This is a genomic window from uncultured Maribacter sp., from assembly GCF_963974015.1.
Lineage (GTDB): Bacteria > Bacteroidota > Bacteroidia > Flavobacteriales > Flavobacteriaceae > Maribacter.
In genome coordinates, this window is the sequence record NZ_CAXBBZ010000006.1 from 1 (window position 1) to 57,671 (window position 57,671).

The 57,671-nt window shown below is 35.6% G+C and carries 48 protein-coding genes (1 of these 48 running past the window's edge); 27 read left to right on the forward strand and 21 right to left on the reverse strand.

All coding sequences use genetic code 11. The annotated features are described in order from the left end of the window. Positions 1–13: 13 nt before the first annotated feature. The 8 genes from rplB to rpsL all read right to left on the reverse strand — a co-directional run bounded on the left by rplB (position 14) and on the right by rpsL (position 5,872). Positions 14–838, reverse strand: a complete 825-nt coding sequence (gene rplB / locus AACZ41_RS10520) for a 50S ribosomal protein L2 (protein WP_339628408.1) — start codon at positions 836–838, stop codon at positions 14–16. A gap of 9 nt (positions 839–847) precedes the next feature. Then, the gene (rplW, locus tag AACZ41_RS10525; protein WP_091621968.1) at positions 848–1,138 is read right to left on the reverse strand and encodes a 50S ribosomal protein L23; all 291 of its coding nucleotides are present in this window, start codon (positions 1,136–1,138) and stop codon (positions 848–850) included. 4 nt (positions 1,139–1,142) lie between these two features. Beyond that, positions 1,143–1,775, reverse strand: a complete 633-nt coding sequence (gene rplD / locus AACZ41_RS10530; RefSeq protein WP_091621966.1) for a 50S ribosomal protein L4 — start codon at positions 1,773–1,775, stop codon at positions 1,143–1,145. Next, positions 1,775–2,398, reverse strand: a complete 624-nt coding sequence (gene rplC / locus AACZ41_RS10535; RefSeq protein ID WP_079510385.1) for a 50S ribosomal protein L3 — start codon at positions 2,396–2,398, stop codon at positions 1,775–1,777. The genes rplD and rplC overlap by 1 nt, the downstream gene beginning before the upstream one ends. 145 nt (positions 2,399–2,543) lie before the next feature. Then, positions 2,544–2,849, reverse strand: coding sequence for a 30S ribosomal protein S10 (gene rpsJ, locus AACZ41_RS10540; RefSeq protein WP_007094989.1), 306 nt, complete (start codon positions 2,847–2,849; stop codon positions 2,544–2,546). Positions 2,850–2,858: 9 nt separating this feature from the next. Beyond that, on the reverse strand, positions 2,859–4,991 hold the full coding sequence (fusA, locus tag AACZ41_RS10545; RefSeq protein ID WP_339628409.1) for an elongation factor G: 2,133 nt from the start codon (positions 4,989–4,991) through the stop codon (positions 2,859–2,861). Between the two features lie 6 nt (positions 4,992–4,997). Continuing rightward, positions 4,998–5,474 carry a 30S ribosomal protein S7 gene (gene rpsG / locus AACZ41_RS10550; RefSeq protein ID WP_339628410.1) on the reverse strand — a complete coding sequence of 159 codons (477 nt, stop codon included), beginning with the start codon at positions 5,472–5,474 and terminating at the stop codon, positions 4,998–5,000. Between the two features lie 23 nt (positions 5,475–5,497). Further along, complete coding sequence (gene rpsL / locus AACZ41_RS10555) at positions 5,498–5,872, reverse strand: 30S ribosomal protein S12 (protein WP_027064832.1); 375 nt, start codon at positions 5,870–5,872, stop codon at positions 5,498–5,500. A gap of 402 nt (positions 5,873–6,274) precedes the next feature. Here rpsL and AACZ41_RS10560 point away from each other — a divergent pair, with 402 nt between their 5' ends. The 6 genes from AACZ41_RS10560 to rlmB all read left to right on the forward strand — a co-directional run bounded on the left by AACZ41_RS10560 (position 6,275) and on the right by rlmB (position 15,996). Continuing rightward, positions 6,275–9,481, forward strand: coding sequence for a SusC/RagA family TonB-linked outer membrane protein (locus AACZ41_RS10560; protein ID WP_339628411.1), 3,207 nt, complete (start codon positions 6,275–6,277; stop codon positions 9,479–9,481). A gap of 11 nt (positions 9,482–9,492) precedes the next feature. Continuing rightward, positions 9,493–11,160, forward strand: a complete 1,668-nt coding sequence (locus tag AACZ41_RS10565) for a SusD/RagB family nutrient-binding outer membrane lipoprotein (protein WP_339628412.1) — start codon at positions 9,493–9,495, stop codon at positions 11,158–11,160. An 11-nt stretch (positions 11,161–11,171) separates the two neighbouring features. Continuing rightward, the gene (locus AACZ41_RS10570; protein WP_339628413.1) at positions 11,172–12,095 is read left to right on the forward strand and encodes a hypothetical protein; all 924 of its coding nucleotides are present in this window, start codon (positions 11,172–11,174) and stop codon (positions 12,093–12,095) included. A 155-nt stretch (positions 12,096–12,250) separates the two neighbouring features. Further along, positions 12,251–13,711 (forward strand): PQQ-dependent sugar dehydrogenase, encoded by a 1,461-nt coding sequence (locus AACZ41_RS10575; RefSeq protein ID WP_339628414.1) that lies wholly within the window; start codon positions 12,251–12,253, stop codon positions 13,709–13,711. 89 nt (positions 13,712–13,800) lie between these two features. Continuing rightward, positions 13,801–15,153: an aryl-sulfate sulfotransferase gene (locus tag AACZ41_RS10580; protein ID WP_339628415.1), complete on the forward strand. Its 1,353-nt coding sequence runs from the start codon at positions 13,801–13,803 to the stop codon at positions 15,151–15,153. 108 nt (positions 15,154–15,261) lie between these two features. Next, positions 15,262–15,996 carry a 23S rRNA (guanosine(2251)-2'-O)-methyltransferase RlmB gene (rlmB, locus tag AACZ41_RS10585; protein ID WP_339628416.1) on the forward strand — a complete coding sequence of 245 codons (735 nt, stop codon included), beginning with the start codon at positions 15,262–15,264 and terminating at the stop codon, positions 15,994–15,996. A gap of 4 nt (positions 15,997–16,000) precedes the next feature. On the opposite strand, the gene AACZ41_RS10590 is transcribed toward rlmB, so the two are convergent. Next, positions 16,001–16,747, reverse strand: coding sequence for a rhomboid family intramembrane serine protease (locus AACZ41_RS10590; RefSeq protein ID WP_339628417.1), 747 nt, complete (start codon positions 16,745–16,747; stop codon positions 16,001–16,003). A gap of 139 nt (positions 16,748–16,886) precedes the next feature. On the opposite strand from AACZ41_RS10590, the gene AACZ41_RS10595 reads away from it, so the two are divergent. Next, on the forward strand, positions 16,887–18,164 hold the full coding sequence (locus AACZ41_RS10595) for a replication-associated recombination protein A (protein ID WP_339628418.1): 1,278 nt from the start codon (positions 16,887–16,889) through the stop codon (positions 18,162–18,164). On the opposite strand, the gene AACZ41_RS10600 is transcribed toward AACZ41_RS10595, so the two are convergent. The 6 genes from AACZ41_RS10600 to radC all read right to left on the reverse strand — a co-directional run bounded on the left by AACZ41_RS10600 (position 18,161) and on the right by radC (position 23,857). Continuing rightward, the gene (locus AACZ41_RS10600; RefSeq protein WP_339628419.1) at positions 18,161–19,063 is read right to left on the reverse strand and encodes a hypothetical protein; all 903 of its coding nucleotides are present in this window, start codon (positions 19,061–19,063) and stop codon (positions 18,161–18,163) included. The two genes, AACZ41_RS10595 and AACZ41_RS10600, sit on opposite strands and share 4 nt — an antisense overlap. Before the next feature lie 77 nt (positions 19,064–19,140). Continuing rightward, entirely contained in the window at positions 19,141–20,586 is a 1,446-nt protein-coding gene (locus AACZ41_RS10605) for a DUF5723 family protein (protein WP_339628420.1), read from the reverse strand. Then, complete coding sequence (locus AACZ41_RS10610; protein WP_339628421.1) at positions 20,583–21,128, reverse strand: hypothetical protein; 546 nt, start codon at positions 21,126–21,128, stop codon at positions 20,583–20,585. The genes AACZ41_RS10605 and AACZ41_RS10610 overlap by 4 nt, the downstream gene beginning before the upstream one ends. A gap of 52 nt (positions 21,129–21,180) precedes the next feature. After that, the gene (locus tag AACZ41_RS10615) at positions 21,181–21,870 is read right to left on the reverse strand and encodes a YjjG family noncanonical pyrimidine nucleotidase (RefSeq protein WP_339628422.1); all 690 of its coding nucleotides are present in this window, start codon (positions 21,868–21,870) and stop codon (positions 21,181–21,183) included. Next, entirely contained in the window at positions 21,863–23,110 is a 1,248-nt protein-coding gene (locus AACZ41_RS10620; RefSeq protein WP_339628423.1) for a polysaccharide deacetylase family protein, read from the reverse strand. The genes AACZ41_RS10615 and AACZ41_RS10620 overlap by 8 nt, the downstream gene beginning before the upstream one ends. 48 nt (positions 23,111–23,158) lie before the next feature. Then, the gene (radC, locus tag AACZ41_RS10625) at positions 23,159–23,857 is read right to left on the reverse strand and encodes a DNA repair protein RadC (protein ID WP_339628424.1); all 699 of its coding nucleotides are present in this window, start codon (positions 23,855–23,857) and stop codon (positions 23,159–23,161) included. Positions 23,858–23,918: 61 nt separating this feature from the next. Between radC and AACZ41_RS10630 the strand changes: the two genes are divergently transcribed. Continuing rightward, entirely contained in the window at positions 23,919–24,362 is a 444-nt protein-coding gene (locus AACZ41_RS10630) for a DUF1569 domain-containing protein (RefSeq protein WP_339628425.1), read from the forward strand. Between the two features lie 142 nt (positions 24,363–24,504). Here the strand turns inward: AACZ41_RS10630 and AACZ41_RS10635 are convergent, their stop codons facing one another. Next, positions 24,505–25,860 carry a Mur ligase family protein gene (locus tag AACZ41_RS10635; RefSeq protein WP_339628426.1) on the reverse strand — a complete coding sequence of 452 codons (1,356 nt, stop codon included), beginning with the start codon at positions 25,858–25,860 and terminating at the stop codon, positions 24,505–24,507. Positions 25,861–26,111: 251 nt separating this feature from the next. Between AACZ41_RS10635 and AACZ41_RS10640 the strand changes: the two genes are divergently transcribed. The 13 genes from AACZ41_RS10640 to AACZ41_RS10700 all read left to right on the forward strand — a co-directional run bounded on the left by AACZ41_RS10640 (position 26,112) and on the right by AACZ41_RS10700 (position 45,621). Then, complete coding sequence (locus AACZ41_RS10640; RefSeq protein ID WP_339628427.1) at positions 26,112–28,985, forward strand: gliding motility-associated C-terminal domain-containing protein; 2,874 nt, start codon at positions 26,112–26,114, stop codon at positions 28,983–28,985. A 3-nt stretch (positions 28,986–28,988) separates the two neighbouring features. Further along, on the forward strand, positions 28,989–29,942 hold the full coding sequence (locus AACZ41_RS10645; RefSeq protein WP_339628428.1) for a type IX secretion system membrane protein PorP/SprF: 954 nt from the start codon (positions 28,989–28,991) through the stop codon (positions 29,940–29,942). 1 nt (position 29,943) lies between these two features. Further along, the gene (locus AACZ41_RS10650) at positions 29,944–32,127 is read left to right on the forward strand and encodes an OmpA family protein (RefSeq protein ID WP_339628429.1); all 2,184 of its coding nucleotides are present in this window, start codon (positions 29,944–29,946) and stop codon (positions 32,125–32,127) included. A 102-nt stretch (positions 32,128–32,229) separates the two neighbouring features. Further along, positions 32,230–32,547, forward strand: coding sequence for a cupin domain-containing protein (locus tag AACZ41_RS10655; RefSeq protein ID WP_339628430.1), 318 nt, complete (start codon positions 32,230–32,232; stop codon positions 32,545–32,547). Positions 32,548–32,564: 17 nt separating this feature from the next. Next, positions 32,565–33,218 (forward strand): alpha/beta hydrolase, encoded by a 654-nt coding sequence (locus tag AACZ41_RS10660; RefSeq protein ID WP_339628431.1) that lies wholly within the window; start codon positions 32,565–32,567, stop codon positions 33,216–33,218. Then, complete coding sequence (locus AACZ41_RS10665; protein WP_339628432.1) at positions 33,196–33,981, forward strand: SDR family oxidoreductase; 786 nt, start codon at positions 33,196–33,198, stop codon at positions 33,979–33,981. Before AACZ41_RS10660 ends, AACZ41_RS10665 begins: the two co-directional genes overlap by 23 nt. Positions 33,982–34,260: 279 nt before the next feature. Then, positions 34,261–35,265, forward strand: coding sequence for a hypothetical protein (locus AACZ41_RS10670; protein ID WP_339628433.1), 1,005 nt, complete (start codon positions 34,261–34,263; stop codon positions 35,263–35,265). 203 nt (positions 35,266–35,468) lie between these two features. Then, entirely contained in the window at positions 35,469–36,230 is a 762-nt protein-coding gene (locus AACZ41_RS10675) for a DUF6090 family protein (protein ID WP_339628434.1), read from the forward strand. 245 nt (positions 36,231–36,475) lie between these two features. Further along, entirely contained in the window at positions 36,476–37,111 is a 636-nt protein-coding gene (locus tag AACZ41_RS10680) for a DoxX family protein (protein ID WP_339628435.1), read from the forward strand. A gap of 805 nt (positions 37,112–37,916) precedes the next feature. Beyond that, positions 37,917–38,264 (forward strand): hypothetical protein, encoded by a 348-nt coding sequence (locus tag AACZ41_RS10685; RefSeq protein WP_339628436.1) that lies wholly within the window; start codon positions 37,917–37,919, stop codon positions 38,262–38,264. Between the two features lie 97 nt (positions 38,265–38,361). Beyond that, the gene (locus tag AACZ41_RS10690) at positions 38,362–38,586 is read left to right on the forward strand and encodes a hypothetical protein (protein WP_339628437.1); all 225 of its coding nucleotides are present in this window, start codon (positions 38,362–38,364) and stop codon (positions 38,584–38,586) included. Positions 38,587–38,879: 293 nt separating this feature from the next. After that, positions 38,880–39,350 (forward strand): OsmC family protein, encoded by a 471-nt coding sequence (locus AACZ41_RS10695; RefSeq protein ID WP_339628438.1) that lies wholly within the window; start codon positions 38,880–38,882, stop codon positions 39,348–39,350. Positions 39,351–39,534: 184 nt separating this feature from the next. Next, positions 39,535–45,621, forward strand: coding sequence for an MG2 domain-containing protein (locus AACZ41_RS10700; protein WP_339628439.1), 6,087 nt, complete (start codon positions 39,535–39,537; stop codon positions 45,619–45,621). A 174-nt stretch (positions 45,622–45,795) separates the two neighbouring features. Here AACZ41_RS10700 and AACZ41_RS10705 read toward each other — a convergent pair whose 3' ends face one another. Further along, on the reverse strand, positions 45,796–47,844 hold the full coding sequence (locus tag AACZ41_RS10705) for a M13 family metallopeptidase (RefSeq protein ID WP_339628440.1): 2,049 nt from the start codon (positions 47,842–47,844) through the stop codon (positions 45,796–45,798). A gap of 277 nt (positions 47,845–48,121) precedes the next feature. Here AACZ41_RS10705 and AACZ41_RS10710 point away from each other — a divergent pair, with 277 nt between their 5' ends. Together AACZ41_RS10710 and AACZ41_RS10715 are read left to right on the forward strand one after the other, a co-directional pair. Beyond that, positions 48,122–48,853: a carboxypeptidase-like regulatory domain-containing protein gene (locus AACZ41_RS10710; RefSeq protein WP_339628441.1), complete on the forward strand. Its 732-nt coding sequence runs from the start codon at positions 48,122–48,124 to the stop codon at positions 48,851–48,853. After that, entirely contained in the window at positions 48,853–49,872 is a 1,020-nt protein-coding gene (locus AACZ41_RS10715; protein ID WP_339628442.1) for a transglutaminase domain-containing protein, read from the forward strand. Before AACZ41_RS10710 ends, AACZ41_RS10715 begins: the two co-directional genes overlap by 1 nt. A 16-nt stretch (positions 49,873–49,888) precedes the next feature. Here AACZ41_RS10715 and AACZ41_RS10720 read toward each other — a convergent pair whose 3' ends face one another. The 3 genes from AACZ41_RS10720 to AACZ41_RS10730 form a co-directional block, all read right to left on the reverse strand. Then, on the reverse strand, positions 49,889–50,407 hold the full coding sequence (locus AACZ41_RS10720; RefSeq protein ID WP_339628443.1) for a DUF4136 domain-containing protein: 519 nt from the start codon (positions 50,405–50,407) through the stop codon (positions 49,889–49,891). Between the two features lie 66 nt (positions 50,408–50,473). Beyond that, on the reverse strand, positions 50,474–51,475 hold the full coding sequence (gene obgE, locus AACZ41_RS10725; RefSeq protein WP_091623374.1) for a GTPase ObgE: 1,002 nt from the start codon (positions 51,473–51,475) through the stop codon (positions 50,474–50,476). Positions 51,476–51,533: 58 nt separating this feature from the next. After that, a complete protein-coding gene (locus AACZ41_RS10730) occupies positions 51,534–52,643 on the reverse strand; it encodes an adenylate kinase (RefSeq protein WP_339628445.1) in 1,110 nt (369 codons plus the stop codon). Positions 52,644–52,779: 136 nt separating this feature from the next. On the opposite strand from AACZ41_RS10730, the gene AACZ41_RS10735 reads away from it, so the two are divergent. From AACZ41_RS10735 to AACZ41_RS10745, 3 genes are all read left to right on the forward strand, one after another. After that, entirely contained in the window at positions 52,780–53,934 is a 1,155-nt protein-coding gene (locus AACZ41_RS10735; protein WP_339628447.1) for a 5-(carboxyamino)imidazole ribonucleotide synthase, read from the forward strand. A gap of 5 nt (positions 53,935–53,939) precedes the next feature. Further along, positions 53,940–54,428: a 5-(carboxyamino)imidazole ribonucleotide mutase gene (gene purE, locus AACZ41_RS10740; RefSeq protein ID WP_339628448.1), complete on the forward strand. Its 489-nt coding sequence runs from the start codon at positions 53,940–53,942 to the stop codon at positions 54,426–54,428. Between the two features lie 81 nt (positions 54,429–54,509). Further along, on the forward strand, positions 54,510–56,528 hold the full coding sequence (locus AACZ41_RS10745) for a M3 family metallopeptidase (protein ID WP_339628451.1): 2,019 nt from the start codon (positions 54,510–54,512) through the stop codon (positions 56,526–56,528). 660 nt (positions 56,529–57,188) lie between these two features. Here the strand turns inward: AACZ41_RS10745 and AACZ41_RS10750 are convergent. Continuing rightward, positions 57,189–57,545 carry a rhodanese-like domain-containing protein gene (locus AACZ41_RS10750; protein WP_339628452.1) on the reverse strand — a complete coding sequence of 119 codons (357 nt, stop codon included), beginning with the start codon at positions 57,543–57,545 and terminating at the stop codon, positions 57,189–57,191. Positions 57,546–57,617: 72 nt separating this feature from the next. Here AACZ41_RS10750 and AACZ41_RS10755 point away from each other — a divergent pair, with 72 nt between their 5' ends. Next, a protein-coding gene (locus tag AACZ41_RS10755; RefSeq protein WP_339628453.1) for a sigma-70 family RNA polymerase sigma factor crosses the window boundary here: on the forward strand, positions 57,618–57,671 show its 5' end (the start). The gene runs 501 nt beyond the window's last position; 54 of the gene's 555 nt are visible here — the first part of the coding sequence; the start codon lies at positions 57,618–57,620; its stop codon lies off the right edge, out of view.

Genomic DNA, 57,671 nt, shown 5'->3' on the forward strand with positions numbered 1-57,671 from the left:
TCTTTCTACTTTTTTATTTCTTTCTACGTTCTATTATATACTTATTGGTGCTCTTTGTCTTAGAACGAGTTCTGAATCCTTTAGCAGGTATTCCGTTTCTCGATCTTGGATGACCCCCTGAAGCTCTACCTTCACCACCACCCATTGGGTGATCGACAGGGTTCATTGCAACCGGTCTAGTTCTTGGTCTTCTACCCAACCATCTACTTCTACCAGCTTTACCAGAAACCAATAATTGATGGTCCGAGTTAGATACAGCACCTATTGTTGCCATACAACCAGAAAGAATTAATCTAGTTTCACCAGATGGCATTTTAACAGTAACAAACTTACCATCCTTCGCCATAAGTTGAGCAAAAGTACCTGCACTTCTTGCCATTACGGCACCTTGACCAGGTCTTAACTCAATACATGATATAATTGTACCTAAAGGTATCTCTCTTAACGGTAATGCGTTTCCAATTTCTGGAGCTACCGAATCACCAGAAGAGATCTGCTGATCAACTTGCAATCCGTTTTGAGCGACAACATATCGCTTCTCACCATCAGCATACTCTAAAAGAGCAATAAAAGCTGTTCTGTTTGGATCATACTCAATAGACTTTACAGAAGCAAGCACACCTTGCTTATCCCTCTTAAAATCTATTACACGATACCTTCTCTTATGACCTCCACCTTTTTGGCGAATTGTCATTTTTCCTTGACTGTTTCTACCTCCGGACTTTTTTAACGGAGCAAGCAAGCTCTTCTCCGGCTTATCAGCAGTAATGGCGTCAAATCCATTTACTACTCTAAAACGCTGTCCTGGAGTGATTGGTTTTAATTTTCTAACTGACATTTCTTGTCTTTATAGATTACTGTAAAAATCGATAATATCACCTTCCACAACATCAACAATTGCTTTTTTAATAGCATTTGTTTTACCATGCTGAACACCAGTTTTTGTATATCTGGATTTTCTGGTGGGTCCGTAATTCATAGTACGAACCTTCTTTACTGAAACACCATAAGTAGCTTCAATTGCATCTTTAATTTGCAATTTATTTGCCTTAGGGTTAACTACGAAACCATAACGGTTATTTAACTCGCTATCAGCAGTCATCTTCTCCGTTATAATTGGCTTTATCAACACACTCATGATATTATTGTTTATTTAAATTCGATTCGATTCCTTCTAAAGAGCTTTCCAACAACACAACACTATTAGCATTAAGAATTTTATAAGTACTTAATTCTGAGTTGGTTATAACTTCTGAACCTTTAAAATTACGCGAAGACAAATATACACCTTTATTTGAATCACCCAACACTATTAAAGATTTTTTGTTTTCAAGACCTAAAGTCCTTAAAACCTGAATAAAATCTTTTGTTTTCGGAGTGTCAAAATCAAAGTCCTCAACTACTAAAATTGCATTTTCTTTAGACTTTAAAGACAAGGCTGATTTTCTTGCCAAACGCTTTAAATTCTTATTCAATTTTTGAGTATAATCCTTAGGTCTAGGTCCAAATATTCTACCACCACCTCTAAATATTGGCGATTTAATACTACCAGCTCTTGCTGTACCTGTACCTTTTTGTTTTTTAATCTTCCTAGTACTTCCTGCAATTTCGGCTCTTTCCTTTGCCTTATGCGTTCCTTGTCTTTGGTGTGCCAAATATTGCTTAACATCCAAATAAACTGCGTGATCGTTAGGCTCTATAGCGAAAACATCATCAGAAAGGTTTGCCTTTCTACCTGTGTCTTTTCCTTTAATATCTAAAACTGCTATTTTCATTACATCCACCTTTGTATAGTTACATAAGCATTCTTATGGCCCGGAACACAACCTTTTACAACTAAAAGATTCTTTTCTGGAACTACTTTTAAAACTTTTAGGTTTTGAACCGTAACACGATCCGTACCCATTCTACCGGCCATTTTCATTCCTTTAAAAACTCTTGCAGGATATGACGCAGCACCTATAGAACCTGGGGCCCTAAGTCTGTTATGCTGACCATGTGTCGCTTGACCAACACCAGCAAAACCGTGACGCTTTACAACACCTTGAAAACCTTTACCCTTAGATGTACCAATAACATCTACGAATTCGCCTTCAACAAAAACGTCAACACCTACTGTGTCACCTAATTTAAAATCACCTTCAAAATCTTGGAACTCAACGACTTTTTTCTTAGGAGAAGCACCTGCTTTTTTAAAATGGCCTAACTCAGCCTTATTAGCACGACTTTCTGCCTTGTCATCGAAACCAAGCTGAAGCGCACTATACCCGTCAACCTCTTCGGTTCTGACTTGGGTAACTACACATGGCCCAGCTTCTATTACGGTACATGGAATATTCTTTCCATTCTCGTCAAAAATACTAGTCATGCCTATTTTCTTTCCTATTAACCCAGACATACTTATTTATATTAATTATTACTTATTAAATTCTTTACAAAAAAATAGGGTCAAAATAATTTAACCCTAAATTATTTTTTCCATTTTTCCTTCGCACGCAGCTTAGGACATGTAGCCTAACCCATAATCGGGATAGGCAGCAAATTTACACCTTAATCTCTACTTCTACACCACTTGGAAGCTCTAACTTCATAAGTGCATCAATAGTTTTTGATGAAGAACTATAAATATCCAATAATCTCTTATAAGAACTTAATTGGAACTGCTCTCTAGACTTTTTGTTCACGTGCGGTGAACGCAAAACGGTGAATATTTTTTTATGCGTTGGTAAGGGAATAGGTCCTGTTACTACAGCACCGGTAGTCTTTACCGTTTTTACAATCTTCTCAGCAGATTTATCTACCAAATTGTGATCGTAAGATTTTAGTTTTATTCTAATTTTCTGACTCATGTCCTAAATTTATGCTGTTATTCCTTTTGCTGCTTTGATTACTTCTTCTGAAATGTTAGAAGGAGTTTCTGCATAATGTGAAAATTCCATTGTTGAAGTTGCACGACCCGAAGATAAAGTTCTAAGCGAAGTAACATATCCGAACATTTCAGATAATGGAACAGTACCCTTTACAACTTTGGCACCAGCTCTATCACTCATATCGCCGATAGCTCCTCTACGTCTATTTAAATCCCCAACAATATCACCCATATTTTCCTCAGGGGTAATAACCTCTAACTTCATTATTGGCTCCATTATTACAGCACCTGCAGCTTTACCCGCAGCCTTGTAACCCATTTTTGCTGCCAACTCGAAAGAAAGTGCATCAGAATCCACAGCGTGGAAAGACCCATCCTTAAGTACAACTTTCATTGTATCCATTTCATAACCGGCCAAAGGTCCATTCTGCATTGCAGCCTGAAATCCTTTTTCCACAGATGGTATAAATTCTTTTGGAATACGACCACCTTTTATCTGATCTACGAATTGAAGTCCTTCTCCTTCGAAATCCTCATCAGCAGGACCCATTTCAAATACAATATCACCAAATTTACCACGTCCACCAGATTGCTTCTTATAAGTTTCTCTATGTGAAGCTGTTTTAGTCAATGCTTCTTTGTATTCAACTTGAGGCTCACCTTGATTAACCTCTACCTTAAATTCTCTTCTTAAACGATCCACAATAATATCCAAGTGCAACTCGCCCATTCCAGAAATAATCGTCTGACCTGAAGCTTCATCGGTTTTCACTTGAAAAGTTGGATCTTCTTCTGCCAATTTAGATAAAGCCATTCCTAACTTATCTACATCAGCTTTAGTTTTAGGCTCAACAGCGATACCAATAACAGGTTCTGGGAAATTCATACTTTCCAAAACAATTGGGTGCTTTTCATCAGACATGGTATCACCAGTCTTTATATCCTTAAAACCTACTGCCGCTCCAATATCCCCTGCTTCGATAAAATCGATAGCATTTTGCTTATTGGAGTGCATTTGATATATACGTGAAATACGTTCTTTTTTTCCAGAACGATTATTCAATATATATGAACCCGCATCTAAACGACCAGAATATGTTCTAAAAAAGGCCAACCTACCAACAAATGGATCAGTAGCAATTTTAAAGGCTAAAGCCGCAAATGGCTCCTTTACACTTGGCTTACGTCTTTCAACAGCACCTGTATCAGGGTTTGTACCTTCAATAGCCTCCTTATCCATAGGAGATGGAAGATATCTACAAACTGCATCCAATAAAAACTGAACACCTTTATTTTTAAATGAAGAACCACAAATCATTGGAATGATTGCACGATCCATTACAGCAGCTCTTAAAGCAGCATGCACTTCTTCTTCAGAGATAGAATCTTCATCTTCGAAGAATTTCTCCATCAATTGCTCATCATACTCTGCAACAGCTTCGATTAAGGCAGCTCTATACTCCTTAACCTCTGCTTTCATATCCTCAGGAATATCGATAACATCAAAAGTGGCACCAAAGCCTTCTTCATGCCATACAATAGCTCTGTTTTTTGCTAAATCAACTATACCTCTAAAATCGGACTCATCACCGATAGGAAGTACAATTGGAACTGCATTTGAACCTAACATTTCCTTAACTTGCTTACAAACCATAAGGAAATTAGAACCTTGACGGTCCATTTTGTTCACAAATCCAATTCTTGGAACCTTATAGTTGTCAGCCAATCTCCAGTTGGTCTCAGATTGTGGTTCAACACCATCAACAGCACTAAACAAAAAGACCAAACCATCCAACACACGCAAAGAACGATTCACCTCTACAGTAAAATCTACGTGTCCCGGGGTATCAATAATATTAAAATGATACGGCTTTGTCTCATCGGTCATCTCTCCGTTTTTCATTGGAAAGTTCCACTCACATGTAGTAGCTGCAGAAGTAATAGTAATACCTCTCTCCTGCTCTTGCTCCATCCAATCCATGGTAGCAGCGCCATCATGAACCTCACCTATCTTATGACTTACACCCGTATAAAAAAGTATACGCTCCGTAGTCGTAGTTTTACCAGCATCAATATGCGCAGCAATACCTATATTTCTTGTAAATTTTAAATCTCTTGCCATTTTATTCTAGAATCTAAAGTGCGAGAATGCTTTGTTTGCCTCAGCCATCTTGTGCGTATCGACTCTTTTCTTTACCGCTGCGCCTTCTTCTTTTGCAGCTGCCAATATCTCTCCTGCTAATTTTTGAGACATCCCTTTTTCATTACGCTTTCTTGCATAACTAATCAACCACTTCATAGCAGTCGATATTTTTCTGTCCGGTCTAATTTGCATCGGTATCTGGAACGTTGCCCCACCAACTCTTCTACTTCTTACTTCAACATGCGGCATTACATTACTCAATGCATCCTTCCACAACTCTAAAGCTGTTTTCTCATCATCGGTTTTTTTAGCATCCACGATGTCTATTGCATCATAAAAAACGCTAAACGCAACTGATTTTTTACCATCCCACATCATCATGTTGACGAAACGCGTCACCAATTGATCATGAAATCTCGGATCCGGTAAAAGTGGTCTTTTCTTTGCCTGTCTTTTTCTCATTACTTCCTTTTAAACAAGTTTAATTAATTCTTAGGGCGTTTCGCACCATATTTAGATCTACGTTGTGTTCTACCGGCCACACCTGCTGTGTCCAATGCACCACGTACAATATGATACCTAACTCCTGGTAAATCTTTAACTCTTCCGCCTCTTACTAATACTATCGAGTGCTCTTGCAAATTGTGACCCTCACCAGGTATGTAAGCATTTACCTCCTTACCATTGGTCAACCTAACCCTTGCTACTTTTCTCATAGCTGAATTTGGTTTCTTTGGCGTGGTAGTATAAACACGTGTACAAACACCTCTTCTCTGAGGACACGAATCCAAAGCAGCCGATTTACTCTTCTTAGTAATCGTCTCTCTTCCTATTCGTACTAATTGTGATATTGTTGGCATACTATAATAATATATAAAAATTACCCCTACTTTAAGGGTCGGCAAATGTAGTGATATTTTACAATAATTCAAACCCCGATCAATTTATTTTTATTTTTTTTAAATAAGCCAAATTATTTATTTTCAAAACAGTTGGCCTAACCTATATATATCCTATCTATTTATCAATCAGAAATCACCTTATTCATAATACCTATAAAAACCTAAATCTTTTGTCACCTTTCTGATTAATTATGAATTTCACAATAAATCATATGTTATATTATTTACCCTTAAATGCAGATGCTGTTTAATCTGTAACTCACAATTTTATAACAACTTCTTAAAGTTTTATTAAAATTCTCTTGCATTATTAACTCTTTATTATGAAGTTTGTAGCTAGCTAATTCAAATAATTTAAAAATGAGAACAAAACTAAATGGATTGTTAACGCTACTATTGGCGTTAGTTGTGCATATTTCTTTTGCACAACAAAAAACGGTATCCGGTACGGTTACTGATCAAGGAGGGCTTCCTTTGCCCGGGGTTAACATCGTAGTTGAAGGTACCACTACGGGTACACAAACCGATTTCGATGGTAATTTTTCAATTATGGCCTCTCAAGGGCAAACATTACTTATCACCTATATTGGTCAGAAAGCAGTTCGCCAAACGGTAGGCGCTGGTAGTACGATTAATGTACAGATGGAGGAAGACGCTCAAGCTTTGGAAGAAGTAGTTGTTACTGCCCAGGGTATTAAAAGAGAGAAAAAATCTCTTGGTTACGCAGTTTCTTCCGTTGGTGAAGAAGATTTAGAGCAAAGAGCTGAAGGTGACGTTGGTAGAGTACTAAACGGTAAAGCTTCTGGTGTATTAATTAATGCTGCCAGTGGTGTTTCAGGTTCTGCTACGAACATTATTATTCGTGGTTTTACTTCTATCTCAGGTTCTAACCAACCTTTATTCATTGTAGATGGTGTTCCTTTTAGTTCTGACACGAACAATCAAGGTGATGCTATTGATGGTAACGTTGGTTCGAGTAGATTTTTGGATCTAGATCCAAACAACATTGCCAATGTGAATGTACTTAAAGGTTTGGCTGCGGCTAACTTATATGGTTCGCAAGGTAGAAACGGTGTGATTTTAATTACTACTAAGGCAGGTGCATCTGGTTCAGTTAAGAAAAAATCTGAAATCACAGTTAGTTCTTCCCTTTTCTACAACGAAATTTCAACTTTACCTGATTACCAAAACCAATACGGTAATGGTTTTGACCAGGCATACGGTGAGTTTTTCAGCAACTGGGGTCCTGATTTCAACGTTCCAAACCCAAACAGTTTTGGAGCCAAGTGGAGAGGAACAACTGCCGATGGCACTATTTTAATCAAACATCCATATTCTAATAATGCTGGTGTAAGCGCCGCTTTTCCAGAATATCAAGGTCAGACTTACGAGTATAAGCCTTATAATGGTGTTAAGGATTTCTTCCGTGTAGGAACGGTTACCAACAATTCTGTAAACGCTTCAGGAAGTTCTGATGATGGAAAAATATCATATAACGCAAGTGTTGGTAATTTAAGAGACGAAGGGTTTACACCAGGAAACAAATTACAAAGAACAACTTTTAGTGTTGGTGGTAAAGCTGAGTTAAGCAATAGATTTACCGTTAACGGTACAATGAACTTTACCAAAAGTGACGTTAAATCTCCACCAATTGCTGCAAGTACCGGTAACGGATCTTTTGGTGATGGAGCTTCTGTTTTTGGTCATTTATTCTTTACTCCTAGAAGTGTTGACTTAATGGGTCTTCCTTATCAAAGCCCTATCGATGGTAGAAGTGTTTATTATAGAGGTGGTAACGATATTCAAAACCCAAGATGGACCGCAGAAAATGCTTTCGCAGATCAGATAACGAATAGAGTTTTCGGTAGTACACAGTTTACTTATAAAATAAATGACAATATCAATGCTTTCTGGAGAACAGGTTTAGATTTCTATACAGAACGTAATGAAATAGGTCAAAACAAAGGTGGTGCTGAAGGGTATATACAAGGTAGATACCAAACGTACGATAACAAAAATACTATTTGGGATCATACGGCACAGATTAACGGAATGTGGCAATTGTCTGAAAAATTAGACGTGAACGTTAACTTAGGTGGTACTTCTAGAAGAAGAGAATTTTCACGACAAGGGGTTACCAGTGATCAACAGTCTATTTTCAATGTATTCAGACATTACAATTTCGCAACACAATCTCCAGTCCAATTTGATGAAATTCAAAATATCGTGGGTATATACGCTCAAACAGAATTTGGGTATGACAATTTCGCCTATTTAACGTTAGCAGGAAGAAATGACTGGGTATCGAATTTTATCGATAACTCAATCTTCTATCCTTCTGCAAGTTTATCTATTTTGCCAACGGCCCTTATTGATGGGTTACAATCGCAAAACGGACTTAACTTCTTGAAGTTAAGAGCTGGTTACGGTACTTCTGCAGGTTTCACCGGTGGTTATCCTGTTGCAAATACAGCAACGTTAGATACAAGAGAATTCTTAAAAGATGGTACATTGGTTTCTTCAATTACTGTTGATGATGAATTGGCTAATCCAGCTCTTTCACCAGAATTATTGCAAGAGCTTGAATTTGGTTTAGAAACTCGTTTTCTCAATAACAGAGTGTCTTTAGATTTATCTGTCTATAAGAAAACAACTACCGATTTAATTTCTGAACAACCTTTGGATCCTTCGACAGGATACACTACAACGGTTACCAACATTGGTGAGGTTCAAGTACAAGGTATAGAAGCAGATTTAGGAGTTACTTTATTCCGTAATGATAACCCAGGTGGTTTTAACTGGAATGTGAACGCCAACTTTACTGCTGATGAATCTACGGTTATTGATTTAGGTCAAGACACAGATAACATTAACATTGGAGGTTTATTCTCTGATCTTTCTAACTTTGCAGTACCAAATAGACCTTTCGGTATCATTATGGGTAGTAGAGTCTTAAGAGATGATAACGGTAACAAGGTTGTAGCCAGTACCGGTGATTATGTAGAAGAAAATGGATTGTTCGAAATCGGTGATCCTAATGCAGACTGGAGACTGAACGTAAGTAACGGTTTCAATTTCAAAAACTTCTCATTCAACTTTGATATTTCTTACAGACATGGTGGTGATGTGTATGCAAATACTATTTCTGCTTTAGTAGGTAGAGGTTTAACTACGGATACGGAAGATCGTGTCTCTACGTTTATTTTACCTGGTGTTAAAACCGATGGTTCTGTAAATGACATTCAAATTAACAACTCTGATTATTACTTTACAAACGTAGCGTTCGGCCCTAGTGAATTACAAGTTTACGATGGTAGCACACTTCGTTTAAGAGAAATGAGATTAGGGTATAATGTACCATCTAAAGCACTTGACAAAACGCCATTTGGATCATTAAGCTTTACCGTTAGCGGTCAAAACTTATGGTTTAAAGGAATCAATGTTCCTGACGGTGTTAATTTTGATCCTGAAAATCTTGGAGTTGGTGTAGGTAATGCACTAGGGTTTGATTTTATCAACAGTCCAGGTTCTAGAAGATACGGTATGTCTGTAAAAGCAACATTTTAAAAAAAAAGAAAATGAAAATAATTATTAAAAACCTAGTTCTAACACTTTTCTCCGCGGGGCTTATCCTTTCGTGTGAGACTACTGAACTTAATATTACGTCTGACCCAAATGCGGTTAGTCCTGAACAAGCTACGCCAGATTTCTATCTGAATCGCGTACAAGAAGAGTTCGCTCGATTTAACGATGCCTTTGGTACCAATGGATCTGAAGTAACCCGAATAGAACAAATGGGAACTCGCCTTTATCAACAGGCTTATTCACCTGCTTCACAAGATGCAGAATGGAGATTTGCTTATTCTTCAATGCTAACCGATATTAACGCCATGAATGATTTAGCAACAGAAGCTAACTTCAAACGTCATATTGGTATGGGGCAAGTAATGAAAGCATTCACAATAGTTACGTTGGTTGATTTTTATGGTGATGTACCCTATTCTGATGCCAGTACAGGTATTGAAAACTTAAACCCAACTGCTGATGGTGGTGCATCAATTTATGCTGCAGCATTAGATTTATTGACTGCTGCCAGTGCAAATTTCACTACTACAGATAATGCAGCGGATCCAGAAAATGATTACTATTATGATGGTGATTGGGACAATTGGGCAAAATTAGCTAACTCGTTGAAGTTAAAGATCTATGCTCAAACTAGATTAGTTGATGCAGGAGCCGCAAGTGCTTTTAATGCAATTATAACTGGTGGTAACTTTATTACATCTGTAGATGAGGATTTTCAATTTACTTGGGGAACCAATGTAGTAAATCCTGATTCTAGACATCCTAATTATATTGACAACTATACTCCTCAAGGATCTAATGATTATATGAGCAATTGGTTGATGAATTATATGGATAATTCTAAAGCTAGTAGCGATCCAAGAATTAGATACTATTATTACAGACAAGCTGCAACAACACCAGGCGCATCTGACTCTGATGGTCCTAACCAACAGAATCTTTCTTGTAGTGTAGAGCCTGTACCTGCACATTATCTTGCAGCAGGAACTACCTTCTGCTACCTTCCAAATGGATATTGGGGTAGAGATCACGGTGATGATGATGGTACTCCTCCAGATGGTCAATTGAAAACAACCTATGGGGTTTACCCTGCAGGTGGTGAGTTTGATGACAGCACCTTTGCATCAGTTGATTTAGGTACTGGAGCTGGTGGAGCTGGTATCATGCCAATATTCTTAGCTCAAACTGTCGATTTCCTAAGAGCAGAAATGGCTTATGCTAGTGGCAACGCAGCTGGCGCTAAAACATTCTTGCTTAACGGTATTCAAAAATCAATGGATAAAACATTAGCTTTTGGCGAATTAGATGGCGGTGCAGATTTATCACTTGCTCCAACAGATGATGATGTTGCTGACTATATTGATGAAGTTGATGCACTTTACGAGGCTGCAGTTGGTGATGAAAAGCTTAACTTGATCGCTAAGGAATTCTTCGTTGCGTTATATGGAAATGGGATCGATGCTTATAACTTCTACAGAAGAACAGGTTATCCTAGTGATTTACAACCTGACCTTGAACCAAATCCGGGTGCTTTTATTAGATCATTCCTTTATCCAGCAGTTTATGCGAATAACAACAATACGGTTACTCAAAAGACTTCTGTGACCGAAAAAGTTTTCTGGGACAACAACCCTGATGCTGGTTTTCCATTATCAAATTAAAAAAAGAAAAGATGAAAAGATATATTAAGAACATAATGATACTTTCGCTAGTAACCACAGGATTCTTAGCCTGTGAGTCTAGCAACAAGACAATTGATGATGTCTTCGCTGAAGTAACTCGTGGGGCTGTTTTTAGAGCAACTACACCTGGAACGGAGATAGCTGCACAGGAATTCAGTTTTTCTGATCCTTCTGCAAGTATCACAACTGCTTTTGAAGTTGAAGATAATGCACAAGGTGCTAACTTGCAAGATGTAGAAGTTTACGCTTCTTTTAATAGCGCTACAGCAGGCACAAGTACAGCCGAATCGTTGGTTACAACCTTTCCTGCTTCATCCTTCACTACTAATGCTGACGGTTTACCTAGTATTTCAGCCACATTCACATTAGGTGAATTAGCTGCTGCTACTGGTTTATCGGCTAGTGATTACACCGGTGGGGATAGTTTTACCATTAGATATGTTTTGAACTTAACTGATGGAAGATCTTTCTCAAGCAATAATTTGAATAGTACAGTATCAGGTGGGTCTTATTTTAGATCACCTTTTAAATATACTATTCCTTTAGTTTGCCCTCCAATTCCTCCAACTGCGGGAACTTGGGTTGTAAACATGGAAGATACTTACGGTGATGGATGGCAAACATCTGACACCACTGCAGGCGATGGTATCACTATTACTTTAAATGATGGTACTGTTTTCGAGGTTGGCCTTTGTTCGCCTTATGGACCATCTGCCTATGACTGTACTCCTGGTAATGTTGGATCTGCAACTGTAGAAATTCCTGCTGGAACTACAACTGCTGATTGGTTCTTCCCTGGAGATGCATATGGTGAAATCATATTTGAAATCGTAACACCTAATGGTAATGTTGCCGCTAGTGGTTCTCCTGGAACTGCTGCAGGACCAATTGCTATTGATTTCTGTGTTGATTAAACCTAATATTTAGAAATTACAAAAAGGGTGTAAACTATGTTTACACCCTTTTTTCATTTTGGGTATATACAATTCAATACCTTTTATTATATTGAGGATACGGAGTTTTACGTTTGTTAAATACCTAAATAAAAAAATCAATTATAAATCAGCATATGTATTTTCAATACCAACACCTATTTCAAAAAAAATCAATATGGCACTTTCTAATTGCTCTCATAGTAGTACTCCTCTTCTCATGCAAGGACCGTCTAGAAAACAAAGATGATGCTCCTGTTATTTCCAATAAACCAACAACAAAGATTACACCCAAAAAAAAAGAACTCAATGGTGGCCTATATTTCCCGAAAGGATTTCATGCTACAGTAGTTGTAGATAGCATTGGTCCATCAAGACATATTGCAGTAAATACCAATGGTGACATTTATGCAAAATTGAGAGAGCCTAACGGTACTAAAGGAAATATGGCCTTACGCGATACAACAGGGAATGGAGCTGCCGATATTATTCAACGATTTGGAGAGTACCCTAATGATGGTACTTTTGCGACTGAAATGCGTATTCATAATGGGTATCTATATTTTAGTTCTGAACAGGTCATTTATAGACAAAAACTAACTCCTAACCAATTAATACCAGAAGGTAAGCCTGAAGTAGTTTTAACCGACTATTTTCCAAAAAGATGGCATAATGCTAAATCTTTGGCCTTCGATAAAAAAGGTAACATGTTTGTGACATTTAGCGCACCGACCAACGCTTGCGAAGACCCTAATTCGGTTGGTCAAATAAAAGGAATGAATCCTTGTCCAGGGCTAGAAGTACTGGGAAGTATTTGGAAATTTGACGAAAATAAATTAAACCAATCACAACAAGATGGCGAACTTTACGCCACTGGTGTTCGAAGCATGGTAGCCATTTCATGGAATGAAATGGACAACAGCCTGTATGGACTTCAACACGGTCGCGATTATCTACATAACCATGCCCCTCAATATTTTAGTAAGTGGGATCAAGCTGTATTACCGGCCGAAGAATTTATGAAAATTGAAGAAGGTGATAATTTTGGTTGGCCATACAGTTACTATGATCACTTTAAAAACAAAAAATTAATAGCGCCTGAATATGGGGGTGATGGCAAAAAGGAAGCAAAAGATTACAAGAATCCCATTATGGGTCTTCCTGCCCATTTCGCGCCTAATGACCTATTGTTCTATAAAGGCGATGCATTTCCTGAAAGATATAAAAACGGAGCATTTATTGCATTTCATGGCTCTATGAATAGAACCCCTTACCCACAAGCAGGCTATATTGTAGCCTTTATTCCTTTTAGCAACGGCAAACCAACAGGTACATGGGAAGTTTTTGCTGATGGTTTTGCAGGGGTCGATACAATAATTTCCATGCCAGACGCAAAATACAGACCAATGGGCTTGGCAGAAGGTGCTGACGGATCACTTTATATTTCAGAATCGAAACAAGGCAAAATTTGGCGTGTACAATTTAATGGGGATAAAGAAACATTCGGAACTGAACAACTTTCAGAAATGGAAAGTAGAAAATCAAAATCTTACCTAAAAACACCAAAGAAACTGAAAAACAATTTAAATAAAACTTAAATTTAATAAAGGTTTACCGTGATGGGTTATTCTTTTATTCAATATATATTTAGCGAATTAATTTTAATGTTTAAAAATTGTAAACACTTATGGTACAATTAAAATTTTCAAATACAAAAAACGCTATACTTTGTGTATGGATATTTATATTATCATCATGTTCTACAAATAATACCACAATAACTGACATACCCGAAGAAGAAATTGAGACTGAAGCACCAACTGGCGAAGCGGAAATTGAAGAAACGCTGTCAGAATCTTCAACCACAACTATTGGCGAATTGGGAACCGTTACTTTTTATAACGAAGAACAAATCGAAGACCATTATATTCTCGTAAATGATGCAGCAGCTAATAGTGTATATTTAATGGATAAAAATGCGGACTTGGTATACGAATGGCCATTAGGTGATCGTATAATAGGTAATGATGTTATTTTACTAAATGACGGCACATTGTTAGCTTCACTTGAATCAGACAATCCAGATTTTCAATTTGGAGGACAAGGTGGCATAATACAAATCATAGATAAAAATGGGAAAGCTTTATGGAATTTCAACTATTCTAATACAGAACATAGATCTCATCATGACGTGGAGCTTTTACCAAATGGCAATGTGTTAGCTATTGCATGGGAGAAAATGGTCAAAGACGAAGCAATTGCAAATGGCTCAAAGCTAGGTACCGATATCTTTCCAGAATCAATTATAGAGATTGACCCTATTACAAGTACTATTGTTTGGGAATGGCACGCTAAAGATCATTTGATTCAAGATTTTGATGAATCCAAATTAAATTTTGGAAGCATCGAAGAAAATCCACAATTAATAAATTTAAATTATGTTGATGCAGATGGAGGCAATATTATGCACGCCAATGGAATAGGTTACGACGAATTAAATAACTTAATTTATTTAAGTGTCAATTATTATAGTGAAGTTTGGGTTATAGACCATTCTACAAGTACCGTAGATGCCGCTTTACATTCAGGCGGAAACTTTGATAGAGGTGGCGATTTACTTTACAGATTTGGTAACCCCTCTACTCAAAACGACGGGACAACCCAACGTCTCTTTATAAACAATCATTATCCTAACCTGTTTGAACCAGGAAAAATGTTGATTTATACCAATGGAGGAGATCTTGAACAATCTACTGTATACGAACTAAAACTGCCTACAGCACTAAACCAAAAGAGTATACCCCAAATTACACAGCCAGAAATTATATGGAGTTTTACCGATCCTGAATTGTATGCGCCTAAAGTTTCTGGCGCAGTTCGCTTACCTAGTGGCAATACATTAATTACTGAAGGTGATTTTGGATTATGGGAAGTAACTCAACAAGGTGAAGTTGTTTGGAAATTTTCTGCCCCAGGATTCTTTTGGAGAGCATACCATTATGCTAAGGACGATCCAGCAATTTTAGCTCTCGATCTTTAATTGACATATAAATGACCTGAAAAAATTACACATGATAAATTAGTTTTTAATACATAAGATTTGCAACAGCTCAACAATAGTTGAGCTGTTTTTATTTACCTTTGACCCATGCAAAAAACCACTCAGATTTATGGCTTAAGAGCCATTATAGAAGCTGTAAATTCAAATGAGGAGATAGACAAGGTATTTCTACAAAAAGGTCTTAAAGGAGACCTTATGAAAGAATTGGAGGGTTTATTACGTAGTAATGAAATCAACATGGTGTATGTACCTGTTGAAAAATTAAATCGCTTAACAAAAAGCAACCACCAAGGTGCTGTTGCCAACATCTCTCCCATTTCATTTCATACATTAGAAGAACTTGTTGAAAAGGCTAACGAAAAAGAAGGTCCTAGCCTATTCTTACTTTTAGACCAACTTTCCGATGTTCGTAATTTCGGTGCTATTATCAGAACGGCCGAATGTACCGGTGTTGATGGCATTATTGTTCAAAAGAAGGGTGCCGCCCCTGTAACGGCCGATACTATAAAAACATCTGCCGGTGCAGCATATAGAGTACCTATTGCAAAAGTAGACCATTTAAAAGATGCCGTTTTTTACTTACAGGCCTCAGGTATTAAAATAGTTTCTGCCACAGAAAAAACAGATGATTCCGTTTATGATGTTCCTTTTACCGATTCTATTGCAATTGTCATGGGAGCTGAAGACCGAGGCATTACACCTTCTATTTTGAAAGCTTCCGATTATCGTGCAAAGTTGCCTTTGTTAGGTGAAATCGAGTCATTGAATGTATCTGTAGCTTGTGCAGTATTTTTATACGAAGCTGTACGTCAACGTATGTAAAACATTATTCTTTCTCATTAATTTGATCACTAGATCTGTAGATATAATTTACCTTAAAATTATCATCTTCGGACACTTCCTCTATAATAGGCAGTTCTCTGAAATTTCCTTTATCATCAAAATGTTTTAAGAACAAATCATCTTCTTCCTTAAAATCATCTTTCTCCCAATCATATTTTTTAGGTTTTGGAATGGTAGCCTTTATTACTCTTGCTAAAAATAATCCGGTAAGAAAGCCGGCAAGGTGTCCTTCCCATGAAATTCCTTCCTCAACAGGAAATATATACCATAGCAAACTTCCATAGATAAAAACCACAATTAAAGAAAGTGCAATAAGTCTATAGTAAGAACTAAAAATACCCTTGAAAAATATAAAGCTTGCTAGCACATAAATAAGTCCGCTTGCACCGATATGATACGAAGTACGGCCAATTAACCACGTTAGAAGACCAGATATTATAATTCCATAAAGTACTATTTTCCAAGCCACATCCTTATAAAAATACCATAATGCAGTAAGTAGAATCCCTAGCGGAATCGTATTATTATATAAATGCTCTAGTGACCCATGTATGAACGGACTTAAAATCACCCCTTTAAGACCTGATAGTGTTCTAGGCATTACACCCATTTCATTGAAATTTACTCCCAAAGCCAATTCTACCCAATACACTGCCCAAATAATAATCATGGCAATTAGCGGAATTGCCAAGACTTTATTTGAAAATTTAAAATGTCCAATTTCTGACATGAGCTTTCTTTTGAATTGATTTTACAATTATGTAACCAAATTATTGAACTTGGTCAAATTGTCACACAACCTTTTGCAAAGTTATCGATTGACTAACTTAGAATTATCTTCTCTTTTAAGATTATCATACTTTTGTACTATGAATGAACCTTTAGCCGAACGTGTACGCCCTAAAACACTAGATGAATATATAAGTCAACACCATTTAGTAGGTGAAAAAGGCTCGTTAACACATCAAATTAAAAAAGGAATAATTCCTTCACTCATTCTTTGGGGACCTCCTGGAACTGGTAAAACTACGTTGGCCAACATTATAGCCGAAGAAAGCAAGCGGCCATTTTATGTGCTTAGCGCTATCAATAGCGGTGTTAAAGATATTCGTGAAGTTATTGATAAGGCAAAGCAGGCCGGTGGCTTATTTACTTCTAAAAACCCTATACTATTTATTGATGAGATACACCGGTTCAGTAAATCGCAACAAGATTCGTTATTAGCCGCTGTGGAAAAAGGTTGGGTAACTTTAATTGGTGCAACTACAGAAAATCCGAGTTTTGAAGTTATACCCGCATTGTTATCTCGTTGCCAGGTTTATGTTTTAAATGCTTTTGGAAAAGAAGATTTAGAAAATCTAATTACCAGGGCGATGGAAAAAGACCATTTTCTGAAAACTAAAAATATTGAACTTAAAGAAACCGAAGCCTTGCTTCGGTTATCTGGAGGTGATGGTAGAAAATTGCTGAATATATTTGAGCTTGTGGTCAACTCTGAAGAAGGTAATGATGTTATTATAACCAATGAGCTAGTACTCTCTAAAGTTCAAAAAAACACAGTTCTGTATGACAAAACAGGTGAACAACATTATGATATTATATCAGCTTTTATTAAATCTATACGTGGCAGTGATCCCAATGGTGCCGTGTATTGGTTAGCAAGAATGATAGAAGGTGGAGAAGATGTAAAATTTATTGCACGTAGAATGCTTATATCGGCCTCTGAAGATATAGGTTTAGCAAACCCTACGGCATTGGTTATGGCAAATACCACTTTTCAAGCAGTGACTACTATCGGTTACCCTGAAGCACGTATCGTTCTTAGCCAGTGTGCTATTTATTTAGCAACTTCTGCCAAAAGCAATGCAAGTTATATGGCTATAGGTAAGGCACAGCAGGCTGTAAAACAGTCAGGTAACTTACCTGTACCGTTACCCTTACGAAATGCGCCGACAAAATTAATGAAAGACTTAGGATACGGACAAGAATATAAATACGCCCACGATTTTAAAAACAACTTTGTAGATGCAGAATTTTTACCCGACGAACTTTCGGGTACTACTTTTTATAAACCCGGAAGTAATCCACGTGAAAAAGCGCTAAGCGATTTCTTAAAGAACAGATGGAAAGAGAAGTATGATTTTTAGAATTTTATATTCAATTCTTCTTGAACCAATTTATCATTCTCATAATACTCAAAAATCCAGCTACCTTCTTTCTGAAATACGATTCCGTTTTTTGTATCGGTTTTGCCTATAAATATATTATCGACCGAGCTTTTTAGTAAATTCATTCTTACTTTAGGCGTACTATCAACTAATTGAAAGCCAACATTGGTTGCTTGGGCATACCAAATATCGTCAACGTTCAACTTTTTTAATGCTACTTTCTTAAAAGATGTTGTCTCTTTTTTATCTTTTTTAATGTTAGAATCCACTGGTGAATTATCTTTGTAATATTGAGTTATCTCTGTAGCTTCTTCAGAAACAATTTTTGAATCACCACCTTTTTCTTCCACTTTTGTCGACTCTATACTACTCATTTCATCAACGTTATCCTCATCAAGTTTTTTAACATCATTTCTAAAACTAACCGTAACAGCTTCGTTCTTCTCACTCTTACCATTATAAGCATAATCAGTACCATTAAAAGAACGCATAGCCTCTCTTATTGACTCGGTATAGGCCGCCTTATATTGTTTTTCTTTACTAGTCCCTTGCATTGAAGTAAAAACGGCATTATCATTACAATCTTTTAATACTATGATAGTCTTTGTTGTGAACAAACTACTATCATCTTGTAAATCAACCAATAGCCCTAAACACCTATTCGTATTTAAATCGCTAGGTAAGGCATCATCATAAACGACATTGAACCCTTTTCCATTAAAAAGATATTTTATTAATGTACTCGTTTGAAACTCGTTGGTTTCTTTAAATGAATTGAACTTTTTAGGAACGATAATATATTTATAATCATTTAAATTGGATTGAGCATAAGCGGAATAACCAATACAAACAAATAGTAATGCGATGATAGTTTTCAAAACTTCTATAATTTTAAATTCGAGGTAATATATGAAAAAAGCATGCCAAAAAAATAAAATCGAGTGAAGAAGGTAGACTACTTATTGCGTCCCCATGATATAATATTCATTCCTAGCTGAAATGAAGCATAATTTGTTGCAGCTATATTCTTATATGAAAGCAAATTATCTGCCATTACGTAAAAGTTAACAGGACCTGCCTGTAAATTCATACCTAGACCCACATTCGTGTAACTGAATTTATCTGCCGTATACGTTCCTTTTAACGCTAAAAAATTACCAAACCTACGGGTATAAAAACCGGTAAGAGCAATTTGCGGACCTCTTGGTCTATTAATCATGTATAACTGACCACCGATTGAATTTCTATACTTTGTACGAAGTTCAACGGCACCAGAAGATCCTGCGGTGCAATCACAATCAATTTGACCACCTCCATTATTTACAGGCTCTCCAAAATCATTTCTAATAGATGCATAGAGTTTAGTTGGCCTAAATGTGACATAACTATCAGTGTCGGTTTCAAAGGGAATTAAACCTTCAACCTCATCTACTAAATCTTGCCAAAAATCTCTATTCAAATTAGCGAAATTTTCTAAAATATCAATCTCTATTCCTTCAACGGTTGCTTTTCCGTTTAGACTATAACTTTGAGCATCGTTACCATGATGTATAAAACCTAAATCTAGGACACTACCCGTTATAGTCGTTCTTTCGCTTAAGTGATATGTAAAACCAACATCGATACCCAAACCTAAATCACCTCCGAAAAAAGCTCTTTTCACAAATTGCCCTGCAGCCGTATCTGAATCACTTGCCTCATCTAACGATTGAAATCCAGAAGTACGCAACATTAAATCAGCATCTAATGTTGTTGCTATTCGATTATTTTGTCCTTGCGTATTTACCAAATAACCTTTATTCGACGTAGAGCTATAATCTACAATACCAGAATAAAGTTTTCCTCTAGCGCCTATCGTTAAATTTCTGTCTACCTTTTTATTAATTCCAAAATGAAACACATTTACCATAGAACCTCTAGAATTCAAGTCGCCAAGGTCAAATTCTCTATTCAATTGGTCTGCATTACCATCAAAGATTAAATAGGCATAATCTTGCGGCCAAAAAGTTATGTTGTCTATTTCAAAATAACCTCCGAAGGAATAAAATACACTAGGGTCATTACTTCTAAACCCTCCATTAAAATATTCTATTTGTACGGTAGTGCTAAATTCATCACGTGGTTTTAAAACATTTAATGCCCTTTCTCGCACTTTTATATTAATGTCAACACCATCTTCTGCGAAAATATCATTTACAGATATTCCATTGGCACCCACGTAGCCAGAAACTCCTGATAATAGTGGTACACCAGCGTACCATTTAAAATCCGTTTCCACACCAGGGTTTAATATTAACGACTGAGGAATCTCATTAAAATCATAGAGTATTTGCTTATTCTGGGCAAAAACACCCATGGTAAGCATTACACTACCAAGTAGTAAATAATGGGTTAACCTCATTTTAATTCTAATGTGAATTTAGCACTAGAACGAAGCACAATGGCGGGATTCGCAAGATTTGAAGTACTACTGCCATCTCCTAAATTAGTGGCAACCAATCTTATTTTTGAAGTATTTTTAATGATATCAAGACTTTTACCGGTAGGGCCATAAGCAACATTTCTTACTAGCGTAGAAGTAGGCGCTGCGTCCATTCTGAATTCTTCAGTATCTAAAATATTTTCATTTTCATCTAGAAATTCAAGACTTATTTCTATCGGCTTGCTTGTTGTATTTTCAAGCTCATAACTGAGCACACCTGAAAGTACCCTTTCTGCAAACAAAGGTTCTTCAAAAGCATCGAAATTAAAATCTTGAGTAAAAAAACTGAGTCCCGAAACCCTATTTATTAAACTTTCTTGAGCCTTAACATAGAAAACACTTGTCTCATAAGTAGGTGTAATTTCTAAATTATCTAGCTGGTCGAAATCTTGTTGTTCAGAACAAGCTGTAACCAACAGAAAGCCAAAAATTACAGTTACTAAAATTCGAAAGCCTTTCATTTATATTTATAGATTATACATTATAGGGGGTAACCCTGTAGTAGTATTAACTCTATAAAAACGATTTTATTTCTTGTAAATCGTAAATAATGGGTGCTTCGTTATGACTCTCTTCTCTATGGGCGTTAAAATGAATTGTATGAAAACCAACAGCTTTTGCGCCAAGAATATCGGCTTCTAAACTATCGCCGATCATTAAAGAAGTCTGAGGATTGGCATTAGCTCTGTTCAAGGCAAGATTAAATATGATAGGATTGGGTTTTTTTACCCCTGCCATTTCAGAATCAATAATATGATTGAAATAACCATGAATACCTGAATTCCTTAATTTTTTATCTTGTATTTCTTGAAACCCATTGGTTATGATATGCAGTTTATAATTTGGTTGCAAATAGTCTAGAACCTCAAGAGTATTGGGAAAAAGATTATTAAATGTAGAAAGATTGTTGATATATTCATCGGATAAAATATCGATTAGCTGATCTGAAACAGGATAACCTATAGTATCAAAAACCGATTTCAACCTTTGAAATCGCAATTCTGATTTCGTTATTCTTTCCTCACGATACATTTTCCAAAACCTGAGATTAGCAGGTACATAAACTTCTAAAAAATCTTCAATCTCTAAATTTATTTGTTGTTCGCTAAAAATCTTTTGAAAGGTGAATGCTGAATTTTTATCAAAATCCCAAAGAGTATGATCTAAATCGAAAAAAATATCGGTGACCTTATTTTTAAACATATTGTTCTTTTAATATTTCGGCATACAATGACATCCAATCTCTATCATCCTTATTCCCTAAAAGTTCATTAGAAAACATTATGATCATAGTCCCATTGACTTTATTTACCTCGTGTTTAATTTTTTTTACTTGTTGTAGTATTGCCTCGTCTTTCTTAATTTTTGCCAAGGCGTAATCATGAATAGCAAAAGGGTGTACTTTAATGGGTTGCTTTACCTCTAAGGGAATATCATAGAACTGAAATGCGGTACAAGTACCTGCCCTAAATCCTAATTCATAGGTGTACCCCATGGTATAGTCATCAGTAAATTCTGCGGCAATTAAATTTCGGTAAGTTTCGGGCACATCTACTCTATTATAGCGCATTTTAGAACTGTTTACAGGTCTATTGATTACCTCCTCTAAATTAGCCTTTTCCTTTTTCAATAATTCAAGATCTGTAAAAGAGCTATACGAGGCCGCCAAAGATACTGGTGCATAATCGGCAACATATTTTATCAACGACTTAAACTTCATGCTATTAGTAGAAACATTCTTATCGTATTTCGAATAATCAGCAAACTGAAAAAAGAAATTACACTTTACTTTGTACTTTTTATGTAATGCTATTAACTCTTCATAATTGTCAAAAGGATCCTTCATTCTATTTAGACCAACCGATATTCGGTCAGCAACCCGCTTAAATTTAAGCGTACCAAAGTCCATTATCAAACCTACCAAGCCACGCACTATGCCTCTATTGGCATAACAATGTGAGGTAGCTACATCTAAGACCGAAACAAAATCATAGCCTTTAATTTTATATTCAAAATCATCGAAACGTTCTTTTAATGCCTCTAATAATTTAAAGGCCCAAATATCGACAACAGGCTTTTGAAGAAAGCCATTTTGATACGCAATACTATCTTTTGGTGAAAATCTACTATGTACATCTTTTACATGCGGTAAATACTCCTCATATCTAGAAATTAGAAAAAAACTAGCAGCAAAAACGTCATAGGGAAGATTACTACGCTCACCTGTTGGAAAAAAGCAGGGCGTACCCTCCCAATCTGCAATACTTAATTGAATATCATTAATACCCTGGTTGAATAATAGCTCATTACTTCGTATAAAAAACTCATTCTGCAATGGCTGTTTAGTATATGTGATTTTCGGTCCGGTATGCTTTATAAATTCTTCAACTTTAGTTGTAAAATCTAACTCAACACCCAAAATGTTAATGAAGATATGCCTCATGATATAAGTAAGGCGTGGTGTTATCTTATGAGTGTAAATCAGTAGCATCTATAGAATTTTTTCATCGGCAAAGCTATAATAACTTTTCTGAGTAATAATCAAATGATCCAATACCTTAACATCTAAAGTTTCACTAGCTATCTTTATTTTTTTTGTTATCTGTTTATCTGCAGCACTCGGGCGTAGTGTACCCGAAGGATGGTTATGCGCTAAAATAATGGCAACTGCCCCAAGTTCTAAAGTTTGTTTCATTACCAATCGAACATCGACCAAGGTTCCAGTGATACCACCTTTACTTAATTGAGCCTTGTGTAATACTTTATTGGAATTATTTAAAAAGAGAATCCAAAATTCTTCATGTTCCAAATCGCCAAGTAAAGGCTGTAAAAGGTGATAAACATCTTGACTGCTTCCTATCTTATCAATTTTCAAGGCGTCCTCTCCCCTTCTCCTTCTTCCAACTTCTAAGGCTGCCGCTATACTTACCGCTTTTGCCTCACCAATTCCTTTAAAGGTCATTAGCTGTTTAATTGAAAGTCTACCTAGCTCATTCAGATTATTATCCACAGATGCCAAAATACGTTTAGAGAGTTCAACAGCACTTTCAGCTCTGCTACCGGAGCCTATTAAAATAGCGATCAATTCTGCATCAGATAAGACCGAACGACCTTTCTGCACCAATTTCTCCCTTGGTTTATCATCATCTGACCAATTTTTTATTGAGAACGATGTTTGTTTATCCTGCATTTGCTAAAGATACAGAACAAATTATTTTATGGTAAATTTAAGCATCATTTAAAAAACAACTATGAAATCATTACTAACTGAAGACGGATATCAAGAAATAAAAGGAAGAATAGAACAACTTACTGAAAACGCAAAAAAAGGTTGGGGTAAAATGTCTGTCGGCCAAATGTGCTGGCATTGCCAATACCCGCTGAAATTAGCAATAACAAATAAGCCAAACACCTCTAAGGGGAGTTGGTTCGTGAAAACTTTTTTCAAGAAATCGCTATACAACGATAAGCCTTGGCGTAAGAACTTGCCAACAGCACCTCAACTAAAAACTAAAGAAAATAAGGATTTCACTTCTGAACTTGAGATATTAAAATCTTTGGTAAATGAATTATATGCTTTACGTGACCGGGAAGTATGGTCCCCACACCCTGCGTTCGGCACATTTACAAAAGAACAATGGGGCCAAATGCAGTATAAACATTTAGATCACCATTTAACGCAATTCGGCGTTTAAGTATTGGTTGGTCGTTGATTGTTGAAAAAAATGCAAATATCTTTTTCTACCCTTTTAAAACAACAAAGATCAATATTATCCTAATTACCTAAATCCTTGCTCAGATAAACTAATTCTTATAATCTAGTGCTCTTATTTCTCACTAGGCCATTAATCCTTGAAGTTTATTTAAATCGAATCCACCATAATTCCCTGAACTCATCAGTAATAATGTCGCGTCATTATATGGGTGATTTTCTAAAAACCCATGAAAAGATTTTGCATCGGTAAAAATCTTCAAATCGTCTCTTTCAAAAGCTTCGGAAATTTGTTCTGGGGTTACCGCATCCAATTTTTTAATGGTTACAGATTCAGGTAAAAAGAAAATAACAGCCTCATCGGCAGCATCTAAAGCCCCCTTATATTCCTTTAAAAATTCCGGATTAAAACTACTGTAGGTATGCAGTTCTAAACAGGCTATCAGTTTTCTTTCGGGATACTGTTCTTTTACCGCCTTTGTCGTTGCCGCTACCTTACTAGGTGAATGTGCAAAATCTTTATATGCTATACTCGAAGTGCCTTCAGCTATTTTCTCCAAACGTTTTGAAGCTCCTTTAAATGTGGCAATTGCCTCATAGAAATCATCTTCATCAACACCCATGTTTTGACAGATCCATTTTGCGCCGGCCAAATTACTTAAATTATGTTTTCCGAATACTTCTATAGGCATAGGGCCTTCAGAAGTTTCTAAAAGAGTCTCTCCATCTTCAACACCATATTCCGGAGTTGTATATGGTAATTTACGAATGGTATTTTCAGATGCATCAACTACTTGCTTTACTATATCGTCTTCCGCATTATAGGTTATCGAACCTCCTTTTACAATACTGTCCACGAAAATTTTGAATTGCTCAACATAATTCTCAAAAGTTGGAAATACGTTGATATGATCCCAAGCAATACCACTCAATAAGGCAATATTGGGCTGATATAAATGAAACTTTGGCCGTCTGTCTATCGGTGAGGATAAATACTCATCTCCTTCCAAAACAATAAAGTCATTATCCTCGGTCAAATGAACCATTCTCTCAAAACCTTCTAACTGTGCCCCAACCATGTAATCAACCTCTATATCATGAAAGTTAAGTACATGTAAAATCATGGACGTAATGGTGGTTTTACCATGACTGCCACCAATAACAACTCTTGTCTTATTCTTAGATTGCTCGTAAAGAAATTCTGGGTACGAATAAATGGTCAAACCTAATTCTTGTGCTTTTAGTAATTCAGGATTATCTGCCTTTGCATGCATGCCTAATACAACGGCATCTAAATCAGAATTTATCTTTTCAGGAAACCAACCGAATTCATCTGGCAATAATTCTTTTGCTTGCAACCTCGATTTAGAAGGCTCAAAAATAACATCATCACTACCTGTTATTTTATATCCTTTGTGCTCTAAAGCCAGTGCTAAATTGTGCATGGCGCTTCCTCCTATAGCAATAAAATGTATTTGCATTCCCAAATTTTAGTCTCCAAAGATAAGTATTGTCCTTTTATAATAACGGAATTCTAGCCTTTCGAAGAGATTCCTTAACTATTTAACAAGCAACTTTTTATCGACGAAATACACCTTATATTAACAACTTATATCATTTTTAGTAGTATTCACCCTACAATTTGAATGCCTGACAACATATTTTTTATAACCCTACTATTCCAAAATACCTTTAAAATCGAATAATTGCATTCATCAACCAACCACGTTCAATGAACAATTTTAAATTAAGGTTTTTCGTCTTACCGTTTTTAGCGCTAAGTTTCTCAAACTTAATACAAGGGCAATGTGCCGGCACTGATTCAACAATCGAAATTTGTAATAAAGATGTAGATGTTTCAAATCGAAGCTTTGATCTTTTCGCAGAACTTGACGGTGCTCCAACTACTGGCGGAACATGGTCCACTACAAACCCTGCTAATTTCAACGCCCTAAATCAAAATTCTGGTATCATAGATTTATGGCGAATCAATAATTATGGAGTACATGTTTTTACTTACAATAATACAGCGTGTAACCAAACGGCCACAGTAACCATTAATTTGGGTGGTTACCCCGGGGAAGACAATATTGATGGAAGTGCGAATGCATGTAGTGATAATGCTTCCGTTAACCTTAATGGATTTCTGGGCAGTGAAATTGAAGGCAAAGTACAAGATTTTAATGGCTTATGGGAAGAAGACCCTAGTACGGCCACCGGATTTATTTCTGGTTTTTCATTTGATGCATTCTCTGCAGGTCCTGGCACATATATCTTTACCTATACAACAGGTACCGTAGCTTCATGCCCAAGCAGAACTGCCACTTTAATACTTGAAGTACACCCATCACCAGAAGAAGGAACGCCAGAAGATTTTGTTATTTGTACCAACGAAGATTTTTCATCATTGACGAATGTCGACCTGTTTGATTTTTTAACGGGTCAAGACCCTAATGGAACCTGGTCTGAAGGTAACAACACAAATCAATTGAGTGATTTAAATGATTCATTTATAAATATTGATGAAATCAATACTAATTTAGGGTATGGTACGTATCCTTTTACATATACCGTTTATCCTACCCACCCTGTTTGCGCCGAAAAAAAAGCTACCGTAAACATTATTATTTTACCAGTTTTAGATGGCCCTTTAGTAGTTGACAATTTTTGCTCGGGAGATGCTTATGAAATAAACCTTACATATGACAATACAATTTTACCAAACGGTCTGTACAATTTAGGATATACCCTCAATAGCACCTCTGGATTAAGAACTGGTACCGCCCAAGATGTTTTCTTTAATAATGGCAATGCCCAATTCGCTTTAAATCCTACGCTCGTTGCTACAAATGAATTTATTACAATAGATATTATATCTGCTAGTGGTTCTGTGCCTGTCCAAGATGTTTGCCCCACAATTTTAGTTGATGAGACAACATTTCTCGTTTCGAATACCAATACCACGGTTTCTGAAATTTGCGTAAATACCGAAGCGACCGTTGAATTGATTAATATTTTGGACGTTTCTGGAAATATTGCCAATGGCTTGTATAATTTAGAATATACCTTAACCGACCCAAATGCAGGAACCGCCGACATTAACCTAACTGTAATTCAATTAACGAACGGTAATAGTTCATTTATAATTCCTGCAACGAATTTCTTGTTAGATGGGGAATATGCTATCAACTTGACCATTGAAGATACTTTTCCAACCAATTGTAATCTAGGTACACTGTTCAATGTTTTAGAGACACCTAGTGAAATTCAACTAGATTTATTGGTAGACAATAACTGTGATGCCACACAAATAGACGTACTTATCGATGCGCCTATTTTGGTTGACGGTACGTATACTATTACTTATGACGTAACAGAATTAGGTTCGAATACAGTATTAACAACAAACACCATTAATTTTACTGGTGGTAGGGCAAATTATCAAATAGATGTTGATGCCTTACCTATTGGCAACTATACCGCAAGCGTTCGAAGTATTCAAGATGATACTACACAATGCCGTTTTGTTTTTGAATTTGAAGAAAATGAAAACTTTTCAAGAGGTGGTATACCAGACGCACCACAGGCAGTGGCAAATCAAACATTTTGTTTAAGTGACTTTCCTGACGGACCAACCTTAATGGATATCGAGGTTACTTCAAGCGGTAACCTATTATTTTATGCAACAGAAACCGATACCGCAATTCTACCCATTTCAACGCAACTCGTTGATGGGGAAGATTACTTTATATCGAACACAGACACTTCTAATAATTGTGAGGGCACAGAACGAATACAAGTTACTGTAGGTTTTAGTAATCCTAATGCACCGACAAGTACAAATTTAAATCCGTTGTTCTGCGCAGAAAACAATCCTACACTATTAAGTATCGATATTGACGTTGCCGCAGGTAGTACTATAGTTTGGTTCGATGCCAGCACAAATGGTAATGCATTAGATGCTACGACAATTCTCAAAGATGGCGAATCCTATTTTGTTGCAACAAAAAGCTCTGGGAGTTGTACAAGCACCGAACGTTTAGAAATAATACCTACAGTAGTTACTGTAGCACCTACTTCTTTATCGGGAAATACAATAGTAGTTTGCGGACTCGACAATCCAACAGTTTTGGAACTTAGAGCTCTTGAAGAAGAAATTGACAATGAAGTATTTTGGTATAGCACCGAAACTGGCGGCATTGCACTTACTGATGATATCCTTTTAGTAGCAGATACTGTTTATTATGCAGAAAATTACAACACGGCTACAGGATGTTCATCACCTAGTCGTGTTCCTGTTAACGTAGACTTGAGCGATTGCGATCCTGAAAATTATGACTTTTTTATTCCTGACGGATTTTCGCCTAATGGAGATAGCCGTAACGATACATTCTTCATTCCAAACATTGAAACCATATTTCCTGATTACACTTTAGAAATCCTCAACCGATATGGTACAACCTTATTCAAAGGTGATAAAAACAAACCCGCTTGGGATGGTAGTAATGGGTCATCTATGGCACCAAACGGTATCTACTTTTATATCATCAATTACAACAAAGGCAATTCAGAACCCATACAAGGTAGACTTTACTTAAACAGATAACCAATGCAAATGACACTTATAAAAAACCTAAGGAATGTTTGCATTATAATGCTACTTTTCCTTTGTAAAACGCGAGCGCAGCAAGACCCACAGTACACACAATACATGTACAACATGAATGTGGTAAACCCTGCATACACTACTAACGAACCGGGTATGCTAAATTTTGGAACGTTGTATCGAACCCAATGGGAAAATGCTGTCGGTGCACCAAAGACATTGACCTTTTTTGCTCATACATCGTTTTCAGAAAAAATTGAAATGGGCGCCTCCTTAATCTCTGATGATATTGGAGATGGTTCTTTAAAAGAAAATAATATTTATATCGACTTTGCTTACATACTAAAGCTCGATGAAAAAAGTAATTTGAGTTTAGGTTTAAAAGGTGGCATTACTACTTTTGAAACTAACTTTAATGGCTTTCGACTGCCAGAATTTCAAGATGACCCTGCTTTCAATGAAAACCTGAACAATACGTTTCCAAATATAGGGGTTGGCGCTTTTTACAATCGGGATAAATTCTATGCCGGTTTGTCAATTCCTAACCTATTAACTTCAAAGCATCTTGAAAATAGAGATGGTATTAATCGTATAGGCGCAGAGGCTATTCATTTATTCGGTATGGTAGGCTATGTTTTTGATGTGAATGCCGATTTAAAACTAAAACCATCCATCTTAACCAAAATAGTACAAGGGGCGCCTATTACGGCAGATGTCTCTTTAAATGCATTGTTCAATAATCGTTTTGAAGGTGGCGTCTCGTATCGTTTAGACGATTCGGTCAGTGCCATGTTCAATATATCGGTATTACCAGCCTTACGCATTGGTTATGCCTATGATTATACCCTATCAAACTTAGGAGCTTTCAATAATGGCTCGCACGAAATATTCGTATTGTTCAATTTAGACCTTTGGGGACTCAAAAAGGGCTATGACAAATCTCCTAGATTCTACTAAAATGAAAAATATACTTATATACCTTATTGCAATACTAGGAGTTTTCCAAACGGCTTGGGCACAGCAAGAATTGGAACGTGCCAATCACCTATTTGAAAAAGCGTACTATGCCGATGCTATTGCATTATACGAAGCTGCGTTACCTACCCACAAAAGCAGTAAACTCATAACGAATTTGGCAGACTCTTATTACCATACATTCGATTTAAATGCGGCAGCACGTTGGTACCGATATCTCATTTCTAATTATGGAGATACCGTTAGTGAAGAATATTACTTTAAGCTAAACCAGTCTTTAAAGGCAATCGGCGAATACGAAGAAGCAGTAACTGTATTGTTCGATTACTATACAAAAGAAGGGGAAACAGACAACCTGAATCAATTAAAGCAAGCCACTATATACCTTGATAATGTTAAGGCCATTGGAGATCGATTTACTATTGAAAACAGCGCCCTTAACACGATCACCTCCGAATTTGGAGCAATGCAGATCGGTAATGAACTTTGGTATACGGCTACCCATAAAAAATCGACTTCGAAAACCTATCGATGGAACAATGAGCATTATTTGGATATCTACACCCATCCTCTAGACAAACAAATGCTAGGTGATAGTTTAAGTAGTGAAGTCTCAAAAGCTATAAATACCCGATTACACGAAGGTCCTTTTACAATATCGCCAGATGGAAACACACTGTATTTCACCCGAAATAATTTCAAAAATGGAAAGCGTAAAACAGACGATAAAAAAATATCGAACCTTAAAATTTATAGTGCAAATTTAGTAGATGGCGAATGGAAGAACATTGTGGAACTACCTTTTAATAGTGACGATTTTTCAAATGAACACCCAACTTTAAATTCTGATGGCTCAAAACTTTATTTTTCTTCGGATAGACCTGGCGGATTTGGTTCTTTTGACATCTATGAAGTTACCATACAACAAGACAATACGTTTGGCATTCCGGTTAATTTAGGCGCTATCATCAATACTGATAAAAAGGAACAATTCCCTTTCATGTCTTCGGATGGTTCATTGTATTTTTCTTCCAATGGGCATCCTGGATTTGGACTTTTAGACGTATTCGTATCAGAAAACAAAAACGGAATTTTTCAACAACCAGATAATCTTGGGCTACCTATAAACAGTGGTTACGACGATTTCTCCTATAACTTGAACACTGATATAAAAACCGGATATTTCGCTTCTAACCGACCATCTGGTAAGGGAAGTGATGATATATACAGTTTCACTGTTACCAAAGAATTGGTCATTGAAGATTGTAAACAATTCATTACCGGTATTATTACAGACCGCACCACCACTTTACCACTTTCTGATGCAATCATTACATTAGTAGATACGGAAAATAAATTAGTTTCTACTTCAAAATCCAAGGAAAATGGTGCTTTTGAATTTGAGGTACATTGCGAAACGACCTATAGCATTAAAGCAGAAAAGAAAGGATATGAAGGTATTTCTAGAAATATAATCACCAACAATGAACGTAATGCGACCAAAGATGCTTCAATGAATTTATTCTCCATTACGGAAAAAGAAAAAGCGGAAGCCCTCGTGGTTCTAAAGAAACTAGAAGAAGAAAAGCTAAGAACAAAACAATTGGCCATTAAAAAGCTAGAAGAGAATAAGAAAGCTCAAATACAATTGGTACAACAAGAAGCTCAAGAAAAAGAACGTATAGAAAAAGTGCGAATTGCAGAAAAAGTGAAAAGTGAACAAACCTTGGCCAAAAAAATAACCGATGCCCTAGCTACAGAGACAGCTTTGGTAAAAGAAAGTGGCCGCACCATAATACAGACCGAAGAAATTCATTTCGATTATAGCCTTTGGTATTTAAGAAGGGAATCGCGCGAACGTTTAAAAACGGTTATCGATGTCATGAAAAACAATCCGGGAATAATCATAGAAATTGGCACCCATACCGATATTCGTGGTAATAGTGGCTATAACAAAGACCTCTCTCAAAAACGTGCAGATTCCGCTAAAGAATTTTTGGTTAAAAACGGAATTGCCTCCGATAGGATCGTATCAAAAGGGTATGGAGAGTCTAAACCTATTGTTGTCTGCCCTACGGAAGATGCTTGTTCAGAAGAAGATCATGAATGGAACCGTCGCTGCGAATTCGTAGTAGTAGGTTGGGGTTATGATAGTAAGAAACCCTAATAACAAACTAAAATTGTAAAAAAGAAAGCCTCAAAGGAATAATCCTATGAGGCTTTCTTTTTGCAGCCAATTCAATTATCTTGGTGTTCATAAATAAAAGCGATGACACTGAACCTTTCCAACATTACATCAAAAGAAATTATGCCAGGTTATTTTGGCAAATTAGTACATTCAGAAAATATGAGTATTGCCTTCTGGGAGGTTAAGAAAAATGCTGAAGTACCCGAACACTCCCACATGAACGAACAGATAATGCACGTTATGGAGGGTGATTTTGAATTTACCTTAGATGGTGAAACAAAAGTCTATCACCCAGGCGATATTGTTATCATCGCCCCTCATAAGAAACATAGTGGTAAGGCTTTGACCGATTGCAAACTGTTAGATGTTTTTAGCCCCACACGAGAAGAGTATCGATAGATGGTAAAATATAAAGAATGAAAATATTCGCAATTAGTGGCCTCGGTGCAGATGAAAGAGTTTTCAATTATCTAACCTTAGATCATGAAATTGTTCCCATAAGATGGATCGCACCGAGAAAAAAGGAAACAATAATAGCATATTCCAAAAGGTTAATTCAAGAATATAGAATATCAGAGGAGAATGATTATGCTATTCTAGGAGTTAGCTTTGGCGGTCTAATAGCTATTGAAATGAGTAAAATAGTTAACCCAAAATGGACAATACTTATATCATCAATCGAAACTAGAACTGAGTTAAGTAGTATCATAAAACTTTTAGGAAAGTCTAAATTACTTAATTTGATTCCTAAAGAAATATTGAAACCACCCCTTTTCTTTGCTCAGTTTATCTTTGGTACAGATCAAAAAAAACTTTTAAAAGCTATATTAAAAGATTCAGATTTAACTTTTACCAAATGGGCGCTAAAAGAACTGACGAATTGGAAAAACGAAACCAGATTACCTAACCTAATAAAAATAGGAGGTTCTAAAGATATATTACTACCAGCGAAAGGAAACAATACTATTTTAATTGAGCATGGTACACATTTTATGATTGTTGATAAAGCGGAAGAAATTAGTAACCTATTAAATGAAAAACTAGAAAATGAACATATCCCTAAAAAATAAAAGAGCCTTAGTTGGTGGTAGTAGCGGCGGTATTGGCAAAGCAATTGCTCAACAATTAGCAGCAAGTGGTGCCAGTGTAACCCTAATGTCTCACAGCGAAGAAAAACTAAAACGAATTATTGATGCCCTACCGAAAGACCAAGAACAACAGCATCAATATCTAGTAGTGGATTTCAATGATTTTCACGGATTTCGCAAGATTATATCCGATTATTTCAAACATAACTCAGTAGATATTTTGGTGAACAACACCCAAGGTCCGGTAGCAGGCAATGCACTTGAAAAAAAAGTTAGCGATTATCAAGAAGCGTTCGACCTACTTTTTAAAACAGTTGTTTTCACTACAGAATTGGCCTTAAAACATATGATTGAAAACAATTGGGGCCGCATTATCAATGTAGCATCAGTTTCGGTAAAAGAGCCACTTTCGTATTTAGCGTTATCAAACTCCATACGAGCTGCAGTAGTTACGTGGGCAAAATCGTTGGCAACCGATGTGGGTAAATATAATATTACCGTTAATAATGTTCTTACCGGTTATTTCGATACCGACCGCATTGCGCAACTGAATGCTAAAAAAGCTGAGCAATTAGGTATAGAACAAAGTGCGGTAAGAAAAGAAATGGAATCAAAAGTGGCGGTAAAGCGTATAGGCGACCCAAAAGAATACGGTTATTTAACCACCTTTCTTGCCTCGGATAATGCAGCCTATATTACCGGTATAAATATCCCCATCGATGGCGGACTTTTGAAGTCACTGTAATCAATTAGAATCCAATAAAAGTTAGTAAAGTTAACAGGAACTCAATGCATCGATAAATTTAGATTTAAACGTTTATAAAATCATATTATTTGCATACCATACCCACATTTAACGATAAACATTGATACTTTATAAGATTTGATTAAATTACATTTATATAAAAGATATATAACATATGTTATATATACTATTGTTAGCTTTAATTTGAAAAAAATATTTCACATATCGATAATTCTCCTTCTCTTTCTGGAGTATGGGTGCACTAAAATCAAGTCGGATTTGGATGGACTTTGGATAAGTGCATATCAAATTCAAACAGAGCCAAATATTGGAATGGTTGATTATAACAAAATCATGCTAATAGTTGGTGATAGTATTTTTTTTAATAATACTGGAGAGCCTAAAAATGATTTTAATACCTCCCATTTTAAAACAAAGTTTAGAAGAACATCAGGGGCTATAATAATAGAAGATGCACATTCTAATCTAAAAATTTACGTTCACGAAATGACACCAGATAGTTTAGTGCTAAGCTACAATACAGAATCCAGCACTAGAGAGGTATATAGAAAACTAAAGGAGCCAGATTCAAAGATAGATTGGAATCCAAAAAACAAATCATACCAATGGAAAGGCACTAAATCATTGGTCAACTCTACGTTTTTAGAGAATGGACTTTTTGTAGACTATGTAGAAGAAAATGAAGATATTTCTGTCGGTCATTGGAACACTCTCGATGTAATGAACAATTTATTTATAATACTTGATAAATTATTTGTTGAGGCTGTTAGTGTTGATTCATTAACAGAAAATATGGTATACCTTTCACTTTATAATAAAGAGAAGTATCAATTATCATTTAAAGAACGAAAATTAGAAATTCCGAAAAACCTTTTGGGTAATTGGACTCTAGTCGATTCAGAAAATATATCAATCGAAACTAAACGTCTACCTCCAAGTTACAAATTACCTACTCTAAGTTTTATTAGTATTGGCAAAGACTCAATTTATACTAAAAAAAACAATGTTGAATCAACAAAAAAATGGACTATTGGTGGTGCAAATAATTTGATAATATTCCCCGATGCGGTAATAAATAAAGACGGAATAGCATGGGATACATTAGTCAAAAAGGAACGGAATATTTTAAGAAATATTTTCAAAATAGAAAGCTTGTCAGAAACTAAATTGGAGATACTTATAGAAAATGAAGTTCGGGGTTATGATGGCTTTGATAGAAAACTAATATTTACGAGAGAAAAAACTAAAGCTAACAAAACCTAAACGTAATGCGGACTTTAGGGTTAAAGCTAAGGTCTGTGTAAATTTATAAAGTCGCTAAATCTTATGGATTTAGCTTTGGACAAGAAAAAATAAAACTAAACAATAAGCTTTAGCTTCGTGCTCAGACGGAAACGAAAAGTGTCCTTACATCCGCACTACGCTTAGCCGAGACGTTGTGCTTCATTATGACTAACCATTAACCAATGATAAAATTCTTTAGAAAAATTAGACAAAATTTACTTTCAGAAGGTAAAACTGGAAAGTATTTGAAATACGCCATCGGCGAAATTGTGCTTGTCGTCATAGGTATTCTAATCGCACTTCAAATTAATAATTGGAATGAGAAAAGAAAGGAAAACTCAACAATCGAAACCTACCTAAAAGGTATTGTGGTTGATTTAAATAATGATACAAAACGGTTTGACATAATTATTAAAAACTTGAATGAGCAAATAGAAAATAATTCTAAGGTTTTTGAGAATAAAAATTATCAAACTCTTCCTATCGACTCAATTGTTTTAACAATAACAAGTTATTTCAATGATTATAAAATTACTGACCAAACCTACCAAAAATTAAAAAATTCTGGATTAGCAAATCAATTAGGGTCTAAAGAATTGAATAACGCAATCAACAATTATTATTCAGAAGGCCTATATCGATTCAATTTGTATATAGACTATGATGAAAAACGTTCTTTAAATGATGATGACTTCTGGTTTGTTACCGACGACTATGAAATTAATCCTGATTTTGGTCGAAGCAAAAATCTTGACCTACCTTATGCAGAAAACGAAGAAACAAGAAAAATGGCATTAATAAAAAAGATAGAATCTAATTTAGGTAGAAATAATTTAAGAAATAATATTTCAAGAAAATCATTAGGAATAGAGGTTACTCAAAATTTGAAAAATAGATCTAAATCGTTGATTGAAATGATTAATGAAGAACTGAATGCAAAATAACGAAAGTACAACACCGTGTATAATTAATGGCTAGTTCTCGCTTACTTACGAAAATCCTTTCGAATTTTCTATCTGGTGTTTATTTGCTAAATTAGGTGCTTAAACACGCCACTAATCATACACAATCACGTTAGACACAATTAAAACTAAATATCAATCAATTGAACTTAATTGAAACATTCGAACAATTCTATTTCCAAATCAAGGGGAATAGATGGTATTGGCTGTTTTCAATCTTTTGTCGATTGGCATTAGCCTATGCTTTTATTGTTGCAGGAATAGTGAAAATCGTAGGCGAAAGATTCGCTAGTGGGTTGTCCGATATTCATCCGATGGGCGCTTATTTGGAAGCATTACATCATACGGGTTATTATTACACATTCATTGGAATTGCTCAGGTAGTATCGGCCGTTTTACTCCTAATACCTAGAACCGTCACATTAGGAGCATTACTATACTTTCCGATTATTGTAAATATTTGGTTACTTTCCTATGCAGTGCGTTTTGAAGGTTCTATTGTGACCTCACCCTTAATGGTCCTAGCCAATCTTTATCTGCTTACTTGGAATTATGACAGATTAAGATACATATTACCATTTAGACAATTCTCAGACTTTGGAATAATCCAGAAACCGACAAAATACAGCACAAAATTTCCGTTTCTGTTTTTCTCAGGAGTAGTTATAACTGTAGCTCTAACTATTTCATTTGCTCGTTTTGGATATGATGTAATGCCAAGGAACTCATTATCAGATTGTAAAAAGCAATTTGAGAATACTAGAAATGAAAATGCTGGATTTGAGTTTTGTGAGTGCATTCATAATAATGGCCAACCATTAGATGAATGCCTGAAAGAATTTGAAAATTTAAAAGAAAAATAATAAAAACTACGCACAACAAAACCTATACGCAATGCCCTTCTGGACACTGCGCATAGCCAAACCGTTGTAATTAATTAAACCACAGAATATATCAACTGCTAATTTGAATTTATCTGATTACGTAAAAAAAAGAAATGGTGTACCTTTAGGTCACAGCGATTCACTTCGTAATATGTTGAGTCGTTCTCTGGGTGCCGGAAAGTTTTCAATATTTTGGCAATACTGGAATCCAATCTGGGGATTCTATCTGGGGAAACATATATTCAAACCGCTTAAACTTATCTTACCCCAAGCATTATCCCTGATAATCACTTTTGCTGTCTGTGGATTTATCCATGACTTAGCTATCATGTTATTAAAATGGAAGTTTACCTTATTCCTAACTTCATGGTTTTTATTAATGGGGCTCAGTGTGATTTTAAGTGATTATGCAAGAATTGATTACTCAAAATTTCCATGGATAGCGCGAGCTACCATAAACATAATAATCATATCAGGTTGCTTATTTATAGCTTTCAAAGTAAGATTCTAAAAATAAAATAGAGTAGCTAATTTGAATAAACCAATTACAACAAAGATATTGAGGTAAAAAACAAACAAATTCCTCTTTAATCTGAGACATTATAATTCTAGGCCCACAAATTCAAAAATTAGATTTTTCGAGCTTTTTTTATTGTATTTATTTCACTCTTTACTTTAGCAATATTGAAATTTAAGTTTCATCTTATGGCTTCCCTGATTTTGCAATAGCAGCACAACTCTTTTCTAATTGTCCGCTTTTTTGTTGCAAGTCCAAACATATACATTGTTCCTGATCAAGAAGCTAAAAACGGATATTTCTTTAAATCAGGTCATTTTAATTTTGCGAAAAGTAGGAATCACTGCCTTGTATGCAAGCGGTTCTCATGAAGGGTTTGATTATAGTATTGAAGAAATAAAAAGGTACAAGGATAATTATCTTATTAATAAATACCATCAACCTTCTAATGAATACAATCCTGAAACGACAGACTTAACTGGTGTTCAATTAGATTTACAACTATTTTTAAATGTAGGTGTTAATTATCCAATGAAGCATATTTCCCGAAATGGTACAATGGAAGTGAATTTAAAGCGGCCAGAAAATAAAAACTACTTCACTTATTATGAGTAATAAAATATTATTACAAACAAAACCCGCCTGTAGTGTAAGAAACATTCAGGCGGGTATAAAATTTTTACCCCTTATATTGCGATACTAAATTATAGTTATGAAATTAAACTTATTGTCATGCCATGCTCAAAGACCAGATAGAAGGGCAATATCGCAATGTATTGCAGAGATTTCATTGAAGGTTAATGAATCATTATCTAATGAGCTTACAGATATACTTTTAGAAGGTGACGCTGTTATTATTAATGTGGAGGATAAAAACTCTGGCTCTGCTTTAAGAGCTCTGCGTAAACATTGTATCGACTACGAAATTATAGAATAATTTAACGTACAGTATTTCTTTTCTTATTACACCGACACAAGTCACCTTAAAATGAAAGTGATTGAGTACAATTAAGAAAATAACATATAACAAATTAGTTTGGTGTTATGACTGCAAAAGCATAAAATTCTGCGTGAAATTTTTAGTTCAAATCCTATAAAAGAAACTTAATGATTTATATACTTTTTTGGTAAAATACTTCATGAAGATTAAATTGTGATTCATATTGACCGTGAGAATAGTTTATAGACATTTACTACTTTTAAAACAGGAAATACCTTTTACGATATTTTATGAAAGAACATAATTACGAAGTAAGAACAGAATGGACAGGTAATGAGGGTAATGGTACGCTCGACCATAAATCTTACAAACGCAATCATAAGATTATTGCCAATGGAAAGTATGGTGAAATAAAAGGTTCATCTGACCCATCTTTTCTTGGAGATAAAACTAGATACAACCCAGAAGACCTTTTTCTTTCGTCGTTATCGGCTTGCCATATGTTGTGGTACTTACATTTATGTTCTGTGCATAAAATAACAGTTACCGAATATGTAGATCATGCAACCGGTGTTATGGAAGAAACCGACAATGGAAGTGGAAAATTCACAAGAGTTACACTGCACCCCAAAGTCATTATCACAAACTTAAATATGATAACAAAAGCAAACCAGTTACACGAAGAAGCGAATAAAATGTGTTTTATAGCAAATTCTTGTAACTTTAAAATTGAACACAAGCCTAATACTTCGGTAGAATAAGAAGATTATGGCTATAACTTTAATTACTGTAATGTTCGTTATTTCATTCTTAAAAAAGACTCCCATAAAGTTTTGAAATACCTGTAAAAGAATTCACCTTTTACTAACCGAAAAGTAGCATTCCCTAATTTTACATTGTTTCAAATATTTAATTGGCACAGTTTTGTATTGTAATTATACTATTATGAAAAAACTACATTTAATTTTCGGTATATTCATGTTTGCACAATTCGGCAATGCACAACAAGGCGATTCATATGAATCGCTTTGGGAAAAGGTTGAAAAACTTGAGACCGAAGATTTATCTAAATCAGCATTAAATCTGATTGAAACCATATCAAAAAAAGCACGTCTTGAAAAAAACGAGACTCAAATCATAAAGTCACTTCTCTATAAATCAAAATTCGCCTTGATTTTAGAGGAAGATGCTGAATTAAATATCGTTAATGATTTTAAAGTTGAGATAGCCATTGCAGAAGGTTCAACAAAAAACATACTTCACAGTTACTTGGCAAATATCTATTGGCAATACTTTCAGCAAAACAGATATACATTTTATAATCGTACAACCACTGAAACAAAAGTAGACAACGTTGATTTCAGAACTTGGGACTTAAACACCCTTTTTCAAGAAATTGATGTTCATTTTCAAGCATCCTTAGAAAACCCAGAAGTACTACAGAAATTACCGATTTCTAACTTTAATGTAATTTTAAATAAAGTAAAGGAATCTTCAGAATTTAGGCCTACGTTATTCGACCTATTAGCGCATAATGCCCTAAGCTTTTATACTACTAGTGAGAATAGCATACAAAAGCCCGCAGATGCCTTTGAAATTGACAATACAGAGGTGTTATGTGAAGCATATTCGTTCAGTTTTTTAAATGCTGATTCTACTGATGCCAATTCACTTCAATCAAAAGCCTTGAAGATTTACCAGCAGTTAGTTTCTTTTCATTTTGGCAATGCAGATATACGACCATTGGTATTAGTAGATATTGAACGCTTGCTTTTCATACATCAATTTGCAACGTTTGCCAACAAGGATAATTTATTAATTGAAGTACTGCAAAACTCCGCCGAAAGCATTAAAAATAGTCCGCTTTCCGGTTTATATACGTTTGAAATAGCCTATCGATATCAACAAATGGGTGGCACATACAACCCAAAAACCAATGAAGAACATCAATGGAAACTCAAGGAAGCCATTGCGCTGTGTGATAAGGTAATTACAAAATTTCCTAAAAGTAGATCTGCAAAAAAGTGCCAAGCATTAAAATCACAAATTGAAACGCCGTTTATTCAATTATTGACGGAAAAGCACATTCCTACTAATACTATCGGTAGGCTATTAGTTACCTATAAGAGCTATGAGAATATTCAGTTAACAGCCTATAGAATTTCTAAAAAACAGTTAGAGGAACTTAACGAATTATATCCCGAAGCGAAAAAATTAACCTTCCTTAAAAATCTTTCTGTTCAAACAACATGGAATTCTACACTTAAAACTGAAAACGATTTTCAAACGCATAGTACCGAAATTTCTATGCCTGCGCTGGCAAATGGTTATTATGCTATTGTAGTACAGTCAAAAGATAAGAGCGATTCAATTTTCAGTTATGAGAGCATACAAGCAACTAATTTTGCACTAAGTGAAACCCAAACCGATACGCATCAAATTTATCAAGTAATTGATCGTAACAACGGAAAGCCAATTGTAAGCGCCAAAGTGATTTTCAACTATCGCAAGAATTACAATTCCCCTGCAAAAAGTGAACATTTTACGACCGACTCACAAGGTAAATTTTCAATTAAAAGAAATGAGGATAATAGAAGTAGTATTTACATCACCATTAAAAAGGATAAGGAGATAGCCTATTTTGGTGATTACTACATTAGTAGAGGTTATCCTCAAAACGCCACTAGGGTAGATAACAATTGCTTTCTTTTTACCGACCGTAGTATTTATAGACCAGGACAACCTGTATACTTTAAAGGTATTGCCGTCCGTAATGAAAATGGCAAATCGAGCATTTTGGAGAACACTATAATACACGTTAAACTTAATGATGTAAATGGTCAAGAAATAGGAACTCAAAAGTTAATTACTAATGAATTTGGCTCATTGTCTGGTGAATTTATTCTACCAGTAGGTGGCCTCTCTGGTTTCTTCTCTATTAATGTGTATTCAGATGAACTTAACTTGAACGGTAATAAAAGCTTTTCGGTCGAGGAATATAAGCGTCCAAAATTTGAAACTTCATTTGACCAAATTACGGAAACCTATAAAGTCAATGACAGTATTAAAGTTTCTGGTAAAGCGACAGCCTATGCAGGTAGCTCTATCTCAGATGCCAAAGTAGTGTACAGAGTTAAAAGAATAGTGAATTTTCCTAGGTGGTATTATTGGTATCGCCCATATTTTAATGGCACTCCGCAAGAAATAACACATGGCGAAACGACCACCGATGCATCAGGAAAATATGAAATTGAATTTAAGGCGATACCCGATACAAGTTTTAAGAAAAGTGATTTACCAACGTTCAATTATGAAGTAACGGCAGATGTTACCGATATTAATGGCGAAACACGAAGTACTACAACAAATGTATATGTAGGGTATCATTCTCTAAATATAAATTTGATGATATCCTCTGTTCTTGAAAAACAAACAAAAGATGCTAAGTTCAGTATTTCTAGCGCTAATTTAAATGGCGCATCTGTGGCTGCAACTGGTGTTATTAAATTATACAAATTACAAGCACCCAATAATGTATTACGCCCAAGATCATGGCCTGCTCCAGATTATGCCGGCTTTACAAAACAAGAGTTTAAAAAATTGTATCCGCATGATGCATACAAAGATGAGGATAACCCGCTAAACTGGGAGAAAGGTAAACTGGTTTGGAAAACGTCTTTTGATACTAGTAAATCTTCAGAAATTCTTCTTGGAAAGCTTAAAAATTGGGATTCTGGCAAATACATAATGGAACTAGAATCTAATGATAAATTCGGTCAAGCTGTAAAAGATGTAGCCCTTATTACCTTAACAGGGGATGAAGGCGAATTAGCGGACAATCAATTATTTCAGGTTAAAACGGATAAGAGCGAGTACTCCATTGGCGACAAAGCAAAAATTACATTTTTATCGAATGCCAAAGACCTCAACATTATGGTCAGTATAGAAAAGAACCATGAAGTAGTCGATTCGATGCTCATTAACCTGCATAACAATTCAAAAACCATAACGGTATCCGTAACTGAAAAAGATTTAGGCGGATTTGCCATTAACTACAGTTATGCATTCTACAACTCGTTTCAAGCACAAAGTAAAAATATTCAAGTACCCTATCCTGATAGTGATTTACAGATTGAAACCCTCGCGTTTAGAGACAAATTAGTTCCAGGCACGGCCGAAACTTGGTCTTTTAAGATAATGGGGGCCAAAGGCGATAAAGTATCGGCAGAGCTATTGGCAAGCATGTATGATGCTTCTTTAGACCAGTTCGCTTATCATAATTGGAATTTTGATCCGATGTATCGGCCAACTTATTATTCCGCGATTAGAACAAGTGCTACTAAAAGCTTCTCGAAGAGTCATTTCAATACCCATCAAAGTTATGGCGGCTATAGCTATTCGGAGTTAGGATTTGATACGTTCGATTGGTTTGAATTTCATTTTGGTTCTTATGGAAGATTATATGAATCGAGATCAAGAAAATTGAATTCTGCTGCTCCGATAGCCTCTGGGATAATGGAAAATTCAGCTTCTTTAGAGGATCTTGATACTGTTGATTATTCAGGTTCTGTAATGGAAGATGAACTTCAAGGTAAAGCGGCAGGTGTTGCTATTAGTTCTCCAGAAGAGCCAGAATCTAAAGAAGAAAAAACAAATTTTGATTCGGTGGGTATTCGTAAAAACCTTCAAGAAACTGCATTTTTCTTTCCGCAACTACAAACCGATAAAGATGGGAATGTAACGTTTAGTTTCACAATACCAGAAGCATTAACACGATGGAATTTGCAACTTCTAGCGCATAATAAAAACTTAGAGAGTACAACTAAAAATCTGAATACGGTAACACAAAAAGAATTGATGGTGATACCAAATACTCCTCGTTTTTTACGCGAAGGTGATGAAATAATTATCAGTACAAAGATTGCCAATTTAACCGATAGGACACTTTATGGCCAAGCCAAACTAGAATTAGTAGATGCACAAACGGGTTTGGACATTTTGCCCAGATTGATTGAAACTCCTTTAGAAAAAATGTCACATCCTATTGATCAAAGACCTTTTGAAGTAGATTCTATGGGAAATACACAAGTGTCGTGGCAATTGAATATACCCGAAGGGCTACAAACGGTTCAATATAAGATTATCGCAAAAGCAGGAGACTTTGGTGATGGGGAACAAAATATGTTACCTGTTTTGACAAACAGAACCTTAGTGACCGAATCGATGCCCATGTGGGTTCGCAGCAACCAGACAAAGACATTTTATTTGGATAAATTGAAGAATGTGTCCTCAACTACGCTCAAACACCACAAACTGACTTTGGAAATCACTTCAAATCCGGCATGGTATGCTGTACAGGCACTACCCTATTTAATGGAGTATCCATACGAATGCAACGAACAAACATTCTCGAAATATTACGCGAATACCTTGGCAAGCCATATAGCCACTAGTAATCCTAGAATTAAGGAAGTGTTCGAACAATGGGCCAATTCAGATGCCTTGCTAAGTAATCTTGAAAAAAATGAAGAATTAAAATCCTTATTAATTCAAGAAACACCTTGGTTACGTGATGCCCAATCTGAAAGCGTGCAAAAGAAACGAATTGGATTATTGTTCAATATGAACAAAATGCAGAGTGAGCAAGAACTTGCATTAAACAAATTAATGCAAAATCAAAAAGTAAATGGTGCTTGGCCTTGGTTTAATGGCGGACCAGATAATAGATATATCACCCAACATATCATTACTGGCCTAGGACATTTGAATCACTTAAATATTGCCTCTTCTATGACCAACAACCAATCTGAGATGATCGATAAGGCAATTGGTTATTTAGATAGCGAGTTCGTTAAGGAGTATGAAGAAATGAAGAAGCGTGCTACGAACATAAATGATGACCATTTGAGTGCAACCCAGGTTCATTATTTATATATGAGAAGTTTTTTTAAGGAGATTAAAACTTCTAAAAAAGTTGATGAAGTAATCGCATACTACCTAAATCAAGCGAGAAAGTATTGGACAAATAAAGGTTTGTATGCTCAAGGAATGTTGACATTGACCTTATATAGAATTGAGGATATGAAAACTGCATCCAAAATCTTACTTTCCCTTGAAGAAAATAGTATTACCAACGAAGAACTAGGGATGTATTGGAAGAAAAATACGGGTTCTTGGTTTTGGTACCAAGCCCCTATTGAAACCCAAGCATTGTTGATAGAGGCATTTTCTGAAATTCGACCAACCGATTTAGAGACCATTGATAATCTTAAAATTTGGTTGCTCAAAAACAAACAAACCAATCAATGGAATAGCACCAAGGCAACCACCGAAGCTGTATATGCTTTATTATTACAAGGCAATAAATGGCTATCTATTACTGACGCTGTAGATGTTTTAGTAGGAGGACAAGCAATAAACCCTTCTATATTAGAAGATGTAAAAACAGAAGCTGGAACAGGCTATTTCAAAACATCTTGGAACAGTAGCGAAATAAAACCTAAAATGGGTGAAGTTCAAATTGGCAAAAAAGGTAATGGTATTGCTTGGGGTGCTTTATACTGGCAATATTTCGAGGATTTAGACAAAATAACCTCTACTGAAACTCCGCTGCAATTAAAGAAAAAACTCTTCTTAAAAAAGAACACGGAGACAGGTGAACTTATTTCTGAAATCTCAAAAGGAACAGAATTAAAAGTTGGAGACCTTGTTCGGGTTCGAATAGAATTGAAGTCTGACCGAGATATGGAATTCATTCACATGAAAGATATGCGCGCGGCAGGTTTTGAACCTGTAAATGTGATATCTAGATTTAAATGGCAAGATGGTTTAGGGTACTATGAAAGCACGAAAGATGCTAGTACAAACTTCTTTTTTGACTTTTTACCTAAGGGTGTTTATGTATTCGAATATGATGTTCGTGTAAACAATGCCGGTGATTTCAGCAATGGCATTACTTCCATACATAGTATGTATGCCCCAGAATTTAGTAGTCATAGTGAAGGTGTTCGTGTTAACGTGGAAGGTCAATAGAACATAACGTTATTACTAACATAGTTTAGTAATCCCTTGATGAATTACCATCATCTTACAGGTTACCATGTATCTCACTAAGACAAATTAATAATTTTCTTATACCTCATAGAAAAAAGGACATAAAAAAAGGCGCTACTCTGTAGCGCCTTTTCTAATACTTTATACAAAGATTTACCAAATATGCACTCTCTTTTCAGGAGCTAGATACATGGCATCACCTTCTTTAATACCAAAAGCATCGTAGAACTCTTGAATATTTAATAGTGGTTGAGTTGCTCTAACCATTCCTGGAGAATGTGGATCCGTCTTGATTTGTGTTCTTAAGGCTTCATCTCTACTCTTAGTTCTCCAAACAGTTGCCCAAGACATAAAAAAGCGTTGCTCAGGAGTAAAACCATCAATATCTTCAGGACGACCATTCTCTGCATAGTATCTTTGAAGTCCGTCATAAGCACCTAACAAACCACCTAAATCACCAATATTCTCACCTAAGGTGAATTTGCCATTTACGTTAACGCCTTCTAATACCGAAACGCTATCATATTGCACTGCCAAAGCATCGGCTCTTTCGGTAAAGGCTTTCAAATCTTGTTCGGTCCACCAGTTTTTTAAATTACCATCCGCATCAAAACGAGAACCACTATCATCAAAAGCATGTGAGATTTCATGTCCGATAACGGCACCTATTCCGCCATAATTCACTGCCTCATCAGCTGTATAGTTGTAGAAAGGTGGCTGTAGAATAGCTGCTGGAAAAACAATCTCGTTGTTCAATGGGTTAAAATATGCATTTACAGTTTGTGGAGACATTCCCCATTCCGTCTTATCTACAGGCTCCCCTATATCAGCAAAGTTTTTTAATTCGCCCCATTTATCAACAGCTGTCATATTCTCGAAATACGATTTATCCTTCGATACATTCATAGTAGAGTAATCTTCCCATTTATCTGGATAGGCAATCTTCACGGTAAATTTATCTAACTTCTCAATTGCTTTTGTTTTGGTCGAATCGCTCATCCAATCCAAAACAGAAATACGCTCTTTGAAAGCCTCTATGACATTGGCAATCATTAATTCCGCTTTTGCCTTTGCCTCTGGTGGAAATTTAGCATCAACATACAACTGACCTAAAGCTTCGCCAACAGTATTATTCACAGTTGCTAAGGCACGTTCATCTGCAGCACGTTGTTCTTTTGCTCCACTTAAATATTTACTGTAAAATTCCCAATCAGCTGTTTCTATATCGGTAGTAAGTCTTCCCGCTGCACTATTAAAAGTATCCCATCTCACCAAGCTCTTTATATCCTCTATTGATGTTTCCTTCAAAAAGGTATCCAATGCTTCGGTATATCTTAACTGAGTAACCAAAAGTGTATCGAACTTTTTAGTAATACCTATATCAGAAATAAGTTTATTCAAATCTATGGTCGTTAACATTTTGTCAGCATCGGCAATAGATCTCGGATTATTATAATTTCTGGCATCTCTACTTTCTACCTTATCCAATCTTGGTTCAGCAAGTCTGGTTTCCATAGCAAGAATTTTTTCGGCAGCTTTTGTAGCATCTACTTCCGCATCTCCTAACCTTTGCAACATTTTTGATATATGCCTTTTATATTCTTCACGAATTTCTATAGATTTTTCATCTTGCTCTAAATAGAAATCACGATCTGGGAGTCCTAATCCATTAGCTCCCAAATAAACAGCGTTCATACTACTGTTATTTAAATCAGCACCAGCCCCTATACCTAAAAACGGGGAAGAAACCGCGGCATTAGTAGCTAGAACAGTTTGTAAATCTTTTAGATTTTTTACGGATGCAATAGCATCTAATGCTGGTTGTAAAGGTGTAATACCAGCTTTATTTCTTGCAGCTGAATCTAATTTCGTATCAAAAATCGCCAATGCTTTTGCTTGGTCAGTATTTGCAGCATAATTTCCACTTTCCTTTGCAGTTGCCAATATTTTTAAAACATCATCATCTGTTGATTTACGAAGTACACTGAACCCACCCCAACTTGTTCTATCATCTGGAATTTCGGTAAACTTCATCCAATTTCCATTAACATAGTTATAGAAATCTGATTTAGGATTTTGTGTAGTGTCCATGTTCGCTAGGACGATACCAGGTATTTTTTCGGCTTCAGCAGTAGGTTTAGCTTCCTCCTTACAAGAAGCTAGAGCTACCAAACCGGCAGCCAGAAAATAAATTTTTTTCATGTTATGAGTTAGTTTTAAACGTGATGTTTTATTTGACGCTCTTTTTGTGTTTTGTTACAAAAATAACAGGATTTTATGACCAACGCATTTTTTTCCATCCTAACTGACAACATTAACATTTGACTATTACCACTTTACTTAGGGGTAAAAATTAAAAAATCCTAAAATAAATAGCTAGATCATGTTAACTCAGTGAAAGTACCACTGCACTCATTGTACATTTTATAAGAATGCATTCCATTATACTTTAGGGGTATACATACAAAACCACTGAATTATGAAAAGCTCAATTACAATTACCGTAAAAGAACCCTGCAAAGAAAAATTCACTAATTTTAGTAAAACCGATAAAGGTGGATTTTGCAATAGTTGCCAAAAAGAGATCATTGATTTTACCAAAACATCGAATGAAGAACTTATTCGTCATTTTAAAACGGCATCGAATAAAACCTGTGGTAAGTTTAAAGCATCGCAACTATCAACCTATAAAACCAATTCTTTCTACCCTATGAACAATTCAATATTATCTAAAGGAATAGGAATGATGACCTTATCGCTCTTGGCATTATGTACTATGCCAATTAGCGGGCAAGAAACTGCAAGCCTTGAAACTAATCTTGAAGTAGTTTCTACACAAACTGTGGGTCAAATTATCATTATTGAAGCTGAACAAGAACAATTTTTAGTGAAGGGCACAGTGCTCGATGAAGCCAATGAACCATTACCAGGAGTTAATGTTGTACTTAAGGGTACAACTGTAGGTATTCAGACAGGTATTGATGGAAAGTATGAATTTCCACAAGAACTAGAGGTTAATGATGTTTTAGTGTTTAGTTATATTGGTTATGAAACCAAAACTTATAAAGTTACCGCCAGCAAATCTTCCACCATAGACGTTAATATTACGTTTGACACTTATGATGTTGAGCTAATGGGTGAAGTTGTAATCAATGGGACTTATAGAAGTAAAAGAAATATATTTCAAAAGTTCATTTCCATCTTCAAATAATGAGATCAGTATTTGTATTCTCGTTATTATCATTTTATATCTCATACGCTCAGCGTTCAGATTTTAATGATATTAATTTCAAAAAAGCTGATAGTGTTGCGGAAATTCATAAAGGAGAAAGTTTAAGGAATTTACCTGTACTTACTCATAATTTAACAGCACCATTAGATACCGATGTTGAGAAATTTAGGGCAATCTACACATGGATAAGTTCAAATATCGAGAATGATTATTCTTCGTATTTAAAAATCAGCAATAAAAGAAAGAGGCTTGTCAATGACAGGCAAGCCTTTTTAGAATGGAATAGTAGCATAACACCCAAAGTCTTCGAAAGGTTACTTACCGAACGAAAAACGGCGTGTACAGGGTATGCATATTTGGTTAAAGAGATGGCTAACCTTGCCGGTTTTAATTGCGAAATTATTGATGGCTATGGGCGTACTCCAACATTGCTATTAAAAGAGGATAGCGCGCCAAATCATTCATGGAATACAATTGAAATAAACAATAAATGGTATCTATGTGATGCCACTTGGTCTGCCGGGCAAACTATTCTTGAGGATGGAAACGCCAGGTTTGAACCAGATTATTTCGATGGATATTTTTTAGCTGAACCTAAACTGTTTGTGAAAAATCATTATTCAATTAATTCAGAAGAAATAAAGCTCAAAGGCACACAAAATTTCACAGCGTTTATTGAAGGCCCGGTTATTTACAAGGAAGCTTTTTTAGCTCCCATAATTCCCGTAAGCCCTCAAAAGATGTATATCTATATTAAGAAGGGCGATGTAGTTACATTCAAATTAAATGCGCCTGATAATTTTAAAGAAGAAAAGTTTCAATTACTAATTAATAATGGTGGTCGACAAAAACCCATTCAGCCTAATACTATACGAAACCAAAATAAAATCAGTTTAATTTATCGTTTTGAAAAAATAGGTTTACACGATGTGCATATTTTGGTAGATGATGACCTTATTTCTACGTATGTAGTAAAAGTGAAAAAAGTTCGACAATAAAAGTGATTAAACAAACTTATTTCGGGGGATATTTGCTAAATATTTTATCGACTACGGCTTGTAATTTCTCTGATTTTTCTGTGGGTGTATCACCTTCACGAAAAGGACTTTCACTAATTGCTTGCCAAATTAACATGTCTTTATTCGAGTCGACAAAATCTATCTGTAATTCTCTTGTTAATTTTGGTCCACCAACAGGAATTCCGATAGAAACTCCTCCGCCTAGATTACCACCTCCTCCACCAAGTCCAACACCTACATTGTTGCCTTGCTGAGACTTAAATACAGAACTTTTAATATTGATAAAAATATCGGGTTCTTCTGCAAACATGAATCCTTTTTCACCTAAAGTAGCATCTAAGGCATCCATTAATCTTTTCTCGTCTAATTGACCGAGACCCGTTTCCATGTCTGTGAAATAATTATAAGTAGTATATGAATTGAAATCGGTCTGGTTATCATAGTCATAATTAACTCGAGCGACTCCGCATGAGGTCAAAAGAAGTAATAAAACACTAAATAAGAAGATTCTCATGATATTGTCTTTCTTTAAAATTAAAGAAAAATAAAGCTTAATTCGAGTTTTTAAGCAGGTATTCGATTAAGAGTTGAGCATTGCCCAGAGCTTATCCTTTAATTCAACAATTCCCATTTGGGCAACCGATGAAATAAACATAAATGGTGTGCCCTTTAAATCTTTATTCAATTCCTCTCTCATTTCATCCATGAGTTCGTCATCTAGCATATCACTTTTTGAGATACATATTAAACGATCTTTATCAAGCAATTCAGGGTTGTAACGTCTTAACTCATCTAACAAAATCTCATATTCCTTACTTATATCTTTACTATCTGCCGGAATTAAAAAAAGTAAGTTTGAATTACGCTCAATGTGTCTTAAGAAATAATGACCTAAGCCTTTACCTTCCGCTGCCCCTTCAATTATACCAGGAATATCGGCCATTACAAAACTCTTAAAATCGCGGTATTCTACAATACCTAAGTTCGGTTTCAATGTGGTAAACTCGTAATCGGCAATTTTTGGTTTTGCTGAAGTTATAACCGACAATAAGGTTGATTTACCAGCATTGGGGAAACCTACCAAACCAACATCGGCCAATACTTTTAATTCTAGTAAAAACTCACCCTCTAGCCCATCAACTCCCGGTTGTGCATATCTAGGAGTTTGATTGGTAGATGTTCTGAAATGCCAGTTACCGCGACCACCCATTCCACCTTTCAACAGAATTTTTTCCTCACCATGCTCCGTAATTTCAAAAAGCACATCTTTAGTCTCAAAATCTTTAATAATGGTACCTAAAGGTACATCTAAATACACATCTTCGCCGTCAGCACCAGAACTTCGGCTTTTGCTACCATGCTCACCATGACCGGCCTTAAAATGCTTTTTATATTTAAAGTTGACCAGTGTCCAAAGGTTTTCATTTCCTCTAACAATGATATGACCACCACGACCACCATCACCACCATCAGGACCACCCTTGGTAATAAATTTTTCACGGTGTAAATGCACAGATCCCTTACCTCCTTTACCAGAAGTCAAACCCACTTTTACGTAATCTACAAAATTACCTTCGGTCATTGATATTTTTTCAGTTCAAAAATCTTTAGCCAATTAATTTGACGAAAGAGAATCTTTATTATTTTATGCCTTCGATTACTTTCGTTAGTCGTTCGGTAATTTCTGTAATAGAACCAATACCGTTCACACTATGAAATTTACCTTGTGTTTCGTAAAATTCTTTTACAGGCGCAGTTTTTTGATTGTACTCGTCAAAACGATTTCTAATTTTTGTTACATCTTGATCATCACTACGGCCACTTATTTTACCTCGTTCTAAAAGTCGTTCTATTAAAACTTCGTCATTGGCTTCTAAAGCAATAGTAGCATTAATTCCCATATCCTTCGATTCTAAGAAATTATCCAATGCTTCGGCCTGTGCTGCCGTTCTTGGGAATCCATCAAAGATAAATCCATCAGCTTCAGGATTTTTTTCAACTTCCTCCATCAACATTTTTATGGTAACCTCATCAGGTACCAAATCACCTTTATCCATATATGATTTAGCCAAAGTTCCTAATGCTGTCCCATTTTTTATATTATACCGAAACACATCTCCCGTAGAAATATGCTTTAGGTTATATTTTTCTTTTAGGAATTCTGCCTGTGTGCCCTTGCCGGCTCCTGGTTTACCAAAGAGTACAAGATTGATCATATGTTTCTGGTTTAGTTGGTATATTTCTCTTAAATTTCTTCCTTGCTCTCTATAATCAAGACCATAACCCACGATAAAATTATCTGGTATGGCCAGTCCAAAATAATCAATGGCATATTCACCTTTATATACATCTGGCTTATAAAAAAGACTGGCTATTTTAAATTCCTTGACATTCGTTTTTGAAAATAAATGCACCAATTTTTGCAAAGTACGCCCTGTATCAATAATATCTTCTAAGATAATAATACTGCGACCCTCAATATTTTCTGGAACATCTAATAAGGTTTCTACAATACCTGTAGATGTTAAGCCCTGATAAGAACTCAACCTTACAAACGAAACTTCACATGGATGTTGATAGGCTTTCATTAAATCTGATACAAACATGAAAGACCCATTTAAAACACCTACAAAAATTGGTGTCTCGTCTTTGTAATCCGCAGCAATTTTATCAGCGACGCTTTTAACGGCCTGTTGAATTTCTAATTCGCTTAAATAGCGTTTAAAAAACTTGTCGTGAATTTGTATCAATTTTGTTAAATTATCAAGGTCTGCAAAGATAAGGTATTGCCTTGTGTTTTTAATTAGAAAGGAATTGGTTTCTAAGATTTAACCGTATTTTTGTGGGACTTAGTGCGTTTTTTTCACTGCTAAAAGCAACATTTATATGGATTACTTTTCTTCAGATTTCAAATTAGGCATTTTAGGTGGTGGTCAATTAGGCAAAATGATGCTGTATGAAACTCGAAAATGGGATATATATACCAAAGTTTTAGATAATTCTTCTGAGGCTCCAAGCCGTATTTCATGCAATGAATTTGTTCAAGGCAGCCTTTTAGATTATGAAACTGTATATAATTTTGGGAAAGACATTGATGTTCTTACTATCGAAATAGAAAATGTAAATCTAGATGCTTTAGAGAAATTAGAAGAGGAGGGTGTAAAAGTTTATCCACAGCCAAAAGCATTACGTATTATTCAAAATAAGGCAAAACAAAAATTGTTTTATGTAGACCACGAAATACCCACTGCAGATTTTCAGCGTTTTGCTTACTTAAGTGAAATTGAAGACAGCATTGCAAATGGTGGCCTAAAATTACCTTTTGTTTGGAAAGTGGCACAATTCGGTTATGATGGCCAAGGAGTGAAAATTGTCAGAAGCTTAGATGATTTAAAAAGTCTACCTGCCGGAGAATGCATTGCAGAAACTATGATTCCGTTTAAAAATGAATTGGCGGTCATTGTTTCTAGAAATTCTAAAGGAGAAATAAAAACCTACCCAGTGGTAGAAATGGAATTTCACCCAGAAGCCAACCAAGTAGAATATGTTATTTGCCCTGCCCGAATTGATGAAAAAGTAGCAGAAAAAGCACGTTCACTAGCATTGAAAGTTGCTGAGAAAATTGGACTTACCGGTTTATTGGCCGTTGAAATGTTTCAAACAGAAGATGACAAAATATTAGTGAACGAAGTTGCACCAAGACCTCATAATAGTGGGCATTATAGCATTGAAGCTAGCTACACCAACCAATTTGAACAACATATACGAAGTATACTGGGGTTACCCTTAGGGAACACCGATAGCAAGGTGGCTGGGATTATGGTGAATCTTGTTGGTGAAGAAGGCTATACTGGCGATGTAGTCTATAAAAACATAGAGGACATTTTGGCCATGGAAGGTGTTACTCCACATATTTATGGAAAAGCGCAAACTAGACCATTTCGAAAAATGGGCCATGTGACCATTGTTAACTATGATTTGGCCGTGGCAAGAAGTATTGCACAAAAAGTAAAGGAAACGATTCAAGTGATTTCAAAATAAAAAACATGAGTAAAGTAGCTGTAATAATGGGAAGTACTAGTGACATGCCCGTAATGCAAGAAGCCATAGACATTTTAAAAGGTTTTGATATAGAGGTTGATGTAGATATTGTATCTGCCCACAGAACACCAGAAAAATTGTTCGATTTCAGTAAAAATGCACACATTAATGGCTATTCGGTTATTATAGCCGGTGCTGGTGGGGCTGCGCATTTACCAGGCATGGTGGCCTCCATGTCTCCCCTTCCTGTAATTGGAGTTCCGGTAAAAAGTAGTAATTCTATTGATGGATGGGATTCTATCCTATCCATTCTTCAAATGCCTGGTGGAGTACCAGTAGCAACAGTTGCGCTTAATGGTGCGAAAAATGCAGGAATTTTAGCTGCACAGATAATTGGAAGCTCAGACAAATGTGTACTTGATAAAATTATTTTTTATAAAGAAGGTTTGAAACAAAAAGTAATTGAAGGCGCAAAAGCGGTAAACGGTAAATAGTTGTTCGTTTAAGCATAATTTTATTCGTTGCTCAAAAAGGCAAATCTCAATACACAAATCAAATTTCTCAATATTAGCTAAATGAATCCATTACTTTCTCCATTCGATACAGCCCCGTTTTCACAAATAAAAAACGAACATTTCAAACCTGCATTTTTAAAATCTATTGAAAATGCCAGAAAAGAAATAGATGCCATAACCTCAAATACCGAAAAACCAACTTTTGAAAACACAATTGAAGCCTTAGAATTTTCTGGCCAACAATTAGATCGTATTTCGAGTGTATTCTTTAATTTGAATTCGGCAGAAACGAATGAAGAAATTCAAAAAATAGCCCAAGAAGTATCTCCTTTACTTTCAGAATTTGGTAATGACATTACTTTGAATGAATCATTATTCAAACGAGTGAAATCGGTTTATGATCAAAAGGACTCATTAGACCTTACTGTAGAGCAAGACACACTTTTAGATAAAAAATACAAGAGTTTTAGTAGAAATGGAGCTAATTTATCCGAAGAAAAAAAGATACGTTTACGAGCCATAGATGCTAAGTTGGCAAAACTGAAATTAACTTTTGGTGAAAATGTATTAGCCGAAACGAATAAATACCGATTACACTTAACGGATGAAGCAGATTTAGACGGTCTCCCAGAAGGGGAAAAAGAAGCTGCTGCACAATTGGCTATTTCAAAAGGAAAAGAAGATGGTTGGATGATTACGTTAGATTACCCAAGTTATATTCCCTTTATGAAATATGCTAAAAATAGAGCACTACGCAAAGAACTTTCATTAGCTTTTGGCAGTAAAGGTTTTCATAATGACACGTTAGACAATCAAAAAAATGTTCTTGACATTGTAAAATTACGTTTTGAGAGAGCCACCCTTTTGGGCTATAAAACCCATGCCGATTTTGTTCTTGAGGAACGAATGGCGCAAACACCAGAAAAAGTACATTCTTTCTTAAATGAATTACTTGAAAAAGCTAAACCCGCAGCAGAACGTGAGTTTCAACAATTAGAAAATTTTGCTTTAAAACTGGACGGAATTGACCGTTTAGAAAAATGGGATGGTAGTTTTTATTCAGAAAAATTAAAGCAAGAATTATTTGACCTTGATGATGAAAAGCTAAAACCTTATTTCAAGCTTGAAAATGTTATAAACGGAGTTTTTAAAGTTGCCGAAAAATTATTCGACCTTCATTTTGAAGAAGTAGATGATATTGAGAAATACCACGACGAGGTTAAAACCTTTAAAGTGTTCGATTCCGATAAAAACTTCATTTCTTTATTTTATGCAGATTTTCACCCAAGAGCAGGTAAGCGTGGTGGTGCATGGATGACATCTTATAAATCTCAATGGAAAAGAAATGGAGAAAATGTGCGCCCACATATTTCAAACGTATGCAATTTCACCCCTTCAACAAAAAGCAAGCCTTCTTTATTGACTTTCAATGAAGTTACGACTTTGTTCCATGAATTTGGACATGGCCTTCATGGTATGCTTGCTAATACAACCTACCCTAGCTTATCTGGAACATCCGTTTTTTGGGACTTTGTAGAATTACCAAGTCAAATATTGGAAAACTGGTGCTATGAAAAAGAAGCTTTAGAATTATTTGCAACTCATTATAAAACAGGTGAAACCATACCTATGGAACTGGTTCAAAAAATAAAAGAATCCTCTACTTTTCAAGAAGGTATGCAAACCCTACGTCAATTGAGTTTTGGTTTATTGGATATGTCTTGGCATGGTATTGACCCAACAAACATTACCGATGTAAAGAAACATGAAGATGAAGCGTTCAAAAACACCACTCTTTATCCTGAGACATCAGAAACTTGTATGAGTACCGCTTTCTCCCATATTTTTCAAGGTGGATATTCATCTGGGTATTACAGCTATAAATGGGCCGAGGTTTTAGATGCAGATGCCTTTGCCTATTTTAAAGAGAAAGGTATTTTCAATAAAGAGGTCGCCACTAAGTTTAAGGATAATGTACTTTCTAAGGGTGGCACCGAAAGCCCAATGATTCTTTACAAAAGGTTTAGAGGTGCTGAACCTAAAGTTGAAGCGTTACTAGAACGCGCAGGGTTATTATAACCTAAGAGAAAACTCATATTTAATATTTATGCACAATTGCATTTATGACTAGATAAAATAACCGCAATATGCCATTCCATCTTTTCAATTGCAATGACGCTTCTTATTCTAGAAATGGATGTACCAAGCAGCGACGTACTTAATAAAAATGATTTTTTATCAGTTTTATGGTTATTACTATTTATTGAGTTTCACATTTACGTATTTTCAGCTATGCAAGACTAATCGAATAAAACTGATTTGGTTAAACAAAGCATTACTGCTTTCCGTAGTTTTTCACCATTTTCAACAGCAATTTATGTTGGTGACTTTTATGGAATAGCACCTTTTGTATATTAATGTAATAACCTTATTATTTTAGGCCTACTAAATTATTTTTTACTGCGGTATATTTCAAAAAAAATAGGTTTTAATGGAATGCCTGAAACCGTGGGGAAATGGTTGGAATTTAGGTCTGACAATACTGCTTTTTTTATGGACTTTAGCTGCTATTATATCCCCAGTGTTGCCTTTAACAGCACGTATAGTTAGTTTTTATATTTATTATTCAGGCTATAGGTGATCGGCTTTATAAAAAGAAAATTAGAGATAAAATGGTTTTAAAACCCTAAAACTGTTTCATTGCTAAATAATACATTATTATTTAAAGTATCACGACAATTAATCCTTAGACATCTTCCACATATCGTAACCACCCTCTAGATTGATCACATGTAAAAATCCAAGTTCTTTTAATCTATGTTGAGATTTTAAGCTCCTACCACCTTTCTTGCAATAAACGTAAATTGTTTTATCCTTATCTATCGATGCCACTTGTTGATTAAAGTCGGATGAAAACCAATCGATATTAAGTGCGCCATCGATACAACCTTCTGCAAATTCTTTTGGTGTTCTCACATCGAGAAGTATTTCTTTAGATGAGTCAAAACTTTTAAATTCAGTTATAGGTAGAGACTCCATTTGTGCCAAACCAAATTGAGCACTTATCAATATAAAAAAGAACAGTATATTTTTCATGACTTAAGTGATTATATCCAAATGTAATCATAATCCCCAAAATTAATTTACTTTTGAGGTGCAGATTAAAAAATGGAAACACACCAACTACATCCTGATACCTGGGTAGATCTTTATGCAGATTAC

Coding starts and splice junctions, on each gene's coding strand:
- rplB (WP_339628408.1), bottom strand. CDS start 838: ATGTCAGTTAGAAAATTAAAACCAATCACTCCAGGACAGCGTTTTAGA.
- rplW (WP_091621968.1), bottom strand. CDS start 1,138: ATGAGTGTGTTGATAAAGCCAATTATAACGGAGAAGATGACTGCTGAT.
- rplD (WP_091621966.1), bottom strand. CDS start 1,775: ATGAAAATAGCAGTTTTAGATATTAAAGGAAAAGACACAGGTAGAAAG.
- rplC (WP_079510385.1), bottom strand. CDS start 2,398: ATGTCTGGGTTAATAGGAAAGAAAATAGGCATGACTAGTATTTTTGAC.
- rpsJ (WP_007094989.1), bottom strand. CDS start 2,849: ATGAGTCAGAAAATTAGAATAAAACTAAAATCTTACGATCACAATTTG.
- fusA (WP_339628409.1), bottom strand. CDS start 4,991: ATGGCAAGAGATTTAAAATTTACAAGAAATATAGGTATTGCTGCGCAT.
- rpsG (WP_339628410.1), bottom strand. CDS start 5,474: ATGAGAAAAAGACAGGCAAAGAAAAGACCACTTTTACCGGATCCGAGA.
- rpsL (WP_027064832.1), bottom strand. CDS start 5,872: ATGCCAACAATATCACAATTAGTACGAATAGGAAGAGAGACGATTACT.
- AACZ41_RS10560 (WP_339628411.1), top strand. CDS start 6,275: ATGAGAACAAAACTAAATGGATTGTTAACGCTACTATTGGCGTTAGTT.
- AACZ41_RS10565 (WP_339628412.1), top strand. CDS start 9,493: ATGAAAATAATTATTAAAAACCTAGTTCTAACACTTTTCTCCGCGGGG.
- AACZ41_RS10570 (WP_339628413.1), top strand. CDS start 11,172: ATGAAAAGATATATTAAGAACATAATGATACTTTCGCTAGTAACCACA.
- AACZ41_RS10575 (WP_339628414.1), top strand. CDS start 12,251: ATGTATTTTCAATACCAACACCTATTTCAAAAAAAATCAATATGGCAC.
- AACZ41_RS10580 (WP_339628415.1), top strand. CDS start 13,801: ATGGTACAATTAAAATTTTCAAATACAAAAAACGCTATACTTTGTGTA.
- rlmB (WP_339628416.1), top strand. CDS start 15,262: ATGCAAAAAACCACTCAGATTTATGGCTTAAGAGCCATTATAGAAGCT.
- AACZ41_RS10590 (WP_339628417.1), bottom strand. CDS start 16,747: ATGTCAGAAATTGGACATTTTAAATTTTCAAATAAAGTCTTGGCAATT.
- AACZ41_RS10595 (WP_339628418.1), top strand. CDS start 16,887: ATGAATGAACCTTTAGCCGAACGTGTACGCCCTAAAACACTAGATGAA.
- AACZ41_RS10605 (WP_339628420.1), bottom strand. CDS start 20,586: ATGAGGTTAACCCATTATTTACTACTTGGTAGTGTAATGCTTACCATG.
- AACZ41_RS10610 (WP_339628421.1), bottom strand. CDS start 21,128: ATGAAAGGCTTTCGAATTTTAGTAACTGTAATTTTTGGCTTTCTGTTG.
- AACZ41_RS10615 (WP_339628422.1), bottom strand. CDS start 21,870: ATGTTTAAAAATAAGGTCACCGATATTTTTTTCGATTTAGATCATACT.
- AACZ41_RS10620 (WP_339628423.1), bottom strand. CDS start 23,110: ATGAGGCATATCTTCATTAACATTTTGGGTGTTGAGTTAGATTTTACA.
- radC (WP_339628424.1), bottom strand. CDS start 23,857: ATGCAGGATAAACAAACATCGTTCTCAATAAAAAATTGGTCAGATGAT.
- AACZ41_RS10630 (WP_339628425.1), top strand. CDS start 23,919: ATGAAATCATTACTAACTGAAGACGGATATCAAGAAATAAAAGGAAGA.
- AACZ41_RS10635 (WP_339628426.1), bottom strand. CDS start 25,860: ATGCAAATACATTTTATTGCTATAGGAGGAAGCGCCATGCACAATTTA.
- AACZ41_RS10640 (WP_339628427.1), top strand. CDS start 26,112: ATGAACAATTTTAAATTAAGGTTTTTCGTCTTACCGTTTTTAGCGCTA.
- AACZ41_RS10645 (WP_339628428.1), top strand. CDS start 28,989: ATGCAAATGACACTTATAAAAAACCTAAGGAATGTTTGCATTATAATG.
- AACZ41_RS10650 (WP_339628429.1), top strand. CDS start 29,944: ATGAAAAATATACTTATATACCTTATTGCAATACTAGGAGTTTTCCAA.
- AACZ41_RS10655 (WP_339628430.1), top strand. CDS start 32,230: ATGACACTGAACCTTTCCAACATTACATCAAAAGAAATTATGCCAGGT.
- AACZ41_RS10660 (WP_339628431.1), top strand. CDS start 32,565: ATGAAAATATTCGCAATTAGTGGCCTCGGTGCAGATGAAAGAGTTTTC.
- AACZ41_RS10665 (WP_339628432.1), top strand. CDS start 33,196: ATGAACATATCCCTAAAAAATAAAAGAGCCTTAGTTGGTGGTAGTAGC.
- AACZ41_RS10675 (WP_339628434.1), top strand. CDS start 35,469: ATGATAAAATTCTTTAGAAAAATTAGACAAAATTTACTTTCAGAAGGT.
- AACZ41_RS10690 (WP_339628437.1), top strand. CDS start 38,362: ATGAAATTAAACTTATTGTCATGCCATGCTCAAAGACCAGATAGAAGG.
- AACZ41_RS10695 (WP_339628438.1), top strand. CDS start 38,880: ATGAAAGAACATAATTACGAAGTAAGAACAGAATGGACAGGTAATGAG.
- AACZ41_RS10700 (WP_339628439.1), top strand. CDS start 39,535: ATGAAAAAACTACATTTAATTTTCGGTATATTCATGTTTGCACAATTC.
- AACZ41_RS10705 (WP_339628440.1), bottom strand. CDS start 47,844: ATGAAAAAAATTTATTTTCTGGCTGCCGGTTTGGTAGCTCTAGCTTCT.
- AACZ41_RS10710 (WP_339628441.1), top strand. CDS start 48,122: ATGAAAAGCTCAATTACAATTACCGTAAAAGAACCCTGCAAAGAAAAA.
- AACZ41_RS10715 (WP_339628442.1), top strand. CDS start 48,853: ATGAGATCAGTATTTGTATTCTCGTTATTATCATTTTATATCTCATAC.
- AACZ41_RS10720 (WP_339628443.1), bottom strand. CDS start 50,407: ATGAGAATCTTCTTATTTAGTGTTTTATTACTTCTTTTGACCTCATGC.
- obgE (WP_091623374.1), bottom strand. CDS start 51,475: ATGACCGAAGGTAATTTTGTAGATTACGTAAAAGTGGGTTTGACTTCT.
- AACZ41_RS10735 (WP_339628447.1), top strand. CDS start 52,780: ATGGATTACTTTTCTTCAGATTTCAAATTAGGCATTTTAGGTGGTGGT.
- purE (WP_339628448.1), top strand. CDS start 53,940: ATGAGTAAAGTAGCTGTAATAATGGGAAGTACTAGTGACATGCCCGTA.
- AACZ41_RS10745 (WP_339628451.1), top strand. CDS start 54,510: ATGAATCCATTACTTTCTCCATTCGATACAGCCCCGTTTTCACAAATA.
- AACZ41_RS10750 (WP_339628452.1), bottom strand. CDS start 57,545: ATGAAAAATATACTGTTCTTTTTTATATTGATAAGTGCTCAATTTGGT.